The organism is Thermosulfurimonas sp. F29 (assembly GCF_019688735.1).
GTDB lineage: Bacteria > Desulfobacterota > Thermodesulfobacteria > Thermodesulfobacteriales > Thermodesulfobacteriaceae > Thermosulfurimonas_A.
The window spans coordinates 1-57,671 of sequence record NZ_JAIFYA010000002.1 but is presented as its reverse complement, the minus strand read 5'-3'; the positions used below and the strand labels follow the sequence as shown (position 1 = coordinate 57,671).

Here is a 57,671-nt window from a genome sequence, read left to right as displayed (position 1 = left end):
TAATATCTACCTTGTCCCCTCATGTAGTTCGGGTTGTAAACCAGACCCCAATAAGAATTAGAGAAATGCCAGTAATTTGCACAAAGAATAGATGTTCCATGCAACAAAAATACTCTTAAAAGATCTGCAATTAGAAGAGCATTTCCTAGAGAATGCCTGTATGGCACCGGCCTCTTTTGTACAAAACCACCATTATATTCGGTAATAGCAATCGGAATCTCTCTCCTAGTAATTTCTTTTAATTGTTTAGAAATCCTAAAAAGAGAATCGCTAATTTGCTCAGGAGCAGCCAAAGCTATTTTAAAAAGTTCATTAGTAGATATTTCATTTCTATCAGATCGATAACCAGGAGGATAGATATGAAAAATTACAAAATCAACATTTTTTTTAATTACAGAAAGAACAGCTCGACTCCACCAGCCTAATCCATATAAACTTCTTCTCATTACTGCTCCGAGTTCAATCTTAGGATCAATGTTTTTAATTAACTTTTGACATTCAAGATACCGTTCTCCATATTCTCTTGGATCTACAGCGGAAATTTTCCTATGATCCCCATGCCACACTTCATTTCCAAACTCAAACCACTTAACTCCGTAAGGCTCCGGGTGCCCATTGGCGGCCCGTACCTCCGCCCAGGCCACTCCGCCGTTGGGGTTGGTCCCGAGGGGGGCGTTCAGATACTCCACCAGGTCCGCCAGGTCCTGACAGGTCCCGGTGAAATAGCTCAACACAATAATAGGTTTAGCTCCTACCGCCCGACAGAGCTTCATGAACTCGTCTATGCCGAATTTATACATGGGCCGCTTTTCGACCGGGCCGATAGCCTTTTTCCAGTCGTAGTGATGAGTGCCACACCCACCCGGAAACCGCAAAACGGAGACTTTTATTTTTTTAGCGAGATCCACCAGAACCGGATCGGGCCTCCTCAAAAGCGGATCCCAGACCCCTGCTCCAAAATTAGTAAATCGCCCGTCATTTACACAAAACTTTTTTTTCTTTTTTACAATCAAACAACGGTCAAAGCCCAAAATGCCCTGACCAAAAACATAAGGGTTAACTATCCCCACTTCCTCAAAGTTGACGGTAATCTCCGCTACCGGCTGCGCCGGAAGAGACGAAAGCAAGAAAATGAAAAGGAAAGAAATAACACCTAAGAAAATTTTCATCGGTCAATTCTCAAGAAGCCCTCGATATATTCGTAAGAGTTCCTCACAGTGTTTTTTCAGGGAAAACTCCCGTTCTGCCTTCTCCCGGGCCGCACGCCCCATCTCATATCGCAACTCCCTATCTTTCCACAAGAAAAGCATCTTCTCCTTAAGCTCCTCTCCATTTCCGGCCTCGAAAAGAAGCCCCGTTTTACCCTCCTCCACGAGCTCCGGAAGCCCCCCGATGCGGCTTGCAATAATGGGTTTCCCCAATGCCATGGCCTCAAGCACAGTCATAGGACAGTTTTCGTAACATTCCGAGGGCACCACCACAAAGGAAGCCCGGGCCACAAGCGACTTGAGCTCCTCCCCTGTCCGATAACCCAAAAACTCCGCCTCCGGATATTTCGTCCTGAGTTCAGCCTCTATCGGCCCGGTTCCGACTATCTTAAGGGGAATCTCTCCCGCCACCTCCCAGTGAGCCTTAAGCAGCGTCTCCACTCCTTTTTCTCGGGAAAGTCTTCCGAAGTAAAGGGCATATTCCTCATCCTCATAAGGAGGCCTGTATTCATTAAGGTCTATCCCGTTTCGTAAAACTACAATCTTCTCCCGCGGAACCCGCATCGCCACCACTTCCGCCAGAAACCGGCTGGGAGAAATAAAGAGATCTACTTTGTCATAGGATTTGAAAAATTTATGCCAGTAAGCCTCCACCATCAAAAGAAAGCTTTGAAGTCTCGAATTAGCACAATTTTTGAAGAAAGGCTTATAGAAATGCCTCCCTTGACATTCAAGGCAGGACTTTAAATCTCTGTCAAGCATAAGATAGGTAGGGCAAATAAGTTTGCCATCATGCAAGGTCAACACAACCTTCACCCCGTGTTCCTTAAGCGTATGAATAATGGAAGGGGTGAGCTGATGATAAATATTGTGAAGGTGCGCAGTGTCCGGCTTTTCCTTTTGGATCAAAGCCCTGATCTTCCGCACCGCCTCCGGCGAGTGTATGAACTTGAAGGCGTTTTTCAGTTTGGTCTGGAATCCATTTGCACCGTGATAGTCAATGTGCGAGACAAAATAAGAAGAATATTCAGAAGGAAAATTTCTGGGATCGTGCATGGAAAAATCTATTACTTTTATTCCATTATTTATCAAAAATTCTCTTTCCTGAAAAAGAACCTTTTCTGAGCCGCCTTTAAGCCAAAAAAATTTATTAGCTATAAGAACTTTCATAATTTACTTTAAACATACTAAGGATTGCGGCCTAAAAGTAATTTATAGGCAGGCCTATAAAAACTTAAAATTTTAGCATATACTAAAGGTAAAATTACGCTTGGAACAAAAATAAAAAATATTTTTATCAAAATATTAGAAATGTTCAATAAAAGAATAAAAAATTTACAAATCACAAAAGTAGGAGCATGAAATACATATATAGCCATAGAGTTCTTACCAAAAAAGCTTAAAATTTTAACAATTAAATTCGTTTTTAACTTCGAATTGAACAAATAAGAAAATCTTATCACTATAAAAGAACCAAGTATTCCTGTTGTCCCTAAAAAACTAACATATTGAAGCAGAAAATTGTTTTTATCTTCAAAAATTAAAATTAGATAAATAAGAAAGCTAAAAATTAAAGATAACCAACTAATAAAAATATCTTCGGTAAAATAAACTTTATGAGCAAAGACATAACTAATAGCATAAAAAATAAAAAATTGACAGAACTTGTTAAATCCAAGCCAGTAAGTATTTTGAAAAAATGGATAAAAAATTTTCAAAATAATTCCTATTACTACTAAAAATATTGCTCGAAATTTAAAAATCCTGATCCATAAATATGAGAAAAAATGATAACTAAAAAGAGTAAATAAAAACCATAATACTCCAGAAGGCAAATATTTTGTATTAGATTGCTGAAAAAACAAGGCAAAAAGCATTTCTTTTAAATTAGCAAAATTAACTCCTAAATTTTGATTACCTGTCAAGTAAATGATATAACTAAACGGAAGAAACAAAAAAGATAAAGTATAAAAAGGCACCAAAAGAGAACTTGAAATTTTTTGAAGATATTTTATATGATCAAATTTTTCTTTTTCCAATCTAACCCTTTGAAAATATGCCGATATAATGAAAAAAAGAGGCATAACAAAGGAAAAAATTATTTTATTTTGAATTACCAAACAAGAATAATAAAAATTAGCATCTTGAAATCTAGCCAACACATGTCCATAGACTACCAATAAAATTCCTATCCCTTTAGCTATATCTATATATATTTCTCTCTTTTTCATAAAAATAACAAACGTCGTTTTATAGCTTTAAATATATTTCTAAATCTTTTTAAATTAAATAACAAAGTTCCTAAAGTTTTAAAAGGAAAATTTAAAAAATAATAAAACAATAGTAAAAGATTAGGCTTAACTTTTTCCAGATTATATCCCCAAAATTCCATTTCTTTTATATTAATCTTTTGACATATATATATTTCTGTTTTATTTAATCCTTTATTTTTCCAAACATTTATCACCTCTTTTCTGAAACCTTTTTTACCCTTTTTATAAACAGAAGATCCGGCCAAATGAACATCTAACATTTCATTATAAAATTCTACTTCCAAAAAATCACATATTTTTTTAATTGTTCTGTAAGGATCATTTACCAATTCTTCAAATTTTACTACTAAAACGTTTGGATGAGACAAAAAAGGCTTAATAGCCTTGGAAGCTGAATTCCAGAGCTTACTTATTGTATAAGGATGATAATTTATCCAGGAACGTATAGCTTCTTTTAGAGGCATATTACTATGCCCTAAAAATTTCATTTTCCATTTATTTTTTTGTGATAACAATATGGCCCTCGGATCTCTGAGCATATATATTACCTTTGCCTCGGGGAAATTTTCGAATATTTCTTTAAGATAATACAAATTCCTAGGAGTTTGTTCACAAGGAATTTCTTTTTTGTTTTTATTTGTTTCATAATAAAGAAAAAATTTATAAACTTCAATTGGAGAAATATCTTTTATATCATGGAAAAATGTTTGATATATAATTTGCGCTTCTCTATAATATTCATCCTTTTTATTTCTAAACCACATTCCCTCTCTCGATGATCTTAAAAGTTCTGCTAATAAATCAAGAATAGAAGACTCATTAAGAAATTTTTTAGAATCGGGATTATATAATCTTTCAAAAAAATGTAATTCTTCAAAAGAATAGATCAAAGGATGATTTCCTAATATTTTACTCATCAAAGTAGTACCACTTCTACTATTTCCAACAATATAAACTACTTTATTTGTTTTTTGCAATTCCATCTTAGATTACCAATTATTTATCTTTCAGAGACCTTTGAAAAAGGTCAAAACTAAAATTTAAGCACCCTCCAAAAACATAGTTTTATCAGAAAAAAGCTTCATCTATATACCTAAACTTACATATAAACACTAAAAACTGTTTGACAATCCCACCGTTTTGTAATATTTTTATCCAAACACACTCAACTTAATGAGTCTCTTTTAAACGATAAAATCCTTCATAGATTTATATTAAATGAGGACTATAAAAATAATAAAGTTTACATTCAATCATAGTAATTTACATGTGTTTTCCCTCAAAATTTATTAAAAAGTTATATTTTAATCCCGAAGCAATTAAAGTCATAAATAAAGGAAATAATACTACATTATTAACAATATTTTGGGGAATACTAATAATTAGCCAATAAAAAAGAGATACAATAAACAAAAAGTTTGTTTTCCAATTATTAGCTTTATTTTTAATAAAAAACAACAAAGATTTAATTAAAAAGAGGATATAAAAAATACTCCCGAATCCAATTTCAAAAAATAATCTTAAAAAATCATTGTGAGGATATATTTTTCGTCCAGTTAGAGACTGAAATACTAACTCAGTAGTTCCAATTCCAAAGCCTAAAAGAGGATGTTGCAGTATTAAATATAGCATATTTTTCCAGAAATTTATACGGCCTACAAAGGTATTTTCTGCAGGATTTTCCAATTGAAGAAATCGCAATATTATAATTGGAGAAAATATTAAAAAAATTATAGCAATAGGTAAAACAATACTTCTTAATCTTATTTTATCCCTAAAAAAGAAATATGACAAAAATATAGAAGTAGTCATAGCTATCCATGATCCACGATTTAAAGCCAAAATATAGGCTAATATCATTAAGCTTAAGAAAATCTTATATTGTTTTTCAAATCCTTCTATGGCTACTAATATTAAATTTGAAATTATTGCTAGAGAAAGAAAAATACCAAATTCATTGGCACTAGAAAAAAAACTTTTAATTCTTACTATAGGTCCATAGAATGGTTGTCCTTCTTTTAAAAAAATTTGACAAAAACCATAGAATATAGTTATTAAGGCTAAAAACACTACTGTCTTATGAATCTTCTTGAAATCTTCAGCGGATTCTATTGAATTATAAACTAATAAGTAAACGGAAATTACAGCTAAGATTTTAAAAATGAAAGCAAATGAAGCGTATAAATTAAAAGAATTTATCAAAGAAAGCAGACTCCAAAAAAGGAATAAATAAAGATATACAGAATTAGGAACAAATAAAGAAAAATCTTGCCTAAAAATACACGCCAAATACGAATAAAACAACAAAATTAAAGGCAATGGGGCATTAATAGGAAAATTCCCAAACAACGTCAAATGCTTATTCGCAAAAGGCTGAAAAAGTGTCCTAATGACAATATAAAATCTTATAAAAGCTAACGGATAAAAAGATAACAAAATTAATATCAAACTAGAAATTACAACAGCTATTTTAGGAAGCATTTTTAAAGCACTTTATAAAATAAAAACTCAAGATTTTAAAACAAATTTCAAACCGTTAGACAAACCTTTCAAGATAAAATAACAACTTTTTAAATCTAATTTTACAAAATTGAACACCAACATTCTGAAAACCTTATAAAAAATCCAAAAATAAGACTTACAAGTGAAATATCCTTCTCTTTTTAAATATAAACATAAAATAAACCTATTCCTGACAAAATAATATAAAGATTTCCCGGAAAGTTTATTTAGTTTTTTAACCTTTTTAATAAAACATATATCTCTAATATAAATATTCTTCGTAAATTTACTTGCCAAAAAACCATAAATAGTATCATCTTTTGAAATAAAAAAGCTTTTATCAGGATAACCTATCCTAGCAACAATATCTCGATGAATCAACATCCCTTCGAAACATCCAACATTTACTAAACAATAATTTAAATTTTTTTCTTTAAAAGATCTGTCTTTCAAAAAAATCTCTTTAGAACTCTTAGGATCCAAATACACTTCCCACAAAACTCTACTGCCATCTACATATTTTCTAGACGGATGAATACATTTAGAAATCTCTGCATATGACAATTGAGTCTCCAACGCCTTTGGCAAGGGCTCAACATCATCATCCATCAACCATAACCAGTCATAGCCTCTTTCGTAAGCCCTTTTTACACCCTCATGAAAACCACCAGCACCACCGGTATTTTCATGCATTCGAACATAGTAGAATTTTATATGCTGCCCATCAGTTAAGTTTTTTATCTCGAATTCTTTCTCCCAAGGCTCTAACAAATTCTCAGGAGGTAATTCTTTTATATACCCCTTCTCCAGAAGCAAGTCAGGGGTACCATCCGTAGAAGCATTGTCTATTAAATAAATTCCCTGTACCGGCCTAGTCTGTTTGCACAAAGCCTCAAGACATTCAATAAGCAAAACCTTACGGTTGTAGGTAACAACCACTGCGCAAACAGTATCTTTTGCACTGGCCATTTTTTACCTGATTCTTTCTTCAAATACCTCTAAACTTCTTATTATAACATCATCCATATCATAGTACCTATATTCTGCCAATCGTCCTACAAGAATAAGATGGTCAAATCTCTCGGCAAGTTCTTGATATTTAGCATAGACCTCCCGAGCTGCTTTATCGAAAAATGGATAATAGGGAATATCTCGCTCCGGATCATAATCTTTCGGGAACTCTTTAAGAATGACCGTCTTATTGGTCTTGATAGGATGTATGTGTTTAAATTCCGTTATCCTTGTGAAATCATAATCGTTGGGATAATTCACTACAGCTACTTCTTGAAAATATTCTTTTTCGATTATTTCGAAATGAAGATCCAAAGAGCGATAAGGTAATATCCCAAATTTGTAATCAAATAATTCATCTATCATACCCGTAAATATCAATAATCCCTTGAATTCTTGCCCCATAAAATATATCTTCCGAAATTTCCAATCGAGTCTTATGAGTTCCCGAAAATCTGTATTCAACAGAATTTTTATATTGGGATGACTTAACATCTTCTGGAAAATCTGTGTATAACCCTCTTCAGGTACACCCTGATACTTTTCCTGAAAGTATCTCTCTTCTTTACTTATAACAATAGGTACTCTGGCTGTCACTTCTGGATCGAGCTCTTCTGGCCTCTTGCCCCATTGTTTGAGAGTATAATTTAGAAAGACTTTATTGTAGATATAATTTGCTAAAAATTTTAAATCTTGATCTTCAGTTTTTTTTAATTCCAAAATCGGAATCTTTGAGCCATACTTATATTTATTCAAAAGTTTTTGCTCTAACTTATTAGCTAAAGATGGAGAAAAAATCTGATAAATTGAATTTAAATTAAACGGTATCGGGATTTTTTGGCCATCTACGAAAGCCAAAACCTTGTGATAATAAATACGCCAATCTGTAAAATTGGACACATAATCCCAGACTTCCTTATAATTTGTATGGAATATATGGGGGCCATATTTGTGTACAATTATTCCGGTCTTATCTCTATAATCGTAACAATTACCACCGATATGGTTCCTTTTTTCTATTACCAGCACTTTTTTGTTTAAAATATTCGCTATCCTTTCAGCGAGAACACTGCCAGCAAAGCCAGATCCAACTATAATATAGTTAAACATTTTACTTCAACCAGTGAGATAAATCTCTTTTTATTAACTCTTGAAGTTTTAAAATATCTTCTTTATATAATTGCTTCAAATATTCTCTAGTTTCTGGTTTCATTTGAGGTTTTTTAAGAATTTTTTGTAAAAATTTGTTTCGTAATCTTTGTCTTGTATCTCTGGGTAACATACTTTTGAGCACAAATTTGATGGGGAAGATTATAGGATTTGGTTGAACTAAAAGTTTATGCAAAAATTTATTTTTAGGAACTCCAGATATATTAAATTTTTCATTTATACTTTTAGGAACAAATGAATCATTAACTTCTAAAAATTTATAAATATCTTGCACTAACTTTAAGGGATCTTTTTTCAAATCATCATACAAATAAATCTTTACTTCTGAAAAATTTTCTAAATACGCTTTAACTTGATTATAATAAAAACCAACATCTTTATAAAACCAAGCCCATTCCCAATTAAGCAAATTCCGCCTTTCTTCTTGAGATAAAGCTTCTTCAAAAGAAAGATATTCTCTACCATCTCTCAAAAAATACAAATAATGGGAATAGGCTCTTTCGATAGGATTTCTTAAAATAATAATAATTTTCGGATCTCCCAAAAATTTTTTTATGTTTTTAATGGAGTTTCTAAAATAGTATAAATAATCAGGTGATATGTCTCCGACTGCCTTCTCCATTTTCACAGTTTCAAAAAACTTCATATAATCGTTAATATCTTTAACAATTGTTCTATTTAGATTTTCATCTCCCGGACCTCTAAAATCACCTCTCATTTGAGAAAAAAACCTCAACTCTTTCTTATCTGGCAAAAAAATTTCAGGATGCTCTTTTAAGTAATAATATAAAGATGTAGTTCCAGATTTAGCTGCTCCAACTATTAGAAAATTCGGCAGTTTAATCATAATTAATAAGCTCTTCTGAGTAAAGCAAATAATTTCCGATCTGCTTTATAAAGGCCAACAATTCTAAACAGAACAATAGCACACTCAGTTATTAAAACAACTATTGCAGCTCCTATACCCTCCATAAAATGTATAAAAATAGGAAGAAGCACTAAATGAAAGAGAGAAACATATACAATACTCGTCGTAAAAAGCCTTTTTAAATTAAAATTCAACAAAATTTGCTGCCCAATAACAGCAGAAGCAAGAATCAAAGGAACAGTAAAGATCAGAATGCGAATGATTGGAGCAGAGTCTATAAAATTTTTACCCAAGAAGATTAAAACAATTTTATAAGAGAATAGATATATAAAAACACATAAAGCAAGCTCTAGTGTTAAAAAAATCTTTAATTCCTCATTCACTATCTTAAGAGTTTTGGAAGGAGATTCTTTAGCAACTTTCGAAATAAAAGGAAACATTACTTGGAGTATCACGTTATTAAATGCTTTTATAGCATTAATTAACCTTTCGGCGGCAGAATAAATTCCAACAATAGTATTATTGGTCAATAGTCCTAAAAAAAACACATTTGAAATGGTGTAAAAACTTATACTTATTCGTGAAATAAAAATATATCCCCCTTCTTTTAATTGATGCTTTACTTCGGTCCAAGAAGGTATTTTTAAATAAATAGGAAATTTTTTAAAAGCTACCCATATTCCAAGAAGGCCGGCCGATATAATGCCAACCGAATTTAATAGCGGAACATATATATAATCAGAAACTTTTCGTATAAAAATAAAAATAGATATAGTAAACAACAATCTAGCCATCAAATTCAAAAAAGTAATGTACTTCATTCTTTCCATCCCCTGAAAAAACCATACAGGAAATAAAACTTGCCCCACTACCATTCCAAAACTCAAGTAATATATTTCCCAATCTCTTAGAAATTTTTGAAAACTAAAAACAATAATAGTCAATATCACAAGAGAAAAAATTAACAGAATCAATTTAATAATCATTACAGCACTGAAGATTTCAGAAATTCGCTCCTTGCTTTCCCGATATATCGAGATCTCTCTGGTAGCAGAAAGATTAAAGCCATAATCTGTCAAGACATTAAAATACTGCACAAAGGCCCGAGAGAAAGCTATGAGACCAAACTTTTCCGGACCCAAGACCCTAACTAAATATGGCAAAGTAATCAAAGGAAGAATATAATTTACTCCTTGAAGTAACGAAAGAGATATAAAGTTTTCAAATAACTGTTTTTTATCCTTGTTTTGAAGAAACTCTCTTACCATTCTACCTAACACTTATAACCTCAAAAACACTTAATCTCCCAACTTTAAGCTGTTGGTTACAACTATTCTGAGAGTCTCGGGAATAAAGAAAGTGGCACTAGCCTTTACCAGTTCACTAAAATACACATCTGTCTCAAACTAAAACAAAAGTTTACTAAACATCACCACTATTGGTATAGCGTTATTAATTTTTCGAGATCTTTGCAAAACTAAATCAACAATTTATTCCCGCTACAGACGCCCAGCCTACAATCCCCTCCTCATGCTAAAATCGTCATCATCCAGCAAATCTATGGCCACTCCGAAGCTCTCTACAGAGCCTTTCCCACCGTGCCGCAGGCGCCGGTAACAAGAACCCTTTTACCTGTCAAAAGCTCTCTCCACATACAACAAACTTTTACGAAAAATCTTCTATTTAAATTATTCCCTACCCTCAGGCCATAGAGGCCGATTACGGAAGAAGCTCGCAGGGGAATATATCAGAAAAATTCAAAATGACAAGTCGGATTAAGGCCACCCATTGCTGCGGACAACGAAATCCGCTATCGTTTTCACCCGGTAAAGGTTTACGGACCTGAGGAAGAAGGACGGAAAGAAATTTAGTGTCGGATCAACCCCTTTCGTAAACCAATAGCTCCGAGAAGACCACCCCCGAGAAGAAAAAGAGCAGGGGGCAGCGGAACCGGCGCCCCGTTGTAGTTATAAAGGGTGGCAATTTGATCCGAAGTAAGAGCCGTCTGCCAGAGGGTAACCTCGTCCATTACGCCGTAAAAGTAGTTGTCCGAACCCGGAAAATCGGCCCCCACATAGATAGGTGAATACTTGGCCTGAATCCCGGCGGAGATATAGGTCTCCCCCACCAGGGACCCGTCCTTATAGAAACGAAGGGTGGAGCCATTGTAGGTCACGGCCACGAAGTGAAAAACACCCTTCTCCACCATGGGGTTTGGCGTGTAGTACTGATTATACCAGCCCTCTTCTCCGAAGCGCACATGCCCCTCTCCGTTATGAAACTCGAAGTTAAAGGAATTCTCAGCACTCCCCAACTTATCGTTTCCACCCTTGCTCACAAAGGCCAGCCAGTACAATCCATCCGTATTTAAAGTGTAGGGCTTGAGCCAGCCCGCAATGGTAAAGGATCCCGTAGGCCACTTTAAAGAATCGGTATAAAAGTAAGGATAGTCATAACCCTCCTTTTGAAACTCCAAAGCGTTCCCGCGTTCACCAGAAGCAACCTGTAGGAGGTCACCTCTTACCACCGTAATATCCCTAAAATGCCCGGTTTCGTCTTTGAAAGAATTTTCCGGATCGTCAAAGGACCACCAGGCCACAAGATCATCAAGCGGAAGCGGTGTGGCCGAGGACAGAGTAAAATACCCCACCAGTCCATAAAATACCAAGGCGAAGACGAGCACCCTTTTCAACATTTGCCCACCTCCTTATACCTTCAATTTGCAAGGAGGCCCCTTCTCAACGGATAAATCATTATACTTAAACCAGAATCGCATCGTCAAGATGCCGGGGGGAGTGGTCTGAAAATGCCGTCCCGGTGGCTATAATATCGCTAAAACTCCGGGCGGTGGCAGGTAAAATCCCGCTCGGCAGGCGAGACGGCGGATCAGACCTTCGGATCCGGGGACCGGCTTGAGAATGGCTCCTACGCGCGAGAGCGGAACCATAAAAAAACGGTGGCGGGGACGCCTACCGGTGGCCCTGGTCTTTCCCAATACCTATCGCGTGGGCATGGCCAACCTGGGGTTCCTTTCCATTTACGAATTCCTGAACCGTGAGGAGGAAATCGTCTGCGAAAGGTTCTTCTGGTCAGAGGGGCTTCCCCTTCGCTCGGTGGAATCCGGACGCCCTTTAAGGGACTTCCGGGTGGTGCTTTTCTCAATACCTTTTGAGGGGGATTACCCCCGGGTGCTACGGATCCTGACAGCCGGGGACCTGCCGCTGGAGCCCTCACACCGAAAAATCCCGGTCCTGGCCGGAGGGGTGGCTATCTGGCTGAACCCTCGCCCCCTTTTTCCCTTCCTGGACGGTTTTCTTCTGGGGGAACTGGAGGTCCTGGGAAAGCCTCTCGTAGAGGCCCTTCTCTCCGGGGACACCGAACGGGAAAAACTACTGGCCAGGCTCTCCCGGGTCCCCGGATTCCTTAATCCCGAGGGCCCTTTCCCGGTCTCCATAGCCAAAGTGCCGGAGCTCACCCGCCCCCTCCTTTCCCACCTCCGCTCCCCTGAGGCGGAGTTCGGAGAAACCCAGCTCCTGGAGATCACCCGGGGTTGCGGAGAGAGCTGCCGTTTCTGTGCCGCGGGATTCATCTACAGACCCCCGCGCCGCCCTTCCCGTAAGGCCCTCTTCGAAGTCCTGGAGGAGCTTTCCCCCGGGGTAAAGGTCGGCCTCATAGGACTGGAATTTCTCAAAACCGAGGCTATCGTCGAGTTCACCTCGGAACTCCTTTCCCGGGGACACCGAATTTCGTTTTCCTCGGTGCGTCTCGACGCCCTGAGTCCGGAACTAAAACCGATCTTCCGGGAGGTTCGAACCCTCACCCTGGCCCCGGAGGCCGGAAGCGAAAGTCTCCGGCGCATTCTGAACAAACACCTCTCCGACGAGACCCTTCTACGCACCGCGGCCCTCCTCAGGGACTGGCCTAACCGGCGGCTCAAACTCTACTTCATGTTCGGACTGCCCGGAGAAACCGAAGAGGATCTCGCCGCCATCGTCCGGATGGTCTCGCGCATAAAAGAACTCTCCCGAAAAGAGATTACCGTTTCCCTGAGTCCCTTCGTACCGAAACCCTGGACTCCTTTTCAGTGGGCTCCGTTTGAAACCCCCTCGACGCTAAAAAAGAAGGCCCGACACCTGCGCCGAGCCCTCTCCGCCAGGGGGGTAAGGGTTTCCATCGAATCCATCAGGGAAGCGCAAATCCAGGCCCTGGTTTCCCGGGGAAGCGAGGTTCTCGCCCCCTTTCTCCGGGAAATGGCCCGGGGGGAGTCTCTATCCCGGGCCCTGAGAACCCTGCCCTCTTCTCCGGAGAATCTCTTCCGGGGGCCCCGGGAGCCTTTCCCCTGGGAAGAGGTCGTTCACGCCGGAATAGACCGGGAATTCCTGCGCAGGGAATGGGAACGGGCCCTTGCGGGAGAGGAATCTCCCCGCTGTCCGGCCCGAAAGAACTGCCGCGCCTGCGGGGCCTGTCTAGCCCTTTACGGTGCGTCGTGAGGCCTGGATCTGAAGAAGCTGTTTCCGGAAAACATGCTGAACCAGGCGATCCACATCCTCCTCGGTGATCCAGATGAACTTGAAGGCCGCCTCGCGCCCCTCCACCCGCACCACCTCTCCGTAGGCCCTTATGAAGTGATACTCGGGAAGGAGACCTATGTCGAACTCGAAGATCTCTCCCGGCTCGGGAAGGGGAGCCAGTTCGAAACGAATTCCCGCTCCGCTTATGTTGACCTTAACCTCCCGGAATTCTTTAAGGGCCTCGGCCTTGGCCTCGACCAGGAGACGATCGAGTTTTAAGGCCAGAATCTCTAGGATCTCCGACAGATCCCGGTTCTTTTCCCTGAGCTTCTGAAGATGATAATTAAGCCTGCGGGCCTCACCGGGGGTTCGAATGGGATCCACCCAGGGCTCCTCCTCCCCGGAGCGATAGCGGGACACCCTCTCCTGAAACTCCTCCGGGCTGATGCGTCGGTAGCGTAACAGGACCCGATCGTCGATCCGAACATGCTGTCGACTCTGGTTTTGCTCCTTCTTTGCCATTTAAGGCCCCCTGGGAATGATTTCCTGTTTCGTCTGTCCGGAAAAGGTCTGACGGTACTTCAAGAGCGGGGTCTTCCTCTGCAAGAGGATAATCTCCACCCGGCGATTGGCGGCCCGATGCCGGGGAGTGTCATTGGGATATAGAGGTCTTGACGGCCCGTAGCCCACCGCGGAAACCTGCTCCGGGACCACATAGCCCTTTTTGAGGAGGTACTCCACCACCGCGGCGGCCCGGGCCGCGGAAAGCTCCCAGTTGGAACGATAACGCCCACCCCGGGGAGGGATGTTATCGGTATGTCCGGCCACCACGATCTCCCCGTCGAAGAGCTTGAAGACCTCCCCCAGACTATCCAGAATATGCTTCGCCTGCGGGGTCAGCTCGGCACTTCCCGGGGGGAAGACCAGACGATCGTTCAGACGCAAAACCACGCGGTCCTCCAGACTCTCTATCTGGATCTGCCCCTTGATAAGTTCCAGCTTGACCGCGGATTTAAGCCTTTCCAGAAGCTCCTCCACCGTAAAGCGAGGATTGAACTCCCGCGAGACGATATCCAGCCCCTTGGGGATCTGAAATACCACCTCCTCGCGCTGGACCCCGAAGGCGTTACGGAGAGAACCGGCCACCTCCTTAAACTTGGCCACATCCATCTCGGAGAAAGAGAGAAGAAGCACGAAAAAGCACATGAGAAGGCTCATCAGATCCGAAAAGGTGGTCATCCACTTGGGAGCCCCTGCCTCACACTTGCATTTTTCCTCTTCGGCAGGCATGATTTACCCCTCGGGTCCGGAAGTTTTACGCTTCTTGGGCGGGAGGAAGGTCTGAAGAACCTCCTCCAGAACCCGGGGATTGAGCCCCTTCTGAATCCCCAGCACGCCCTCTATGATGAGCTTCCTGGTCAACTGTTCCTCCTCGGAGCGATGGGAGAGTTTGTCGGCAATGGGCAGGAAGATCAGGTTGGCCATAACCGCCCCGTAAAGGGTGGTAAGCAGGGCCACGGCCATGGCCGGCCCGATGGACTTGGGGTCCTCCATGGAACTGAGCATCTGCACCAGCCCGATCAGGGTCCCGATCATTCCGAAGGCCGGAGCCGCATCCCCCATGGACTTGAACATGTTGATCCCGGTCTCGTGCCGCTGGGCGGTGAGCTGAATCTCCTTGGAAAGCACCTCCTCGATAAAATCGGCCTCATGACCGTCCACGCAGAACATTATGGCCTTCTTGAGAAAGGGATCCTCGATGGGCTGCTTCTCGAGCTTGAGAAGTCCCTCCCGCCGGGCAATGTTGGCCAGCGTTACGATCTCCTTTATGGTCTCCTCGGGAGGCTTTATCTTGTAGAAAAAGGCCTTCATGGCTATACTTACGGACCCGAGGACCTCGTTGAGGGAGAATCGAATAAAAGTGGCGGCAATGGTTCCTCCCACGGTGATCAGAACGGATGGGATATTGATAAAGATGCCGACCTGGCCTCCTACCACTATCGAGCCCGTGAGAAGTACCATCCCCAGAATCAGCCCTACAATCGTGCCCAGATCCATAGGACCTCCTCGAGTCGGGCTAATCTATTTATCGGCCGGCCCCGAAAGGAAGTTTATCATAACTTTTAGGGATGTTGATGGTCGGGGCGGGCGGATTTGAACCGCCGACCCCCTGCTCCCAAGGCAGGTGCGCTGCCAGGCTGCGCTACGCCCCGTTCGAAAAATATTTTAAAGGCCCCTGAGAAATTCGGGAAGCATTTCCCGCAAAGCGGCAAGCGCCCGACCTCTATGACTGAAACGGTTCTTCGTCTCCGGGGAAAGCTCCGCCACGGTCCTGGTGAAATCAAACTCCACCGGTAAAAACACCGGATCGTAACCAAACCCCTGGTTCCCCCGGGGCTCCTCCGCAATAAGCCCCTCCCACACCCCCTCGGCCTTTATCCAGCGCCCCGAGGGATGGTAAACGATGATCACGCACCTGAACCGGGCCGTCCGGTTTTCCCGGGGCACACCCTTCATCTCCTCAAGGAGCCTGCGAATGTTGTCCTCGTCGGTGGCCTCCGGACCGGCGTAACGGGCGGAACGGACCCCCGGAGCCCCGCCCAGTGCGTCCACCTCTATCCCGGAATCATCAGCCAGAGCCAGATGACCGGTGGCAAGTGCCCAGTGTCTGGCCTTGAGAAAGGCATTGTCAAAAAAGGTCTCCCCCACCTCCTTCGGGGCGGGGACCTCCGGAAAATCCCTGGAGGTAAGAATCCGGAGGGGTAAATCCCTCAAAAGAGAGGAAAGCTCCCGAATCTTCCCCTCGTTTCCCGTGGCCAGAACCAGAGTCTTCCTCCTCATGACAGAACCTCTCTCTGCAAAGAGATTAGCTTATCTATAGCCCGTGCGGCCAGGGTTTTCATTTCTTCCAGCCTCCCCCAGGAAAAAGGCCCTTTCTCTCCGGCAACCTGAATCTCAACCCAGTCCCCATTTTCAGCCATAACGAAATTGGCGTCAACTTCCGCCACCGCATCCTCTTCAAAGGAAAGATCCACGAGGATCTCCCCTCCCACCACTCCGCAACTTATAGCTGCAAGATAACTTCTTATCGGATCACGCTCAAGAACCCCCCTCTCAAGAAGTCTCCTCACCGCGAGCTTCAGGGCCACGAAGGCCCCGGTTATGGCCGCGGTGCGGGTACCTCCGTCGGCCTGAAGCACATCACAGTCCACCCACAGGGTCCTCTCCCCCAGGGCCTGTAGGTCCACCACCGACCGCAGACTCCTTCCTATGAGTCTCTGGATCTCCTGGGAACGCCCCCTGCGCCCGAAGACCTCCCGGGGGGTGCGTGTCTCGGTAGCCCGGGGTAAAAGCGCATATTCCGCGGTGATCCACCCGCAACCGGTATCCCTGAGAAAGGGAGGAACCTTCTCCTCCACCGAAACCGCACAGAGGACCTTCGTATCCCCCAGCTCGAAAAGACAGGAGCCCTCGGCATACTTCAAAAACCCGGGAATAATCTTAACCGGACGAATCTCCTCAGGAGTCCTTCCGTCGGGACGCATGTCTCTTTTCTGCTACAGAAAGGGGCATAAGGTCAAGTCCGGTTTCCAGACGAAATGATGCCTTAAGAGAAATTGAATGGGTAGGACACGAGCTTAGACAATTTAAACACCGAATGCATTCCCCCGAATTTATTTCTCCGGGGATCTTCAGTTCCATGGGACATACATTTTCACAGATTCCGCAAAAAATGCAACTATCTTCCTCCCATCTTAAGCGAAACAGACTCAATTTATTGAATATACCATAGATAAGACCCAGAGGGCAAAAAATTTTGCAAAAAAACCGGAGATGCAGTACAGAACCCACCACAATTAAAGTTAGCACCAAAACCTTCCAGTAAAATATGAAGCCTATCAGTGCTCTGAGTTGGGGTACCAGAAGGAGGCTGGGAACTCCCGCCTCAAGGGTGCCGGCGGGGCAGAAGATCCGGCAAAACCAGACTTCGCCGTAGCCGGTGGCCCCTTTATGGAGAAAGGGCAGGCCAAGAACCAGAATAAAAAAAAGTCCCCATTTGAGTACTCTCGCCCGGCGCGGGAGTGAGATTTTGGGGAGGGGGAGACGATAAAACATCTCCTGAATAAATCCGAAGGGGCATATCCAGCCGCAGACGAAACGCCCCAGAAGAAGTCCGTAAAAAAGAAGGCTTCCCAGCAGATAGAGTCCCCCCCTTACGGCCACTTCGGGAAGGGTCCGGAGGGTGGCCATTACATGCTGAAGGATACCCAGGGGACAGGCCATGAGGGCCGCCGGACAGGAATAACAGTTGAGACCGGGGAAACAGATGTTTTTAAGTCTTCCGGTGTATATGCCCCCCTTCAGCAGGAAACCCAGGTAGGAATTGACCCAGACCGCGATCAGGAACTGAATGAAGTTCCTCTTTTTCACTGAAGCCCCATGCAGGAGAGACACAGGGTAGCCGCCCGGGAGAACACAAAGTGATACCCTCCGGCAAGGATCCCCGCGATCAAAGCCCCGGCGGCAAGCCACCAGAGGACCCCGGGCTTGAGCCTCATCCCAGAACTCTCCTTATGTGCTCGGCGATCTCCTCGGCCAGCGTCTCGATGAGGTCCCGATCCTCCCCCTCCACCATTATCCGATACTTGGGTTCGGTGCCGGAGGCCCGGACCAGCACGCGTCCCCTGTCCCCGAGCTCCCTCTCCGCCCTGGCCAGGCGTTCGGGAAGCCCGTCGATTTCCGAAAGGGGCCGTTTCTCCCGTACTCTGACATTCTTTAACACCTGGGGAACCCGCTCGAAAAGGTCCAGGATCTCGGAGGCGGGACGGTTCTTTCTCCTGAGGACCGCCAGCACCCTTAGCGCGGTAAGAATCCCGTCTCCGGTGGTGGCCTGATCCAGGAAAACAATATGCCCCGACTGTTCACCTCCAAGCAGATAGCCCCCCCGGCGCATTTCCTCAACCACATATCTATCTCCCACGGGGGCCCTTATCAGGCGTATGCCCCGGGAGGCCAGAAACCGCTCAAGCCCCATATTGCTCATCACCGTGCCCACCACGGTGTCACCCCACAGGGACTCCCTCTCCTTCAAATGTACCGCCAGGCAGGCCAGGAGATAATCACCGTCCACGGAACGGCCCTTTTCGTCCACCAGAACCAGACGATCTCCGTCTCCGTCAAAGGCCAGGCCAAGGTGAGCCTCCTCCTCGAGGACCCTTTGCTTAAGGGTCTCCGGATAAAGTGCACCGCATTCCCGGTTTATATTGATCCCGTTGGGATTGCAGCCCATCCGCACCACCGTGGCCCCCAGTTCCTCGAAAAGTTCCGGAGCCACCCGATAGGTGGCTCCGTGAGCACAATCCACCACGATCTTCAATCCCTCGAGATCCAGATCCTCCGGAAAGGCCCTCTTCAGATAAACCATGTATCGGCCCCGGGCATCCTCGATCCGGTAGGCCCTGCCGATCCCCTCTCCCCGGGCTCGAAGCTCCTCCAGGGATGGATCCTCCATGAGGGCTTCGATGCGACCCTCGAGCTCGTCCGAAAGCTTAAAGCCGTCGGCACCGAAGATCTTGATCCCGTTGTCGTAAAAGGGATTGTGAGAGGCGGAAATCATCACCCCGGCCTCGGCCCGGAGATCCCGGGTGAGAAAGGCCACCGCCGGGGTGGGGAGAGGCCCCACCAGCCAGGCCTCCGCCCCCATGGAAAGAACCCCGGAGGCCAGGGCCATCTCCAGCATATATCCGGAAAGACGGGTATCCTTCCCTATAATGATTCTCCGATGGCGTCCTTTATTCCGGAAAAGATATCCCACAGCCAGACCCACCCGCAGGGCCACCTCCGGGGTCATGGGATGGCAATTGGCTTCTCCCCGGATGCCGTCCGTACCGAAAAGATTCATGGAGACTCCCTCCTCACAACAACTTTTATCCAGACCCGATTGGGCTTTATATCTATAACCCCATCCGGGACCTCCAGGAAGACCTCCGTCTCAAAGGATTCCTTTTTATGAGAAACATCCACCGGTAAGGTGGAAATGGTCTCTATCCTCCGAAGAATCTGGCGGGCCCCCCGGACCTTCACACTCGGGGGCCTGATTTGTACGGCCGTCACCAGGTAGCCCTCCTCCGGGCGCCCCTTCAACTCCGGGGTAACCCTGACCCATCTCTCCACCACACGATCCAGAAAAACCTCCACCCGGGGAGGATTGATCTCCTGAACCTTGAGCCCGGAAGGGAGGTGTATGATTTTGTTGGACAGCCGGATCCGGTGTCTCCCGGGGGAAAGATGGGCGAGATTCAGGGAGACAACCAGGGGATGATCCGGTAGAAATCGAAGCAGACTCCTCGGCCCCACCACCTTTACCCTGACCAGAGCGGGCTCACTCTGAACAAGCACCGTGCCGGGAGGAACGTTTCGATAAACGATCCGGATGGGTATTTCCTGGCTGACCTTTTCCTGGAGGGCCACGAAAAACCAGAGAAGTGAGGCAAAAAAAAGGGCCAGAAACTTTAACAAAAGGTTTTCGTGTTTCTTTTTCCACTTCCTCATTTAAAGATTCTCCTCCTCCACCAGGGCTCCACGGAGTGAAATCCCAGGAGCTCCGAAAGCATGCGTCGGAGGGTGGCAGGGGAGATCTCACGGGTGATCTTTCCCCCCACGGCCAGCGAAATGGCCCCGGTCTCCTCGGAGACCACCACGGCCACCGCGTCACTCAGCTCGGTGATCCCGATAGCCGCACGATGTCTGGTTCCCAGCCCCCGACCGATCATGGGGTTGGTGGAAAGGGGGAGGATGACCCCGGCCGCCACCACCCGGTTTTCTCTTATGAGCACCGCTCCGTCGTGAAGGGGGGAGGAGGGATTAAAAATACTCACCAGTAGATCCCGACTGACCCGGGCCTCGAGGGGGGTGCCGGATTCCACAAACTCATTAAGCCCGGCTTCTCTCTCAAAGACCATGAGCGCACCTATCCTCTTCTCCGCAAAGATCTCTACCGCCTTGACCACCTCCTCTATCACCTGAGAGTATTCGGTCTGAACCTTCACAAAAGGAGAACGGCCCATGTGAATAAGGGCTCGACGGATATCCTCCTGAAATATGATCACCACCACCAGGAAGATGGAGGACATAAAGGTCCCCAGCAACCAGTGCAGGGTGAGCAATTTCAGCTGATCGGCCACAAAATACATTACCACAATGATGGCCAGCCCCGCAGCCATTTGAACCGCTCGGGTGCCTCGAATGAGTAGAAGAAGTCGATAAAGCAGGTATGCCACAATGGAAATGTCCACGATATCCTGCCAGCGCAGGAACTTCCAGGGGGGCCAGAGGGTCATATCCTCTCCCGGAGATGATCTATCACGGCCAGGGCCTCCCGGCACCAGGCCACATTGTGAACCCGCACCAGATCCGCTCCGGACAGGGCCAGAAACACCACCGTGGCCACCGTCCCGATGTCCCGCTCCCGGGCCTCCTTTTTGAGTATCTCCCCGAGAAAGGCCTTTCGAGAGGGACCGTAAAGCACGGGATAACCGAGCTCCCTGAAGGCCCGCACGGCCCTGAGAAGGGCCAGATTGTCCTCGAAGCGCTTGCCGAACCCTATTCCGGGATCCACAATGATTCCCTGGGGAGGTACCCCCAGGGACCGGACCAGCTCGGCTCTCTCCCGCAGGAATTCCCGGATCTCGCGCACAGGATCCTCGTAGCGGGGATCAATCTGCATGGTCTGGGGGGTGCCCTTCATGTGCATGAGAACCACCGGAGGACGGTGACGGCGAATAACCTCCGTCATCCCCGGATCGAAACGGAGAGCACTAACATCGTTTACGATGTCCGCTCCGGCGGAAAGGGCCTCCTCGGCCACCCGGGCCTTGTAGGTATCCACCGAAATTGGAATCTCCGGGAAGCGTTGCCTCACGGCCTCGATCACCGGGATGACCCGGCGCAACTCCTCCTCCTCGGATACGGGCTCGGCAAAGGGACGAGTGGATTCCCCGCCGATATCCAGAATGTCCGCCCCGTCCTCTATGAGTCGCTCGGCCTGTCTTAACGCCGCCTCCGGGTGATAAAAACTCCCCCCGTCCGAAAAGGAATCCGGGGTTACATTGAGAATTCCCATTATGTAAGTGCGTAAGCCCCACCTGAAAATCTTCCCCCTAACCCGGAAATACCCCATTTTTTAACGGCTCCAGATCGGAAAGGAGTTTTTTCAGAGTCTCTCCATCCAGGGTTTCTTCCTCAAGCAGAGTCTCTGCCAGGATGTGAAGATACTTAATATGTTTGCCGAGCAACTCTCGGTCTTTCTCATAACACTTTCGCACAATGTTTTCCACCTCTTTGTCAATCTTTCGAGCTGTTTCCTCACTATATCCTCTCATATCAAAACATCCCCGAGCTATATGACCGAGATAGTCTCCGGAGGGAAACACCAGCGGTCCCAGGTTATCACTCATACCCCACTCGCAGACCATTTTGCGAGCGATCTCCACGGCCTTCTCCAGATCGTCGCCGGCTCCGGTGGAGGCCTGACCGAACACATATTCCTCGGCAACTCGACCCCCGAGAAGGATCATGATCTTTTTGATGAGATAATCCCGGGGATATACATGTCTCTCGTCAATAGGGAGCTGCTGCAGAACCCCCAGCGTGCGGGAACGGGGAATGATGGAAACCTTGTAAATGGGATCCACCCCGGGCAGGAGATACGCTATAAGGGCGTGACCCGCCTCGTGATAGGCGGCCAGCTGCTTCTCCTCCTCGGTGATGATGATACCTTTCCTTTCCCTTCCGAGAAGGATCTTATCCTTGGCCCTTTCTATATCTTCCATGTCCACCCTGTCTTTGCCCTGGCGGGCCGCCAGCAAAGCCGCTTCGTTCAAAAGATTGGCCAGATCCGCTCCGGTAAATCCCGGGGTGCTTTTAGCCACCACGGCCAAATCCACATCAGGAGCCAGGGGGATCCGGCGGGCATGAACCCTCAATATTGCCTCCCGCCCCCTGAGATCCGGAGGAGGCACCTCCACCCTTCGATCGAAACGGCCCGGCCTCAAGAGCGCAGGATCCAGAATATCCGGGCGATTGGTGGCGGCAATGACCACGATTCCATCCTGAGATTCAAATCCATCCATTTCCACCAGGAGCTGATTCAGGGTCTGTTCCCTTTCCTCATGCCCCCCTCCCGCCGCGGCCATACGATGCCGTCCCACCGCATCGATCTCGTCAATAAAAATGATGCAGGGACAGTACTTCTTGGCCTGTACGAAGAGGTCCCGTACCCGGGCCGCCCCTACCCCCACGAAAACCTCCACAAAATCCGAACCACTGATACTGAAGAAGGGAACACCGGCTTCCCCCGCTATCGCCCTGGCCAGGAGAGTCTTCCCCGTGCCGGGAGGACCCACCAGAAGAATGCCCTTCGGCATACGCCCCCCCAGACGGGTAAATTTGTGGGGATCTTTCAGGAATTCCACCACCTCCCGCAACTCCTCCTTGGCCTCCTCCACCCCGGCCACATCCTGAAAACTGACCTTTACCTCCTCCGGTCGAATCAGACGGGCCCGACTCCGCACAAAGGAAAAAAACTGAGAAGGAAAGGATACCGGCCGGCGATTGAAAATCAAAAATAACACCCCAACCAGCACACCCCCTAACAAAATCCAGCCCCAGAACGGTATCCCCCTGGGCTCTCCCTCCAGATAAATCTTCACCAGATAGCGTCTGAGAAAAGGAATAAAATCCGGATTGTTCGGCTTGTAGAAGATATATTTGTGTCCCCTTACATCACGAGCCTCTACCCGCGAACCGTGAATGTGTACCTCCTCTATGTGCCCGCTCCGAACCTCTTCCAGAAAAGCATTGTAACTAATATTGGCAGGTTCCGGAGAATTGAAAAACAGGATTATCAGTATAAGTAACAACAGGAAACTAACAAATCCTATCCCCTGCCAGAAACTATTCAGGCTAACTTCCCTCCCTTACTATCTCGATACATTGTATAGTTTTTTGGGGAATCAGGCAAGTTTCCGGAAAATCAAACAGAGAAACTCCTCCCCCTCCAGGGGCTCAAAACCTGGATGGCGGTAACAACCCGGTATGGCCACGATACGGCCCTCCATTTCCACGAGAGGCCAGGCATCCCTTTCCTCGGGATCCAGACCCAGCTCCCACAGGAACTTTTTTAGCTTCTGGTGCCCGACCCCAGGACGGTAAATCCGATCTCCGGGCCGGCGGTTGCGAAGGACCAGGGGAAAAGAACCCCTGATCCTCACCGCCTCCGGCGGACAATCCCCTCCCGAACGCACCTCCACCCGCCAGCCTCCGGGAAGCTCGTACTCTCCGGAGGATTCGATTACCAGCCGAAAGGGTTCGACCCGTGGAAGGGCCCGGGAAAGGATCCTTATCCTTCCGGGGGCCCTCCGGGCCACGAATCCTCCGGGAAGGGACACCGGCCCCCGGGCCTTTCCGGAAAGAAGCCCCTCTAGGGCCTCGAGCTGGCTCCGCCTCACCCGCATGAGGGGCACCCCGGCCTCCCCCAGGGCCTTCCAGAAGACCCTGCGCCTCAGGGCCACCGGAAGATCCCGCAGAACCGGCACGGATAGGGCGATCTCCTTTTCTCTGAGACGGGCCCTCTGATAGGCCTCCCGGGTCAGATCCTCGATGAGTTCCTCCTCCTCGGCCAGGATAAGGGCGGTGCGGCGGAGATTCTCCCGAACCCGGGAGTGAAAATGCCTCTCCAGAAAGGGAATGAGCAGATGCCGGACCCGGTTGCGGAGGAAACGCACATCCCGATTGGTCTCGTCCTCCCTCCAGTCGAGACCTCTGGCCAGGGCGAAATCCCGGATCTCTTCCCGGGTGACCAGAAGGAGCGGTCTCACGATGTACCCCTCGCGTTTTACGGGAATACCCGCAAGTCCCCGCCTTCCCGCACCCCGCAGAAACCTGAGCAGCACCTCCTCGGCGAGATCGTCGGCCTGATGGGCCAGGGCGATCTTCTGAAGGTCGAGATTCCGGCGCAACCTCTCGAAAAAACGATACCGGAGTTCCCTTCCGGCCATCTCCAGGCTCAGCCCCTCTCTCCGGGCGTATTCCCGCACCGGTCCCACCCCGTAAATGAAGGGGAGGCCCTTTTCCCGTACCCTGCGATACACGAAGAGGGCGTCCTCCAGGGAGCCCCTGCGCAGGCGATGGTCGTAATGGGCCACCCAGAGCTTCAAGTCGTACTCCCGGGCCAGCAACCAGAGCACCTCCAGAAGGACCACGGAGTCCACCCCCCCGGACACGGCCACCAGGACCCGGTCCCCGGGGGAAAACAACCCGTAACGCTCGATGGCCCGGCGAACCTTTCTAAGAAGTGAGGTCTTCAAGGATCTTCCGTGCCTCTCCGGTGTGACGGCTATAGGCCTCCTTGGCCAGGTGCAGAAGCGCCCCGCTCACCTTTTTCCAGGGTGGCAATCCCTCCAGGTCGAGAAAACGGCTCCTCGGAAGAGGGACCGGCCGAAACCGCAACCGCTCTTCAAGTCCCCTCCCGGTCTCCTCCCCCTGCACGGGGACAGCCAGTTCCGAGGGACGCTCCCCTTCCAGGGACCGGAAAAAGCCGAAAATACTTCCCAGATCGTATTCCCGGTGGAATTCCTCTATGTCCTCGTTAATCCTTCTGGCCCACACCTCCAGAGCACGGAGCTTTTTCTGATATTCCGGAAGCCCGGTCACCAGTCTCTTGTAGGTGTCCTCAAAAAGACGCAGAAACTTCCCCTTGGAGGTGAATCCCCGAGTCCGGAGCGTCCGAAAGAGCCTCTTTCTTATGGTGGGAGAATAAACCAGGTATTCGTCGTGGTAAGAACGCACGGATTTTCCGGTGATCTCCTCGAACCGGCGCACCAGATCCTCGTCCTTGAGCATAAAGATGAGTCTTACGATCTCCCTCAGGATCTTTTCCTCCTCCTTTTCGAACTCCTTGAGCTCCCGGAGATACTCCTCGATTTCCTCCTCGAGCACCTTGCGGTGGGTAAAGTATCTCTCGGCAATCTCGCGCCTGACCTCGAGGGAGAGGCTTTCCGCCAGATCCTCGAAACCGTCCTGCAACATCCTCACCCCTCCACCGGAATTCGGACCTCCACCACCGTGCCCGCCCCCTCCCGGGAGGTTACCCGCAGATCTCCCTTTAGATTTTCCACAATTCGATAAACAACCGCAAGCCCGAGTCCCGTGCCCCGGGGTTTGGTGGTGAAAAAGGGTTCAAACATTCGGGCCCGTATCTCGGACGGGATCCCCGGACCGTAGTCCCTGATCCGGAAACGATGGAAATCCCGCCCGGGCTCCATCTCCACCTCCACCCAGGGTCTTCCCGTGTGAAGGGAGGCCTCGGCGGCGTTGCGCAGGAGATTCTCGAAGATCTGACGCCACTGCTCCCTATTGGCCTTTACCCTCACTTCCGGGACCCGCATCCGCACCTCCACCTGGGCGAAGAGGTCCTGATTGGCCTGTATTATCTCCTCAAAAAGGGCCCTCACCTCGAATTCCTCCCGCTCGCCCCTCTCCGGCCGGGCAAAGAAGAGGAAGTTGTTCACCAGGCGATTGAGGCGTTCGCTCTCCCGGGAGATCACCTCCAGTATGGGAGCGAGTTCCTCCACCCCCCGGAGATTCTCCCGGAGAAACTCTATCCCCCCGCTTATGGTGGCCAGGGGATTCTTGATCTCGTGAATGAGCCCCGCGGCCATGGTCCCCAGAGAGGCCAGCCTCTCGGCCTCGCGCAGGCGTTCCTCCCTCCGCCGGGCCTCGGTAATGTCCTGAAAGAGAAAACCCCAGCCTAGGATCCGGGATCCCTTCCGCAGGGGAAACAGGGAATAGCCCAGAATTTTTTCCCCGTGCCGGAACTCTCCCCTTCCGGAAACCGGAACTATCTCCGGGGAAAGCAGTTCCCGAAGCCCCTGTCCACGCTGCAGCTTCCCGAGGATCTCCTCGGCCCGGGGATTCCAGGAAAGCACCCGTAGCTCCGGATCCAGAAACACGAGCCCCGCCGAAAGGGAGGAAAGGAGATACCTCTGGATGTCCTCCTGCCGGGCCAGTTCCGAATGGAGCCGGGAAAACTTAAGGGCCAGAAAGCCGGTAAGCCCCAGGGCCCCCAGATAGACAAAAAAGTAAAGCCAGTCGGTAAAATCGAGCGTCCCGTCCCGCAGGACAAAGAAATAGACCAGAATTCCCAGGGCAACGAGGGTAACCCGATCCGCTCTTGCGGAGTCCCCCGAAAGGGCCGTCTCCAGCGGCGGAAGGAAAACGAGAAAGATCAGGGGGCTTTCCCGTCCCCCGGTAAAGTAGAGAAGCAGGGTAACCAGGGAAAAGTCGAGGATTTTGCCGAGCCAGAAGGTCAGCGACTCTCCGGAAGAACTCCGAATCTGCCGGAAGAGCAATCCCGAAAAAGCCAGAATGTAGGCCACCAGGAAGTATAAAAGGTAAAACCTCTCCAGCTTAAAGACGAACAGAGCCACGAAAACGGAGAGCAACAGGCGTATCCACAGGGAAAGGGTCACCATCTCTCTATCCCAGGCCGTATTTCTGGAGCCGATAACGGAGGGATCGGACCGAAAGCCCGAGGAGCCGGGCCGCCTCTTCCCGGTGGCCTCCGGTGCGCCTCAGGGCCTCCTGGAGCAGCTTCTTTTCGATTCCGGCCAGGAATTCCTCCAGATCGAGGCCCTCAGGGGGGAGACGGACCTCCGCTCCGGTTTGAGGGGTATCCCGATCCGGCCTCAAAGTGAGGGTCTCGGGAAGGATCAGGGGCCCGGTCTCCAGCGCCACCGAGCGCTCGATGATGTTCTCGAGCTCCCGCACATTGCCCGGAAAGTCGTACTCCATCAGGGCCCTGAGGGCGTATTCCGAGATGCCGATCCCGCTCTTTCCCAGCTTCTCCGCGTACTTCCTGAGAAAGTGCTCCACGAGAAGGGGGATGTCCTCCCGGCGTTCCCTCAGGGGAGGAAGGTGCACCGAGAGGACATTCAGCCTGAAGTAGAGGTCCTGCCGGAAACGCCCGGCCCTGACCTCCTCCTCGAGATTCTTGTTGGTGGCCGAGATTATGCGCACATCCACCCGGATCTCTCCGGTGCTTCCCAGGGGGGTGAAGGTCTTGTACTCCACCACCCGGAGGAGTTTCACCTGGAGTTCGGGCGGAAGATCCCCGATTTCGTCAAGGAAGATCGTCCCGCCGTGGGCCTGAGCGAAGAGCCCGGGTTTATCGTGTTTCGCCCCGGTAAAGGCCCCGGCCTTGTAGCCGAAAAGCTCCGACTCCAAAAGCGACGCAGGGATCCCCCCGCAGTTCACCACCACGAAGGGTTTTTCCGCACGGGGGGAGAGACGGTGAATGGCGCGGGCCACCAGTTCCTTTCCCGTACCGGACTCACCGGTAATCAGCACATTGCTTTCGGCCCGGGCAATCTTGGGAAGCAGGGCGAAGAGCCTGCGCATAGCCGGGCTTCGCCCCACTATGCCCATGAATTCCTGAGGAGGAGCCTCCGCGGGGGGGAATCGTCGCAGGGCCTCCTTGAGTTTCCGGCGCAGGTCCTCCAGACGAAAGGGTTTGGGCAGGTAATCGTAGGCTCCCTCCCTCTTGGCCCTTACCGCCGAATCCAGGGAGGCGTAGGCCGTTATGACTATGACCGGGGTTTCCCGACCCTCACGCCTGAGTCTCTCCAGAAATTCCAGCCCCCCCATCTCCGGCATCCGGAGATCCAGAAGGATGAGGTCCGGTTCTTCCCGTTCGAGGATCTTCAGGGCCTCCGTGCCGTCGCCGGCAATAAGCACCCGATAGCCTTCCTTCTCCAGAAAGAGCTGAAGGAACCTCTGAAAGCTCTGATCGTCGTCCACGATCAGGATCCGGGGGCTTTCCGAAGACATCAAAGTCTATTATAAGCAAATTCGTCATGAAAGACGACCGTTTTTACATGCGGGAGGCCCTGCGCGAGGGTCGGAAGGGTCTCGGGCGCACCAGCCCCAATCCTCCGGTGGGAGCCGTGGTGGTGGATCCGGAAACCGGAGGGATCGTGGCCCGCGGGTATCACCGACGGGCCGGGGAACCGCACGCCGAGGTGGAGGCCCTGAGACGGGCCGGGGAGCGGGCCCGCGGGGCCACCCTCTATGTAACCCTCGAGCCCTGCAACCACCACGGCCGCACCCCTCCCTGCACCGAGGCCATCCTTGCGGCCGGCATCCGCCGGGTGGTTGCGGGAACCAGGGATCCCAATCCGAAAGCCCGCGGAGGGCTCGAATACCTCCGGAGCCGGGGCCTTGAGGTCCGGGCCGGAGTGCTCGAGAGGGAATGCCGTTATCTCTGCCGATTTTTTCTGAAACGGGTCCTCACCGGAGTCCCCTGGGTGATCCTCAAGGTGGCCGCAAGTCTTGACGGCCGCATCGCCACCCGCACCGGGGACTCCAGGTGGATCACCGGGGAGGAGGCCCGCCGCCACACCCACCGCCTGAGGGACCTCTGCGATGCCATCCTGGTGGGCAAAAACACCGTCCTTGCCGACGATCCCGAGCTCACCTGCCGCATCCCGGGAGGCCGGAACCCCATAAGGATCGTTCTCGACACCCGTCTGCGTCTTTCCCCGGAATTCAAAGTTTTTAAAACCGCCCGGGAGGTGCCCACCTGGATCGTCTGCGGGGAGGGGGCCGATCCCGAAAGGGAAAGGGTTTTTAAAGCCCTGGGGGTGGAGGTCATTCGCGTTCCGGAGAAGGCCGGGCGGGTGGACCTCGGAGCCCTCCTTGAAGCACTTTCTAAGCGGGAAATCCTTTCGGTGCTGGTGGAGGGCGGGGGCGAGGTCCACGGGGCTTTCCTGGACGAGGGGCTGGCGGATGAAATCTTCTTCTTCGTGGGGCCGGTGATCATCGGCGGGAAGGAAGCCCCGCAGGCGGTGGCCGGAAAAGGCCCGGCCAGGCTTTCACAGGCCCTCTGGCTTAAAGATCTCCGTATAAAACGCCTCGGGAATTCCCTCCTCCTTCACGGACTCTCGGAGGCGGGCCTCCGCATCCTGGAGAGCACCTCCTGAAGCTCCCGCCGAAGTTCTTCAGGGGGCTTTTCCGAGGAAAACACGCGGTGGGCCCTCTTTATCTTTTCGGAAAGCGCCAATTGACTCCGGAGAAGCCCCTCCACGAGCGCCGGATCCTCAAGTCTCTTAAGAAGCCGCTTTCTCTGCAGGGCCTCTCCGCAGGCCACCACCCAGACCTCGTCGAAGAGCCCCTCCCAGCCGGCCTCAAAGAGAAGGGGTATCTCGGCAAAGACCAGATCGGCTCCGGAGTGGCTCTCAAAGAAGGCAAGAAGCTCCTTTCTAACAAGCGGGTGAAGCAGGGCCTCCAGTTTCCGCCGGAGGACCTCGTCGCAGACGATTCGTGCGAGAATTTGCCGGCGATCGAGGGTCCCGTCGGCTCTTACGGCCCAGGGGCAGAGGGCCTTCACCCTCCGGTGGGCCTCCCCGCCGGGAGCGATGAGCCTCCTTACCGCCTCGTCGGCCGAAAAGACGGGATGGCCGAGGTCCTTAAGAATGGCGAGAAGGGTGGTCTTCCCGGTGGCCGGGCCCCCGGTGACGGCTACTTTCCGCAAGCCCTTAACTCCTCAAGAAGTTTTTCGAAATCGGGAGGCGGCGGGGCCTCGAAGGAGAGTTTCTCCCCGGTTACGGGATGTTCAAAGGCCAGACGCCAGGCGTGAAGCATCTGCCTTTCGGCCTTCGGACCCTGAGGACGCCTCCCCCCGTAAAGGGGATCCCCCACGATGGGGTGGCCGATGTGGGAGAGGTGAACCCGGATCTGGTGGGTGCGGCCGGTATAGGGACGGACTTCGAGCAGGGCCGCCCGCCGGAAGGCCTCCCGCACCCGGTAAAAGGTCTCGGCCTCGCGTCCCCGGGGGGCCCCGGCCATCATCCTCTTGCGGTGCACGGGATGCCGGCCTATGGGCGCGTTTATCTTCCCGGCCCGGGGCTCCGGCACCCCGTGGACCAGGGCCAGGTACCACTTCTCCACCGCCCGGCCCTTGAACATGGCGGTGAGGGCGAGATGCGCCCGGTCGTTCTTGGCCACCACCATGAGGCCGGAGGTATCCTTGTCCAGCCGATGCACGATTCCCGGGCGCAGCTCCCCCCCTATCCCGGAAAGACCGGAAAGCCTCCGGAGGAGACCGTGCACCAGAGTGCCCCCGGCGTGCCCGGCTCCGGGATGCACCACCACCCCCGGGGGCTTCACGATCACGGCCAGGTCCCGGTCCTCGTAAAGGATCTCAAAGGGCACCTCCTCGGGCTCGAGCCGGATCCTTTCCGGCGGGGGGACCCGGACCGTGATCTCCTCCCCGGCCCTCACCGGCCGGGAGGCCTTGAGCTTCTTCACCCCCGGGATCTCAACCAGGCCGCAGGCCAGGAGTTTCTTTACCCGCGAGCGGGTAAGCTCCGGTATTTTTCCGGAAAGGAAGACATCCAGGCGTTCGCCGGCGGCCTCCGGTTCGACTATTAAATGAAAAATCCTCTCCTCAGGCAAGATGTTCCCCGGCCGAGGGACAGAGGTCTTTAACCGGGCACCTCTCGCACTTCGGCTTCCTGGCGGTGCAGACCTTCCGGCCGTGGGCCTGAAGGACATAGGGGATCACGGCCCAGTCCTCCCGGGGGATAAGGGCCATAAGGTCCCGCTCGATCTTTTCGGGGTCCTTTTCCCGGGAAAGCCCCAGCCGGTGGGCCAGCCGCCTTACATGGGTGTCCACCGGAATTCCCTCCACTATGCCGTAGGCGTTGGCCAGCACGATGTTGGCGGTCTTGCGGGCCACTCCCGGAAGCTCGAGCAGGGCCTCCATGTTTTTCGGGACCTCGCCGCCGTGTTTTTCCACCAGGATCCGGCAGGCCTCCTTGATGTATCTGGCCTTCTGCTGGTAAAACCCCGTGGCCCGGATGTCCTGAGCCAGTTCCTCGAGATCGGCCTCGGCAAAGGCCCGGGCGTCGGGATACTTCCTGAAAAGCTCCGGGGTGACCCGGTTCACCCGCTCGTCCGTGCACTGGGCCGAAAGGATGGTGGCGATAAGGAGCTGCAGGGGATTTTCGAAGCGCAGGGCTATGCGGGCGTCGGGATAGGCCTTCTTCAGTCTCTCAAGGATCTCAAGCTCCCTTCTCATGGCTCAGGCTGGCCTTGAGGTGTCGGAAAAGCTCCTCCGGGAACCCCTCCTTTTCGGGGATCTCGAGCCTCTCGAATTCTCCCGGATAGGCCCTTTCTCCGGCCTCCCTGGCCCGGTTGATGAGGCGGGCGCTCAGGGTGGGCCTTAAGGCCTCGCTCGAGAGGAAAAAGAGGAGAAGTCGCCTGAAAAGGGCCTCATCGTAGGGGGCAAGCACCTTTCCCCCGGCGAGCTTGTCTTCAAGCTCGTAGCAGAGGTTCTTTAGCTGGTTTAAAAGCGGGATCTTAATCTGGGACTGGACCTGCTCCTCAAGGTGGATGTATTCCAGGGCCAGTCGCCCGTACTCCGCAAGCGCAAAGTCCCGCATGAGGAGGTGTTCCCGGAACCATTCCGAGAACCTGGTCCGGAGGTAGTCCACCAGACTCATGAAATCCACCTGGGAGCGCTGGAGACGCAGATCCTCCGGCGAGATACCGGCGACCGCGGCGATCCTCTCCAGGGAAAGGGTCCCGGTGTAGATGTGAAGCAGGGCCGCAAGATAGTGCCTGTCCGAGAAGGCCACCGGTTTGCCCATGATGGTGTCCTGGGGCCCGCGCCTCCGGTAACGCTCGAGCGCCGCCTCCACCCAGGCCGAAGTGAAGTAACCCATTCCCCTTTACCCCTTCCGGTTTGAATCCAAGTTTATAGCACTTTCCTTACCTCCGAAAGACTTTTAGAATTCTGGTCATGAAATGGTCGGACTGGCTCGCGGCCCTCAGCACGGCCTTCTGGCCCCTGATCCCCCTCTTCTGGCTCCCCCTTCACCTCCTTCCAAGGGTGAGAAAAGCCCTGGGCCTCTTCTTTTATCCCGTTATCGTTACCCTCTGGTTGATTATAGCCTACCTCGTTCTTACCCGGAAAATCTTTGCCGCCGCGGGGGTTGTCAACCTTCCCGCCCCCGTGAGGGTCCTGGGAGCGGTGTCCCTCCTGGCCGGGCTTCTCCTCCAGGTGCTAACGGCTCTCTATCTGGGCAGGCGAATCATAGGTCTGCCCCACTTCAGGCCCTCCGCCGCAAACACTCTGGTCACCGAGGGCCCCTTTCGCCTGTGCCGTCACCCCACCTATCTCGCCCACAGCCTGATCTTCTTCGGGACCTTTCTCCTTTCCGGGTATCTCACGGTGGCCCTGGTGGCTCTCCTCGACCTCCTTTTAACCCGGCTCCTGATCATTCCGCTTGAGGAAAGAGAGCTTCACGAGAGATTCGGCAAAGAATACGAGGCCTATTGTCGCGAGACACCGAAAATGCTTCCGGGGTTTAGGTTATGAGGAATTTCTACCGGAAAATGGCGGTGGTGGCCCTGCTGTATCTCGCCGAGGGGCTGCCCTTCGGCTTCGTCTATGTGACCCTTCCGGTCTATCTCCGGACCGAGGGGGTCAACCTCGTCGAGATAGGTCTCCTCTCGCTGGCCGGTCTTTCCTGGAGCCTGAAACCCCTATGGGCCCCGCTGGTGGATCGCTACGGACGGAAGTATCACTGGATGCTGGGTGCCCTCACGGGGCTGGCCCTTTCCGTGGCCCTGCTCTCCCTGGTTCCCCCGGCCGGAAAGCTCTACATCCTTTTCGTGTTTCTCTGTACCCTCTCCTCGGCCACTCTGGACATCGCCGTTGACGGCTACACCATCGAGCTTCTCACCGAGGAGGAACTCGGCCCCGGAAACGGGGTGCGGGTCTCGGCCTACCGGGTGGCCATGATCGGCTCCGGAGGCGGTCTCGTGGCCCTCTCCCACTTTCTGGGGTTCAGGCCGGCCTTCCTGGCCCTGACGGTGATTTTCCTGGCGCTGGCCGCCGTCATTCTCCTTCTGCCGGACATGCGGCTTCCCTCAATAACTCAAAAAAGCAGCGACATATTCGGACAATACATCGATCCGCTAAAGGATTTTCTCAAAAGGCCCTATGCCCCGGCCGTCCTCTTTTTCGTGCTCACCTTCAAGATCGGGGATGCCACCATGGGCTCCATGATCTACCCCTTCTGGGTGGACCGTGGGTTTTCCAGACTCGAGATCGGTCTCATCTCCGGCACCCTGGGAAGCGTGGCCACCATCGTGGGTTCGCTGGTGGGGGGTGGACTCATCCGGCATCTCGGGCTCTTTAGGGCCCTCTGGATGCTGGGCCTCGCCCAGTCCCTTTCCAACCTGGGCTACGCCTACGCCGCCCTTCCGGAGTCCGCCCGCTGGACGGTCTACGGAGCCTCCATCGTGGAAAGCTTTACCGGGGGCCTCGGGACGGCGGCCTTCCTGGCCTTCCTCATGCGCCTATGCCGGAAGGACATGAGCGCCAGCCAGTACGCCCTGCTCTCAACACTTTTCAGTCTGTCCTTCACCCTGTCCCGGGCCCTGGGGGGGTTCGGAGCGGAGTATCTGGGCTACGCCGGGTTCTTCTTCCTAACCTTCTGGATCTCGCTCCCGCCCCTTCTCCTGGTTCCGGTGGTGATTAAGGCCGTCCCCCGGGATTAAAGCCGCCACCAGGGCACGGCCTCCACCCCGCCGCGGTCTCTTCGCCACCGGAAGGCAGATGTCATTATCGTGCCTCAAGTTTCTTCCAAAAAAAAAGGATTTACAATCTCGATCCCTTCTATTTTCATCCCGTGCGAGAGGTCTTCTGTAAAGATCGTCCGGCATCCTGCCCTTAAGGCCGCACTAACAATAAGCGCATCCCAGAGGGAGATTCTATACTTCCGGCTTATCTCGATTCCTCTCAATACCAGATCCGGATCAGCATTAACCACCGGAAATTGCGCATAAAGCCGGACAACCTCTTCGGCTCTCTCCTCCGGAATTCCCATCTTCCGGGTAAGAACAACATACAATTCCTGTAATACCTGAACCGAGATCACCAACTTTCCTGAAGACCGCCACTTGCCGAGCAATTCTCCGGCGATGGCCCGTTTCCGGAGATCCTTTCTCTCATATTCGTAAGCCAGCACATTGGTGTCAAAAAGGCTTTAAACATCGTAGAGTTCCTCGCGATCCCATCCTTCCAGGTGCCCTCCCACCTCCCGGGCCAAAGCCCGAAGTCTCTGGTCAAGCTCCATGTAAAACCTCTCCTTCCCGAGTTCCTCTTCAAGGCGCTCCCGGACAAAAGCCGAAATACTCTTTCCCAAAAGAGCCGCCCTCCTCTTAAGCTCCTTCCAGGTTTCTTCAGGGAGCGAAACCGTTATGACTTTCGTGGCCCTTCTCACCCTTTCCTCCTCGATTTAAAAATTTGCCTTTTATTCAATCAAATAAACCGTAAAGTCGTTTAAAGTCAATTAAAGCCGCCACCAGGGCACGGCCTCCACCCCGCCGGGAAGCGAAAAAGCCTCCTTTCCGGCATGCACGAGCCAGGTCTTTTCGAGCCCGGGAAGGATCTCTCTGAGTTTTAAGAGGGCCTCCGCGTCCTTAAGCCCCGGCTTCCCGGTGAGCTTCGCCTCAAAAGGCCTGAAAGGCAGGGCCGAACTTTAACAGAAAATCCACCTCCCATTCCCGCCCTCCGGAGGTATGGAGGAAGAAAAGCGCGGCTCCGGGCACGAGATCCTTAAGACTCCAGAGATTCATGAAAACCAGGGTCTCAAAGAGTGCGCCCAGAAACTCCCGGGGGACCTCCTCCGGATGCGTGTATCCGGCCAGGGCACAGGCCAGCCCCGGATCGAGATAGTAGAATTTGGGCCGCTTGAGGATCCATTTCGGGATATTTGTCCTCCCCCGGAGCGGCCCTCTCCGGAAGCCTCATCTCCCGGGCTAGCGCAAGAAGCCCCTCCGGCGGACCGTAAAGCTCGTCCAGGAGAAACCCCGTAAGATCGAGATAGACCGCCCTTCCGGCCAGGCTCTCGGAAACCCTGGAGATAAGAGAGTAGCTCCTCCGGGGCCCGCTCCACCAGGGTCCTCACCTCCGGGTCGTCCAGGGTAAGATAGGGCCAGTCCTTAACCGGAGGCTCGTTCCTGAGGAGGGTACTCTTTCCAACCTGGCGCGGGCCGGTGAGCACCACCACCGGCGAAAACCGCAGCGCCCGCCGCAGACTCTCCGCCACCAGCCTGGGGATGTATGCATTTCGTTTCACGGTGTGAAATATTTTATATCAGGATCTGAAAAAATAAACACCCACCACCGCGCCTCCGTTTCCCCTTCATGGCCCTTCCGGTCATTCCCGGGCCCGGAACCGTCCGCCGAAATAAGCCTTCCTATGCCGCCGCCAGCGCCCGGCGCACCCCGGCCTTAAGGGCCACGAACTCCGGCGCGTGGGTCAGCTCGGGCCGGAATAGACGGATATACTATTTTTAGAGAGATACAGCTTGCGGCTTCTATATATACGGCATAAAATCCTTATATGGGAGTCCGGCTGATCTATCATAAAAAGGAAACCTTACCCGTTCACTACGGTGGCTCAGCTTTTTGAAGACTTTGGAAGGCCCTGGAGGAGGTGAAAAAACATGAAAACTAAAAAGGTAAAAGTGGAGATCAAAAGCCTTGAGGAAACTTTAAGAGAGGCCCAAGCGGTGATGGAAACCCTTGCAAAAGGAAAAGTAGCAAAACCCGGAAAGTATGTTGTGGTTTTTCCGGACTGTAAAACCATGCGAAAAGTGCTTTCAGAAAGACGTCTTGAGCTTCTTAAGGCCGTGCGCAGACACCGCCCAAAGTCCATTTATGAGCTTGCCAACCTTCTTCACCGCAACCTGAGAAGCGTTCAGCAGGACGTTAAGATCCTCTCCGATTTAGGCTTCTTGGAGCTCGAGAGAAATCCCCGGGGGAAGAGGGATCGCCTCACACCCAAGGTCGCCTACAAGAAAGTGATCTTTGAGGTGGACCTGTAACCCGGTCGCCTTCTTAACCTTCACAGCGCCCGGTACACCCCGGCCTGAAGGGCCGCAAATTCGGGCGTGTGGGTCAGCTCCGGCCGTCGCGGATAGGGAAAGGGCACCCGGATCTCAATTGAGGGCCCGGCGCTCGGGGGCGCCCCACATGATGTAGGCCCCGCGCGGGGCCGCGGGAAAGCTCTCCAGAACCCCAGCCGGCGAAATCCTTTCAGGTGCAGGCCTCCTATCACACCACCTCCAGCAGAAATTCTCTAGTCCGCACAACTGTTAGGCACCGTGCCGTTGTAGCCGGAAAGGATAAGATGATAGCCGCCCCACCTCGAACTCCACCCCCTTTGCGGCCTCTTCATACCTCCTCATCCGCTCGTAAACCTCCCAGAGCCCCCGGCCCGAAAACACATACCCCGAAACCACCTCCCGGTCCTCGATCTTCGTCACATGCCGGCCCATGGGGAGATAAAAGTTCAGCCTGGCGTCAAAGTACCTGTTGGATAAGGCCTCAAGGGCAAGCGTCACCTGGTCGTAGTGGTTGCCGAGAGAGGAGGAGAGCCAGTCGTAGTAAAGGACGCCTCCGAGGATCCAGCTTCGCCACATCTGCCGAAGCCCCAGGCCCAGGTTCCACTCCTGACTTTCGTTGGTGCCGAAGCGGTAGATGTAGTTCATGAAAAGGACGGTGTCGTTATCCCCGGCCACGGGCACGAAGGCGTCCACATAGAAGTCCGAGGCCGCCTCCTCGCCCACCATCACCCCCGGCCGCACCTTCACCCTCCACACCCCGGCCGGGGCCGCCGAAACCACCACCAGCAGAAAAATCAACCCCAGAAGCAGAATTACTCTAGCCTTACGCATTCGTCCCCCTCAATGTCCGAAAATTCCCCGTTTTCCGGGCTTATATCCCGAAATCAGGCCCGAAGTCAAATTCAATCAAGTGTGAGAAGTGTAAGAAGAAGAAATTCCGATTACCATGGACTTGCGCACTCTTTCACAAAATTTCGTCGAATTTCTTCAAATTCGGTCCGGAACGCTTCCGGAGCAAGCCGGATGGCCGGAAAAGGCAGGGAGATAATTGCCACTCAGGATTTAGGGATGCCGGGGGATCAGGCCCCTGATTAAATCCGGTTAAATCCAGCGGCACCGGACGAACTCAAGAAGGCACGAAATAGGGGAAAAAGTAGCTTTCGCATCGTGGCGCGGGGGGAGGGGGCGAGGGTTTCGCGTCCTTCGGGGCGCAGGCGGTCGCTTACCAGGTGCAGAGCCGCAAGCCTCAGTCCCAGGGCCTCGGCGGCGGCAAACAGGGCCGCCGTCTCCATGTCCACGGCCACGGCCCGGGCGGAAAAACGACGGAGAAATTCTCGATCTTCCCGGTAAGGAGCATCGGTGGAGACCAGGGCCCCCACCCGAAACGAAACCCCCTTCACCTCAAGCGCCCTTTTCAGGCCCCGAAGAAGCCCGGAGGCCGGCCGGAAGACCCGGCGCCGGGGTAGATAGTGGCGGGAGGTGCCCTCCAGACTCAGGGCCTTTTCGGGAAGGAGGATCTCTCCGGGCGGGAGATCCTCCCTCAGGGAGCCGCACCACCCGTAAACCAGGACCTCCTCAACCCCGGCCGCGGCCAGGTTTTCCAGCAACATGACCGCCTGAGGGGCCCCCAGGGCCGGACCCGCCAGGGCCCCCTCACTTCCGTACCGGATCTCGGAGAGGAAAAGCCGCCGTCCCTCCCGAAAAGGGAGGAACTTCCTGAAAAAGCGAAAGTCGGGCTCGGTGAGGATCAGAACGGCCCGGGGTCCACACCGAAAGCCGGGCTCGGGTCTCGTTAGGCTTTCTTCCGGCAGGACTTCTCCCCCCTTAAAAGCTTCTCCCGGGCCTCGGCCAGGGCCTCTTCGGAAAGAAGGCTCACCGGCCAGTCCCTTGAGCAGGTGAGACACCTCACCCGGGCCCGGGCTCACCGGCCCACGAGCTCCGCCTCCTCTCCGCACACCGGACACCTTACCTTCACCGGATCAGGCCTCCTCGGCAAAGGTGGCTTTGCAGAAGGGGCAGTAGCGTCCGGGCCGTTTCCCGACCCTGAGGGCCGTAAAGGGTGCTCCGCAGGAGGGGCACTCCCCGGGTACGGGTTCGTCCCACAGCACGAAATCGCAATCCGGAGCCCGGGAGCAGGCGTAAAAGGTGCGCCCCCGGCGGGAGCGGCGTTTCACGATCTCTCCGTCACAGCCCTCCCGGGGACAGGAAAGACCGGTGCCCACGGGGCGCGTATAGCGACAATCGGGATAGTTCACGCAGGCCAGAAACTCCCCGAAACGCCCTTTCCGGAGCACCAGATCCCCTCCGCATTCCGGACAGCTTCCCCGGGATTCCGCCTCCCGGCGGACCAGGCGTAGCTTCCCTTCCCCGTCCCGTTCGTAATCCCCGGTAACCCGGCAGTCAGGATAACGGCTGCAGGCCAGGAAGGGACCGGCGCGTCCCACCCGAAGAAGCATCTCCGCTCCGCATTCCGGGCACCTGACCCCCGAAGGGAGACCGGCCTTAAGGGAAGCCATGTTCTCTTCCGCGGCCCTGAGATCCCGCAGGAGATCACGGTAAAATCCGGCCAGCACCCGGTGTCTCTCCGCCCGCCCCTCGGCGATCTCGTCGAGAAAGGCCTCCATGCGGGCCGTGAATCCCGGATCCATCAGTTCGGGAAAGGATTTCACCAGGAGCTCGTTCACCAGCAGGCCCAGCTCCGTGGGGCGAAGCGTTCCGGCCACGCTTTCCACATATCCCCTTTCCCTGATGGTGGACACTATCTGGGCGTAGGTGGAGGGACGCCCTATTCCTTTCTCCTCCAGGGTGCGGATGAGGGTGGCCTCGGTATAACGGGCCGGCGGTTTGGTGAAGTGTTGCCTGGGAAGGAGTTTTCTGAGTTCCACCCGTTGACCCTCTTCCAGGCCCGGAAGGAGCTGATCCTCCTCGGGCACCGCATAGACCGCCAGAAAACCCGGGTGCAGAAGCCTCCGTCCCCGGGCCACGAACCCGTAGGGGCCGGCCACGATCTCCACCACCGTGGTCTCGTAGCGAGCCGGGGTCATCTGGGAGGCCAGAAATCGCCGCCAGATGAGGTCGTAAAGTTTCCAGGCGTCGGGATCGAGCACTCCCCGAAGCCTTTCCGGAGGGAGGTCGAACCGGGTGGGACGAATGGCCTCGTGGGCCTCCTGAGCGGTGGCCCGAGACCGGTACTCCGGAGGGCGTTCCGGCAGGAAGTCCCTTCCGAAGGCGTTTTCGACGATTCTGCGCGCCGCCTCCTGAGCCTCCCGGGCCACCCGGACCGAATCGGTACGCATGTAGGTGATCAGCCCCACCGGCCCCTCCCCGGGAATCTCCACCCCCTCGTAAAGCCTCTGGGCGAGATACATGGTCTTTCTGGCGGGAAACCGAAAACGCCGGAAGGCCTCCTGCTGGAGCGTGCTGGTAATAAAGGGAGGAGGGGTTTTCCTCAGGACCTCACGGCGCCTGAGCGAGGCCACCTGCAGCCCCTCTTCGGCCACCACCCTCTCCAGCTCTCCGAGGACGGCCTCGGTCTCCTCCCGGCTCCGGGGACGAAGCTTCCGGCCCTCCTTTTTCTCCAGACGGGCGAGAAAGTCCTCCCCCCTAAGGGTGCGCAACTCCGCCTCGATGGTCCAGTACTCCTCCGGCCGAAAGGCCCGGATCTCGGCCTCGCGCTCGCAAATCAACCGCAAAGCCACCGACTGAACCCGACCGGCCGAAAGCCCCCGTTTGACCTTCTCCCAGAGAAGGGGGGAGAGGTGATAACCCACCAGGCGATCCAGAACCCGGCGAGCCCGCTGGGCCTCGTACTTCCTCTCGTCCAGATCCGCGGGGTTTTGCAGGGCCTCGCGAATGCCCCTGGCGGTAAGTTCGTAAAGAAGGAGCCTGCGCACCGGCTTACCCAGGGGGCGGAGCTCCTCCGCGATGTGCCAGGCTATGGCCTCTCCCTCCCGGTCGGGATCGGGCCCGAGATAAACCTCGTTCACCTTGCGGGCCAGCTTCCGGATCTCCTCGAGGACCTTCTTTTTACCCCGAATGATCTCGTATTCGGGCTCGAAGCCGTTTTCCACATCCACCCCGAGACGGCTCTTGGGCAGATCCTTTACATGCCCCACCGAGGCACACACCTCGTAGTCCGATCCCACCACCTTTTTGATGGTGCGCACCTTGGTGGGGGATTCCACCACTATGAGTCCCTTCTTCATCTTCCGACCTCCCGGATCCATCCTTTACTTATAAAAAAAACTCTACGCAAGACCTCCCCGAAAACGAGTCCAGGGACACCCCCCCTGAACCCACTCAAAATCACCTGAATAAGAACCATCCCTTAAGATCTTGACTCAATTTTTTATGTTTGATATAAATGGGACAATCATGCGGGTAAGTTTGCGGTTAATTTTCCCTGTTATATTCCTTTCCATCGTAATTATATGTTTTGATCCCAATATTACTTTATCTTTCAAACAAAACGCCTATTCCTTAACCGAAGATTACAATGACGAAAATGTACTGGAAGAACACCTTGAACTCCTTCCAGAAGAAATCGTTTCGGAAAGACTGCCTTCCAATCTTAATGACCAGGTCAATTACTTCATTAGATATTTTACCGGCAAGCGTAGAGATCTGTTTGCCATCTGGTTAAAACGTTCTGGAAGATATCTTCCTATAATCGAAAACATATTTGAAAAACAGGGGTTACCGAAGGATCTTGCCTATCTGGCAATGATAGAAAGCGGTTTCAATCCCTTTGCCTATTCCAGAGCCGGAGCGTGCGGAATATGGCAATTCATGCGTTCCACCGCCCGCAAGTATGGGTTGAAAATCGACTACTGGATTGACGAAAGACGCGACCCGGAGAAGTCTACCCGCGCGGCGGCGCTCTACCTTTCGGATCTTTACTCCATGTTCGGGGACTGGCGCCTGGCCTGTGCCGCTTACAATGCCGGGGAGGGCAAAATCTACAGGGCCATACTCCGTTATCGCACCAGGGACTACTGGAGATTGTGTCGATACGGCTTCCTCCGCAGAGAGACCAAAAATTATCTTCCCAAGTGGATGGCTGCCATAATTATTGCCAAAAATCCGGAAAGATTCGGTTTTTTCGTAAAGTATGATCCGCCTCTCGATTACGAGACGGTTATGGTGCCCGGGGGGACGGATCTCCGCATGGTGGCCCTGGCCGCGGGGGTGGATTACGAAACCATTCGCTGGCTCAACGCCGAATTGCGCCGGGCCAAAACCCCACCTTATCTCGATAAATATCCGGTAAAAGTCCCCTTCGGCACTGCGGAAGCCGTCCGAAAATACTTAAGGCGGGTGCGCTTCGTCTATCATCGCCGGGCCCTGCGACACCGGGTAAGACGGGGAGAGACCCTCCTCAAGATCGCTTCCTATTACAAGGTGCCCCTTCGGGTTCTCAAAAGAGTAAACGGAATATCCGGCAGTTTCATCCGGGTGGGCCAGATTCTGGTCATCCCCTATCGGGAGCAGGCTACTTTTTACCTGGCCCGGATATCATCACCGGCCACCAGAGCCACCTATTACAAAGTGCGTAAGGGAGATACCCTCTGGGAAATTTCCCGGAAATTCGGGGTATCCATTGAAAAAATCAAAAACTGGAACAATCTTTCCTCGAATAATATCCTGCCGGGGCAGATTCTGATCATCTGGCCGGAAGCATAAACCCTGGGAATGAAGAGGCTTTACCGGATAGTTATATGCTGCGTGATACTCTGTTTTCCGTGGACCCATGCAGTTCAAGCCTCTACAACGATTACTGCCACCATTTTTCCTCTGTATGAAATTGCCCGGATAATTGCCCCCGGGGCCAGAATACATCTTCTGATCCCCCCCGGTATCTCCCCACACCACTTTGAACCGAGCTTTAAGGACTTTCGATGGTTATATGAAAGTGATCTCATCCTGGGCGTAGGCACGGAGTCCTGGTTGCTTAAAAATCCGGAACTGGCTGCCAAGAGCCTGCTTCTTTCCGGGGGACGCCCCGTTGAAAACCCTCATCTATGGCTGGATCTGGATCTCCTCTCTCAATTCGCGGAGAATCTGGCCCGTAGGCTGGCACAACTTGAACCCGAAAAGGCCCCTCTCTACGAGCAGAACAAGAGCCTCATCCTCCGCAACATTACCTCTTTAAAAAGAGAACTGAGGACGCTTTCCGAATGTTCACGGAAAAGGGAGGTAATCATTATCGGCCACGCGGCGCTGCAAAAATTCCTCCGGGAAGCCGGTCTCAGGGAAATAGCTCTGGCCGGGCCACATCCGGAGAGCGAGGTGCCTCCCGAAAAACTTAAAAAAATCCTGACACTGGTACGAGAAAAACACATTCGGGTAGCGTTTCTTCTGGATCCTGTGTTTCGCAAATATGCCCTTATATTCAAAAATGAAGCCGATATCGAAATCTTAACCCTTAATCCAGGGTTACCCCTTTTCAAGGAAGATCGCCATCTTTCCTTTTTTGAACTTTTACATAAGAACATCGTCAACCTCCGTAAGGGTCTCTGTCGATAAAGGTTGCCAAAATATCCCTTTTGCGCTAGGAGAAAGGAAACCTTCATGTAGAGGAGGAGTGAAATGCCCCGTTATCTCAAGATGAAGATAGCCCTGGTTCTCGCCCTTACCCTGATCTCCGCGGTCCTTATTCTCCCCTCCTTTTATTCGGGGCTTCCACCCTGGTTTAAAAAGTATGTTTACGGAGCCAGGCTCAAGCTGGGGCTGGATCTGCAGGGGGGCATGCATGTGGTGCTCAAGGTGGATGTGGACAAAGCCCTGGAGAACGCCCTTAACGCCTCGGTTCAGGACTTAAGGGAGGCCCTGGGGAAACGGGGAATCCGGGTCTCCGTTAAAGAAACCCCTCAGGGATTCGTGCTTTCCTTTCGGAGCGCCACGGATCTGGCCCGGGCGAGGGACCTCATCGAGAGGGAATATCCGGAACTCAAGATCGTGGAAGAAAAATCCGGGGCCTATCCCCGGATCACGGTGGCTCTTTCCGAAAACAGAGCCCGCTTCATCCGGGAACACGCCGTGGAGCAGAGCCTGGAGGTAATCCGCAACCGGGTGGATCAGTTCGGAGTCACCGAACCGGTCATAGTCCGGCAGGGAAAGGACGAGATCGTAGTTCAGCTTCCGGGGGTTAAGGATCCGGAGAGGGCGCTCAAGCTCATCGGCCAGACCGCCCAGCTGGAATTCAAGCTGGTGGACGAAGAGGCCATGCGCAGGATCGACTTCTATTACAACCTCATCGACAGGGCCCTCAAGGAGGGGCGCTTAAAGCCCGATTATACCCGGGAGGACCTGAATCGGGTTCTAAAGCCCTACCTACCTCCCGGCGACGAGGTGTACTTCTGGGTGACCCGGGATCGGGATACCGGCCGGATCATAAAGCGCCTCATCATCCTCAAACGCCGGGCCCTCCTCACCGGAGACATGGTGAAGACCGCCCATGTGCGCATCGGAGGTCCTTACAACGAACCCTATGTTTCCCTGACCCTTACCTCCCGGGGGGCCCGAATTTTCGAACGGGTGACCGCGGAGAATGTGGGCCGCCGGCTGGCCATAGTGCTCGACAATGTGGTTCGCTCCGCCCCGGTGATCCGGGAACGGATTCCCGGAGGACAGGCCCAGATCTCCGGGGGCTTCACCTACGAGGAGGCCTCGGATCTGGCCATCGTACTCCGGGCCGGAGCGCTTCCGGCTCCGGTCAAGGTGATCCAGAACATCACCGTGGGCCCCACCCTGGGACGGGATTCCATCCATCGGGGGCTCGTCTCGGGCATCCTGGGTGGAGTGGCGGTCCTGATCTTCATGATCATTTATTACCGGTTTTCCGGTTTCATAGCCGATGTGGCCCTCATCCTCAATGTGCTCTTCCTGCTCGCGGTCCTGAGTCTCTTCCGGGCCACCCTCACCCTCCCGGGCATCGCCGGTATCATCCTGACCATGGGCATGGGCGTGGACTCCAATGTGCTCATCTTCGAGAGGATGCGCGAGGAGCTCCTCCTGGGCCGTCCTCCCCGGGCGGCCATCAACGCCGGCTACGACCGGGCCTTCTGGACCATCGTGGACGCCCATGTCACCACCCTGATCACCGCTCTGGCCCTGTTCCTGTTCGGCACCGGTCCCATCAAGGGCTTTGCGGTAACCCTCTCGGCCGGAATCGTGATCAACCTCTTCACGGCCATCTTCGCCACCCGGATCGTCTACGACGCCCTCATCGTGAAGGGACGCACCCCGAAGATCAATTTTCTCCAGATCATCGGGAAGCCCAATATCAATTTCATGAAAGCCCGGCGTTTCTGTTTCGGTCTCTCCGGGGTTCTGGTTGCCCTGGGCCTTATAGCCTTCGTGCAGATCTCCCGTGGAGCGGCCAACCTGGGAGTGGATCTCGGCGGAGGGGTGCTGGCCTACTACCAGGCGGAAAAACCCTTCAAGCTCGACGCCATACGCAAGGCCCTTTCCCGGGCCGGAATAAAGGGACTACAGCTTCAGGATGTTAAGGGACAGAATCTGCTGCTCGTGCGGGTAAGGGAAAAGACCGAGACCGTGGGAGGCACGGAAAAGCTCATTTCCAGGGTGCTTTCGGAGAAGTTTCCGGATCTTCACTTTAAACTCATCGGAAAGGAGGAGATCGGTTCGGCCATAAGCCGGGAACTGAAACGCAAGGCCATCATCGCCATTCTGATCTCCCTGGCCGGCTTCATTCTCTACCTGGCCATTCGCTTCAAGCTCAGTTTCGGAGTGGCGGCGGCGGTGGCCACCTTCCACGATGTGCTGGCAGTGCTGGGGCTCTTCTACCTCATGAACCGGGAAATCTCCCTCCTTTTGATAACCGCCCTGCTAACCCTTGCGGGATACTCCCTCACCGACACCGTGGTCATCTTCGACCGGATTCGGGAAAACATCCGCAAACTGGGCGAACGCACCCCCTTTGAAGAAATCATCAATCGCAGCGTCAACGAAATGCTGGCCCGGACCATCATCACCTCCCTCACCACGCTTCTGGTGATCCTGGCCATCTTTCTCTTCGGTGGGGTAGTGCTCAGGGACTTTGCCCTGGCCCTTCTCCTGGGGGTTATCGTGGGAACCTACAGTTCGGTCTTCGTGGCCAGTCCCATCGTCTATCTGTGGCACAGGGGCAAAACTCCGCGCCTGGGAGGGGAGTAAAGGGGCTAAAGGTTATTCGGCGGCGTTTTCCTTTTTGGCGTCCTTACCGAAGAGGCGGGCCCGTTCCGCCAGTTCGCGCAGCCGTTTGTCCACCAGGTAGAAGACGGTGCCCTCCGGGTAGCGGCCATCCGGGCCAGGCTCCCCGGCCGGAAGGCCGGTAAGGATCTCGATGCCCTCCTCCACCCGGGAGATGGGCCAGATGTGAAACTTCCCCTCGGCCACGGCCTCCACCACCTCTTTTTTCAGGACGAGATCGTTCACATTGGCCGCGGGGATGATGACGCCCTGTTCGCCGGTGAGCCCCCTTTCGGCACAGACCCGGAAAAATCCCTCGATCTTCTCGTTCACGCCCCCCACCGGCTGGATCTCCCCCTTCTGGCTCACCGAACCGGTGACCGCAATGCCCTGTTTGATGGGCACCCCGGCCAGGGCCGAAAGGAGGGCGAAGAGCTCGGCGCTTGAGGCCGAATCCCCCTCCACCAGACCGTAACTCTGCTCGAAACAGAGCGTGGCCGAAAGGGTAAGGGGTTTGTCCTGCACGAAACGCTCCCGCAGGAAGCCGGAAAGGATCATCACTCCCTTGGTGTGGATTTTCCCGGAAAGCTCGGCCTCCCGCTCGATGTTGATGACCCCTTCCCGGCCCAGGGAGACATTGGCCGTGATCCGGGTGGGACGCCCGAAACGATAGTCGCCGAGCTCGTAAACCGAAAGGCCGTTTATGCTCCCCACCTCCTCCCCCTCGGTTCGGATCCGGATGAGGTCCTTCATGATGGCCTCGTGAAGACGATCCTCGATAAGGGAGAGGCGGCGGCGACGCTCCTCAAGGGCCTTCTCTATGTGCTGAGCGGTGATGTTCGAAGCCCCCTCGCTTTGAGCCCAGAAGTGGGCCTCCCTTAAAGTATCGAATATCTCCGGGAGTTTCAGGGAGAGCTTGTCCTTGCGTCCGGCCAGTTCACAGGAATATTCCACCAGCCGGGCCAAACCGTCCGCCGAAACCGGAAGGAGGTTTTTCTTCCTGACCATGAGGGCCACGGTGCGCAAAAACTCCCGTGTGCGCTCCTCGGTGCGATCCACCCACTCCTCAAGCGGGGCCTTGACCTTGAAGAGCTCCCTGAAGGTCTCGTCAAAGGCGTAGAGCAGGTGGTAAAGAAAGAGGTCCCCGATGAGGATGACCTTGGCCCGAAAGGGAATGGGTTTGGGGCGCAGGGTTTTGGTAGTGAAGAGCCCGAGCTGTTCCCCCAGATCCTCAAGGAAGATCTTGCGACTCTTGATGATGCGTTTGAGGGTCTCGTAGGAAAAGGGGTTGCGCAGGAGGTCGAGGGCCCGCAGGATGAGGAACCCTCCGTTGGCTCTATGGAGGCTTCCGGCCCGAAGCATGGTGAAATCCGTAAGAAGGGCCCCGAACTGGGCCTTGCGCTCTATGGCGCCGAAGAGACGGGGATAGGTGGGATTGGGTTCGAAAACCACAGGAGCCCCCCGGGTCTCGGAATTGTCCACGAAGAGGTTCACCTCGTAGCGCACGAAAACCGGCTCGCGCGGGGGCACGGGCACGGGGAAAGGGGGGTGCGCTCCTTCCTTTCCGTGAGGCTGCCGGAATTCGTCCAGGTGTTCGAGGACATCCCGGGCCACGGCCTCCAGGTACTCCACCACCGGGGTAAAGGCCGCGTACTTGTCGCGGAGGTCCCTGAGGTAAAACTGGATTACCTGGGAGGCCACCTCCCGATCGAGGTTGCGCAGGGCCTCGTGCAGGTCCTTTTCCAGTTTCTGTATGTTGCGTACGGTGGCGTTCAGTTCGTGCTGGAGTTCCTTGCTTTTGGCCTTTAGTCGTTCCTTTTCCTCCTCGGGAAGGCCCTGCACATCCTGAGGAGTCATGGGGGTGCCGTCGGGCCTGGCGGGGATGATCATCATACCCATGGGTTCCACATTCAGGATGAACCCCTCGGCCTTAACCCGGTTCTCCAGAGCCTCGAAGATCTGGGCGCGACGCTGGTTGAATTCCTTGAGGAGGGCTTCCTTTTTCTGCACATAACTTTCGTCCTCGAAGGCCTCGGGAAGCCTCTCCCGAAGGGTGCGAATGAAATCGGCCATGTCCCTCTTGAACTCCCGGCCCTTTCCGGCGGGAAGCTCCAGGGCCAGAGGACGATCCGGATCTTCGAAGTTGTAGACATAGCACCAGTCGGAGGGAGTGGGACGGTGACGGGCCTCCTCCTCGGTGAGCACGCGGGTGAGGTATCCCGCCCCGAATTCGGCCTCGCCGGCCACATAGATGTGAAAGTCGAGGTCGTCGAGCTTGAGGCCCAGAGAAAGGGCGGCCACCGCCCGCTCCTGCCCCATGATGGGCGGGGTCTCTCCGGAAAGAAGGTCCTCCGAAGAGGACACCCCCAGGGAGGCCGGATCCACCGTGACCCGCAATTCCTCCGGACGAAGCTCTCTCCTCTCCCCCATAGCGCCCTCTTTATACTTAGAGTTATCCCCCTTTGCAACCGCCTTTTTGTTAACAAAAATTTAACAGGATCCGATCCTATTTTTCGGAAAGGGTGAAGGTGTTATTCTGGGAAGGATGCGGGTGGCGTTGCTGGCCTTGCCCTGGCCTCTTTTTAATCGCCCCTCGGTGCAGCTGGGGGTACTCAAGGGGTATCTTCGCCGGGTGCTCCCGGAGGTGGAGGTGCACACCTATCATCCCTACCTCTCCTTCGCCGCGGCCCTGGGCTACGAAGACTACCTCAAGATCTGCGACTCCTCCTGGCTTGCGGAAAGCCTCGGAGCGGGACTGCTCTTTCCGGAGAGGCGGGATAGAGCCCGCCGGCTTTACGAACGCCTGAGCCGACGGGAGGGCCTCAGGCGTCCCTACGAGGAGGTCCTCGCCCTCCTCGAAAGCCACCTCCGGGCCTACCTCAAAGCCGTTCCCTGGTCGCGCTTCCGGGTGGCCGGCTTTTCGGTGTGTCTCAACCAGCTCACTCTGTCCCTGTGGGCGGCGAACCTCCTCAAGCGGGAGCATCCCCACCTGGTCATCGTCTTCGGAGGAGCACTCTGCGCCGGGGAGCTGGGACGCAGTCTCCTGGAGGCCTTTCCCTTCATCGACTTCGTCATCAACCGGGAGGGAGAAAGACCGCTCGCCGTCCTCATCAGGGCCCTTTCCCGGGGAGGGCCCGAAGAGGATCTTCCGGGGATCTTTTTCCGGAAAGAGGGGCGAGTTCGCGGCGGCGGGGAGTTAACCCTTCCCCCGGAGGAAATCCCCTCGCCCGTTTACGACGATTACTTTCAGGAGCTCAACCACCTGCCCCCGGAAAAGCGCTTCTTCCCGCTGATACCCCTTGAGGCCTCCCGGGGATGCTGGTGGGGCAAGTGTCACTTCTGCAACCTGAACCTTCAGTGGTGCGGCTATCGCCGCCGCCCCCTGAGGGCGGTGCTGCGGGACATCCGTCTGCACGCTCAGGCCGGACTCCTCGACTTTGCCTTCATGGACAACTGTCTGGATCGTAAGGAAGCCCTGACCCTCTTCGAGGAACTTTCCCGGGACGGTAGGGACTACCGGTTCTTCGCCGAGCTCCGGGCCATTTACTCGGCAGAGGAATTTCGCCTCCTGCGACGAGGGGGTCTCTACTGGGTTCAGATCGGAATCGAGGCCCTTTCCACCTCTCTCCTCCGGCGCCTGGGCAAGGGGACCACGGCCATGGCCAATGTTGCGGCCATGCGCCACTGCGAGGAGGCCGGACTGGAACTTTCGGCCAACCTCATCTGTCACTTTCCGGGCACCACGGAAGACGAAATCCGGGAGACCCTGACCGCCCTGGATTATGTCTTCCCCTTCCGTCCCCTTCAGACGGTCTCCTTCTGGCTCGGCTACGAAAGTCCGGTCTTTCAAAATCCGGAAAGGTTCGGACTGCGTCGGATCTACCCCCACCCTTTCTACCGGTATATCTTCCCTCCGGAGGTCCTCAGAAAAATGACCCCTCTGGCCTGGGCCTATCAGGGGGATCGCAAACATCAGCAAAGACTCTGGCAACCGGTCATAAAAAAGGTGAAGACCTGGCAAAAGCTGTGGAACAAACTCTATCGAGAGCATGGCCCCCTTCTGACCTATCGGGAGGGTGGGGATTTTCTCATCATTCGCCAGGTAACCCCGGAGGGGCGAATCCTGCACCATCGTCTCCGGGGGCTTTCCCGGGAGATATACCTCTTTCTCACCGAACCCCGATCCTTCCGGGAGGTGGCGGAGACCTTTCCGAAAATTTCGGCGGAAAAGCTCAGGGCCTTTCTCGACGACCTTGAACGCAAGCGTCTCCTGTTTCGGGAAGGGGAACGCTTCCTGGCTCTCGCCGTAAGGGCTAGCCGGGGTTGAACTCCTGGGGTCGGCGCACCACCTGTCCGGTGAAAAAGGCCACCAGCGTACCATCCTCCTTGGAAACGGATACCTCGTAAAGCCCGGTCTTTTCCGTGCGATGAACCTCCCGGGCCTCGGCCACCAGGCGTTCCCCCAGCCGGGCCGCGGCGGGATAGTATATCTGCGCCGAGACCGCCAGGGCCAGCCGACCGTGACTGTTGGCCGCCACCGCAAACGCAAAGTCCGCCAGGGAAAAGGTTACCCCGCCCTGACAGACCCCGGCGGCGTTCAACATGTCCTCCCGCACAGTCATGGCCATGCGGGCGTATCCCGGACGCACCTCCAGCACCTCCACTCCCAGCCAGACCGCCACCCGGTCGTGTTCCCTCATGTAACGGGCGATCTTCTCGGCCTTTTCCATGGAGTCTCCTCCTTCCCGAACACCGTGGGGTAAAAGGTGCCTAACATTATACGCTTTGGCGGACGGAAAGGCCAGAAAGATAGGGAGCCAGGAGATCCAGGTGTCTTTCCAGGGCCCCTCTGTGTCGGTACCACACCTCCCGGGCCGCCCGGGCCGCCTTCGACCTCTCCCTCAGAACCCGTCTCCAGGTTCGGACGAGGTCCTCCGGATCAATCCTTACCCTGAAGCCGCCCCCGGCCTTCTCGAGCTCCCCGGCTACCCCGGAAACACTCTCCACATAGGGCCCGAACACGGGCGGCACCCCCACGCTGGCGGGTTCAAGCAGGTTGTGTCCCCCCACCGGCACCAGGGTCCCGCCCACGAAGGCCACCTCGGCCAGGGCGTAAAGGGCCCGGAGTTCCCCCAGGGTGTCCACCACCAGCACCTCGCAGGGGCCCGGACGGGAACGCAAAGTGGCCCTGAAACCGAGCGCTTCCGCAAGGGCCTTAACCCGCAAGGCCCTTTCCGGCCGGCGAGGGCATAAAACGAGCGTGCCTGCGGAAAGACGACGGCGGGCCTCCAGAAGGAGTTCCTCCTCGCCCGGATGAGTGGATCCGCAAACGATCACCGGAGGGGAGAGATAGGCCCCCAGTTCCCGGCGCAGGGCCTCCACCTCTCCCTCGGAAGGGGGAGGAAAATCGTACTTCAGATTGCCCAGATAGAGTATCCGGGGGCCGGGATTTAGAACGGAAAACCGGCGGCGGTCCTCCGGGCTGGCCGTGCCTATCACCTCAAAGGCCCCGAAAAAACACCGGGCCAGAGCCGGCCACCGCCTGAGTCTCCGGAAGGATCCTTCGGAGAGGGCGGCGTTTAAAAAAATGAGGGGCACGCCCCTGCGGCGCAGCCATCCCAGCAGATCCGGCCACACATCGCTTTCCACCAGAATGAATAGCCGGGGATCGATGACGGACACATAGCGCCGGAGGGCCTCCGGACAGTGGATGGGCCCGGGATAAACCGCGAACCTCTCGCCGAAGCGCCGGGAAGCCGCCTCGTACCCGGAGACCGTGGCCACGGTGAGGACCGGATGACACTGCGGAAACCTCCGCCTCAAACCCTCCACCAGGGTGGCTGCGGCCTGAAGTTCACCCACGGAAAGGGTATGCACCCATACGCGGGGGGCAGGAGGAAGATCCTCCGGACGGGGGCACCATCGCCTGAAAAAAAGAGAGCGCCGTCTTTTCCTAAGCTGAGCCAGGAGATAAAAGGGACAGAGGAGACGAGCCAGCCACATTCACGCCCTTCTCAGAAGAGGAAACGCAATATACCCACCATGGCCACTACCTGCCCCGTCCAGAAAAGAAACATCCACCTCACCAGCCGCGACTCCACCGCCTTTATTTCCTTGCGCACCTGCTCCACCTCAAGACGCACCCCCTCTATCTCCCTCGTGAGCTTGAGCTCCGCCTCCTTCATCTCTTTCCGCACCCCCTCTATCTCCTTCGTGAGCTTGAGCTCCACCTCCTTCATCTCCTTGCGCACTTGCTCTATCTCCTTTGTGAGCTTGATCTCCGCCTCCTTCATCTCCTTGCGCACCTGCTCTATCTCCTTCGTGAGCTTGAGCTCCGCCTCCTTCATCTCCTTGCGCACTTGCTCTATCTCCTTTGTGAGCTTGAGCTCCGTTTCGGAAAGGTCCGACCTGGTGGCCATGTCCAGGATCTGTGGATAACGCTTTTCCAGCTCCTCGAAGGCCTCGGCCAGAATCCGGGCCTTTTCCTCCCCGTATTCCCGGAAAGCTTCGTAAATCTTCAGGGCATAGCCCATGTTAAACTCCTGAAGACCTTTTTTGGCTTTTTTCTTTTAATGCTAATATATTTTAAGAATCCGGCAAACCGATACAGGAGGGGGCCATGGCGGAGGAAAAAAGGGAGATCCCTCCGGAGGTTGTAGAAAGGGTCAAAAAACTGCGCGAGGAGATTGAGTATCACAACTATCGTTACTATGTGCTGGATTCGCCGATCATCTCCGACGCGGAATACGACGCCCTGATGCGCGAACTGAAAGAGCTCGAGGCCCGTTATCCCGAGCTCGTCACCCCGGACTCCCCCACCCAGCGGGTGGGTTATCCTCCGGCCGATGAATTCCGCGAGGTGCCCCACGCCGTCCCCATGCTCTCGCTGGACGACGCCTTTTCCGAGGAAGAGGTCCTGGAGTTCGACCGGCGCGTCAAGCGGTTCCTCAATCTCCCCGAGGAGGTAGAGATCGAATACACGGTGGAGCCGAAGATGGACGGTCTGGCCGTGGAGCTCGTTTACGAGGAGGGGCGCCTCACCGTGGGTTCCACCCGGGGAGACGGATACACCGGAGAGGATGTCACCAACAACCTCAAGACCATAAAAAGCGTTCCCCTGCGGCTCTTTTCCGAGGACGGCGTACCCATTCCCCGGTTGCTTGAAGTGCGGGGGGAGGTCTTCATGCGCAAGGAAGACTTCAGGAGGCTTAACGAGGAGCGCCTCAGCCGTGGAGAACCCCCCTTTGCCAATCCCCGCAATGCCGCCGCGGGTTCTCTCCGGCAGCTCGATCCCAACATAACCGCCCAGCGCCCCCTGGACATCTTCTTTTACGGCGTGGGCCGGGTGGAAGGCTACGCCTTCAGGACTCAGTGGGAGATCCTCACCACCCTGCCCAAGTGGGGCTTCAAGGTGAATCCCCATGTGCGGAAGGTGAAAAACATCCGGGAGGCCATCGCCTATCACCACGAGATGGAAAAACTCCGGGAAAAACTCCCCTACGAAATAGACGGAATAGTGATCAAGGTTAACGACCTTTCCCTGTGGGAGAAGCTGGGTACCAAGGCCCGCAGTCCCCGCTACGCCCTGGCCTACAAGTTCCCGCCCACCCAGGTAACCACCCAGGTGCTGGACATCGTGGTGCAGGTGGGACGCACCGGAGCGGTGACCCCGGTGGCCATCCTCAAACCCGTGGAGGTGGGCGGGGTGGTAGTTTCCCGGGCGACCCTCCACAACGAGGACGAGATCCGGCGCAAGGATGTGCGCATAGGAGACTGGGTGCTGGTACAGCGGGCCGGGGATGTAATCCCAGAGGTGGTGATGGTCATCAAGGAACGCCGGACCGGCCAGGAGAAACCCTTTCGCATGCCGGAGAACTGTCCGGTGTGCGGCACCAAACTGGTGCGCAAACCCGGAGAGGCGGTGTGGCGGTGTCCCAACCGGGGCTGCTACGGACAGCTGGTGAGGCACCTCCTTCACTTTGCCAGCCGGACGGCCATGGACATAGAGGGACTGGGCACAAAGGTGGCCGAGGCCCTGGTGGACCGGGGCCTGGTGCAGGACATCGGCGACCTTTACTATCTCAAGGTGGAGGACCTGCTACAACTTCCGGGTTTCGCCCTGAAAAAGGCCCGCAACCTCTACGAGGCCATTCAGCGCAGCAAGAAGACCACGCTCTCGCGTTTTCTCTACGCCCTGGGGATACGGCATGTGGGAGAGGTGGCCGCGCAGCTCCTGGCCCGGCACTTCAAAAGCCTCGAGGCCCTGAGGAAGGCCTCCATGGCCGATCTCATGAGCGTACCGGGTATAGGTCCGGAGGCCGCCCGCTCGGTCTGGGAGTGGTTTCGAAACGAACGCAACCTCCGGACTCTGGAAAAGTTGCTCGCGGCCGGCATAACCTTCGAGGAGGAGACCGCAGAGGCGGCTTCTGAGGAAAAGCCTCTGGCCGGACGGACCTTCGTCTTCACCGGAGCCCTGCGGAGCATGACCCGGGAGGAGGCCAAGCGTCGCGTACATGCCCTGGGGGGGCGAGTAGCCTCCTCTGTGTCCCGGAATGTGGACTATGTGGTGGTGGGGGAGAATCCGGGTTCCAAGTACGACCGCGCCCGCGCCCTGGGCCTAAAAATCATAAACGAAGAGGAATTCCTACGGATGATTGAGTGAATCGTCTGAGTAATATATAAAATTGGAATTAAACACAAAATTTGCGTAATTTTCCTGAGTTGCATCTATAGTACTTAAGGATCAAATTTCTGTCTTTTAAGCCAATTGTAGGGGACTTTCCTCAAGTATTATTCTTTTTTAAGAGGAGGAACAGATGAGACTGGATATCCGTGCCAAACGCCCGGTCCAAGCTTTCGCAACAGGTCCGAGGGGAGAAGAGGCCGTATGGATGGAAGGTATAAGTTTGAGTGGAGGGATCCTCAGGGGGGGACCTCCTCTTCAAGTGGGCGAGATAATAGAGCTTTTTATATCTAACGAGAATGAAAGATTTAAACTTATTGCTGAAAAAATTCGTGACGATACGAAAGGCTCTGTTGTACGTTTTTTAATTACTGACAGAGCAATTTTTGGCAAACTATGGAAAGTTGTGGTTAATAACATATTATCTGAAAATTTAGAAAACAGATGTCCATATTGTAATTACACAGTAACCACAAATTTAGATAATTGTCCCTCATGCCAGTTATCCTTAAAGATATTTTCCGAAGAATATCTGAGAACTCACCTTAAAAACACTTTCTTTCTTAGAATAAAAATACTTCTAGAAGCTCTGAAAGATATTGATTTATTTCTCATTTATTCCTACTTAAATAGACTATTATTGTCGCTTAAAAACTACAATGATGACATTGAATTTGTAGGAAGTTGTCCCAAAATTTTAGAAATATTTTCTATTATTCGTAAAGTGGCTCCATTAGATATTCCAGTATTAATTTTAGGGGAATCTGGCACAGGAAAAGAACTGGTAGCTAAAGCAATATATGAAAGAAGTTTAAGATATTCCAAACCTTTTATAGTAATCAACTGTGCTGCTATTCCGGAAACTCTGCTTGAGGCAGAATTATTTGGATACGAACGAGGAGCCTTCACCGGAGCGGTTCAATCTCGCCCGGGAAAGCTAGAACTAGCAGACGGAGGAACTTTATTTCTAGACGAAATTGGTGAATTACCTCTTTCTCTTCAGGCTAAACTTTTACGATTTTTAGAGAATGGAGAAATAGAACCGTTAGGATCTTCTATATCCAGGAAGGTAGATGTAAGAATACTAGCAGCTACCAATAAAAATTTAGATAATGAAGTAAAAGAAGGACGTTTTAGAGCCGATCTTTATTATCGTTTAAATGTTGTTCCAATAGAACTACCACCTTTACGAGAACGAGGAATAGATAAATTGATATTAGCTAATTATTTTTTAAAAAAGTTTTCTCAAGAATATTTTATTGACTACAAAAAATTATCCAAAGAAGCTGAAAAGGCAATAATGCATTACACATGGCCGGGAAATATAAGAGAATTGATCAATAGAATACGCAAAGCTATCGTTCTCTCTCAAAATACAGAAATCACCCCTAAGGATCTAGGCATAGACGACATTTTTTCTAAAGCAGATCATAAAGTTTATTCCAAAAGAAAAAAAGTTGATAAAAATTCACTTTTACATACTTTAAAAAGTAATAATTATAATATTTCTAAAACCGCCAAAACTCTAGGAATAAGTAGACCAACTGTCTATCAATTAATTAAACGCTATCAAATACAATGCCGTGATAAAAATTAAAACCCAAGTTTGACAGTCGGAAGGGGCTGGGGAATCTCAAGTGAGCATTTTCGGCCCGAAATAACCCCTAAATGCCCCTCTAATTCCCTCCTTCCACCTACGACTCATCCTCTTAGCCTTCAAATGTTGTGCTATGCCTACAAAATTACATCTTGACAAACAAGAAAATCATGCTACTATTTTAGTGCTATGTATATCCGCACCAAAACCTTCAAAAACAAAGACGGCTCCACCAGGACCTACCTCTATATCGTTGAGGGCAAGCGGGTTAACGGAAAAGTACGCCAGAGGATCGTAGCCAACCTGGGACGGCTGGAAAAACTTAAGGAGGGTCAACTGGACAAGCTGATAGAAGGGCTGGCCAGGTTTTCCCGGAGGCAATGGATAGAGGCTTGTGCCCGATCCCTTGAGGCCAAATGGGCCAAGGATTTCGGTCCGGCGTTGATCTTTAGAAGGCTATGGGAAGATCTTAAGCTTGATAGGATTCTGAGGAAGCTTCTTTCTGGGACGGAAATTTCCATAGATGTGGAAGAAGCGGTTTTTGCCATGGTTTTGAACAGGCTCTGTGACCCGGCCTCGAAGCTTGGGGTTAGCCGATGGAAGGAGACGGTATATCGGCCGGAGTTTGAGAGGCTTGAGCTTCATCATTTTTACCGGGCTCTTGATTTTTTGGCCGATCATAAGGACGAGATTGAGGTAGAGCTTTTCGAGAGGATAAAGGATCTTTTCAGTCTGGAGCTTGATTTGGTGTTTTGGGACACGACGAGCGCGTATTTTGAGGGGAGAGGGGCGGAGGGGTTTTGCGAGTATGGATATTCGAAGGACCGGAGGCCGGACCGTGTGCAGGTGATATTGGGTTTACTTATGACGCGGGAGGGGATGCCGATAGGGCACGAGGTGTTTCCCGGGGCTACGGCGGATGTAGAGACATTTTGGGCGGTGCTTAAGGAGTTGCGGGGTCGGTTTCGGGTGAGGCGGGTGATTTTGGTGGCTGACCGTGGGATGGTGAGCCGGAAGATTTTGGAGGAGATCGAGGCTTTGGGGCTTGAGTATTTGGTGGGGGTGAGGATGCGGAAGCTTAGGGCCATGAAGGAGGTTTTGGGTAGAGGGGGCCGTTTCCGGAAGGTGAAAGGGAATTTGAGGGTAAAAGAGGTCTGGCATGAAGGCAGGCGTTACCTGGTTTGTTTTAATCCGGAGGAGGCGGAGAGGGAGAGGGCTGCGAGGGAGGAGGTGGTAAGGAAGCTTGAGGAGAAGCTTAAGGCGGGTGGTCTTAAGGGGCTTATAGGGAATAGGGGTTATCGTCGATATTTGAAGGTGAAGGGGGCGGAGGTTACGATAGATCGGGAGGTATTGGAGGAGGAGGCGCGGTATGATGGGAAGTATGTGCTTGAGACGAATACGGAGCTTGGGGTGGAGGAGGCGGCGCTGGCGTATAGGGATCTTTGGAGGGTGGAGAGGGCTTTTCGGGAGATCAAGAGTGGTTTGGAGCTGAGGCCTATTTATCACTGGACAGAGAAGCGGATACGGGGCCACATAATGGTTTGCTTTTTGGCCTTTGTGCTGGAGGTGGTGATGATGAGGAGGCTTAAGGAGGCGGGATGTAAGGGGTCTTACAGGGAGGTGATGAGGGATCTTGAGAGGCTCAAGGCGGTGGAGGTTGCGGTTGACGGGAAGAA

The 57,671-nt window shown here is 53.1% G+C and carries 52 protein-coding genes, 1 tRNA gene and 1 pseudogene (1 of these 54 running past the window's edge); 12 read left to right on the top strand and 42 right to left on the bottom strand.

Annotated features, from left to right (window positions below; genetic code table 11):
• The 10 genes from K3767_RS04835 to K3767_RS04790 form a co-directional block, all read right to left on the bottom strand.
• Positions 1–1,169, bottom strand: partial view of an alpha-L-arabinofuranosidase C-terminal domain-containing protein gene (locus tag K3767_RS04835; RefSeq protein WP_221172442.1) — the 5' portion only. The gene continues 922 nt to the left of window position 1, outside the view; only the first 1,169 of its 2,091 coding nucleotides appear in the window; the start codon lies at positions 1,167–1,169; its stop codon lies beyond the left edge, outside the window.
• Positions 1,170–1,172: 3 nt separating this feature from the next.
• Entirely contained in the window at positions 1,173–2,378 is a 1,206-nt protein-coding gene (locus tag K3767_RS04830; protein WP_255592269.1) for a glycosyltransferase family 4 protein, read from the bottom strand.
• Positions 2,379–2,395: 17 nt separating this feature from the next.
• Positions 2,396–3,439 carry an acyltransferase family protein gene (locus K3767_RS04825; protein WP_221172440.1) on the bottom strand — a complete coding sequence of 348 codons (1,044 nt, stop codon included), beginning with the start codon at positions 3,437–3,439 and terminating at the stop codon, positions 2,396–2,398.
• The gene (locus K3767_RS04820) at positions 3,436–4,464 is read right to left on the bottom strand and encodes a sulfotransferase (protein ID WP_221172439.1); all 1,029 of its coding nucleotides are present in this window, start codon (positions 4,462–4,464) and stop codon (positions 3,436–3,438) included. The genes K3767_RS04825 and K3767_RS04820 overlap by 4 nt, the downstream gene beginning before the upstream one ends.
• A 280-nt stretch (positions 4,465–4,744) precedes the next feature.
• Complete coding sequence (locus K3767_RS04815; protein ID WP_221172438.1) at positions 4,745–5,962, bottom strand: O-antigen ligase; 1,218 nt, start codon at positions 5,960–5,962, stop codon at positions 4,745–4,747.
• A gap of 27 nt (positions 5,963–5,989) precedes the next feature.
• Positions 5,990–6,952 (bottom strand): glycosyltransferase family 2 protein, encoded by a 963-nt coding sequence (locus K3767_RS04810; RefSeq protein WP_221172437.1) that lies wholly within the window; start codon positions 6,950–6,952, stop codon positions 5,990–5,992.
• 3 nt (positions 6,953–6,955) lie between these two features.
• The gene (gene glf, locus K3767_RS04805) at positions 6,956–8,104 is read right to left on the bottom strand and encodes a UDP-galactopyranose mutase (protein WP_221172436.1); all 1,149 of its coding nucleotides are present in this window, start codon (positions 8,102–8,104) and stop codon (positions 6,956–6,958) included.
• A 1-nt stretch (position 8,105) separates the two neighbouring features.
• Entirely contained in the window at positions 8,106–9,011 is a 906-nt protein-coding gene (locus K3767_RS04800) for a sulfotransferase (protein WP_221172435.1), read from the bottom strand.
• Positions 9,012–9,013: 2 nt separating this feature from the next.
• Positions 9,014–10,312, bottom strand: coding sequence for a flippase (locus K3767_RS04795; RefSeq protein ID WP_255592267.1), 1,299 nt, complete (start codon positions 10,310–10,312; stop codon positions 9,014–9,016).
• 587 nt (positions 10,313–10,899) lie between these two features.
• Complete coding sequence (locus K3767_RS04790) at positions 10,900–11,727, bottom strand: LamG domain-containing protein (protein ID WP_221172434.1); 828 nt, start codon at positions 11,725–11,727, stop codon at positions 10,900–10,902.
• Between the two features lie 223 nt (positions 11,728–11,950).
• On the opposite strand from K3767_RS04790, the gene K3767_RS04785 reads away from it, so the two are divergent.
• A complete protein-coding gene (locus K3767_RS04785) occupies positions 11,951–13,522 on the top strand; it encodes a radical SAM protein (protein WP_221172433.1) in 1,572 nt (523 codons plus the stop codon).
• On the opposite strand, the gene K3767_RS04780 is transcribed toward K3767_RS04785, so the two are convergent.
• The 17 genes from K3767_RS04780 to K3767_RS04705 form a co-directional block, all read right to left on the bottom strand.
• Positions 13,499–14,065, bottom strand: coding sequence for a PilZ domain-containing protein (locus tag K3767_RS04780; protein WP_221172432.1), 567 nt, complete (start codon positions 14,063–14,065; stop codon positions 13,499–13,501). The two genes, K3767_RS04785 and K3767_RS04780, sit on opposite strands and share 24 nt — an antisense overlap.
• A complete protein-coding gene (locus K3767_RS04775; RefSeq protein WP_221172431.1) occupies positions 14,066–14,833 on the bottom strand; it encodes an OmpA family protein in 768 nt (255 codons plus the stop codon). It lies immediately after the preceding gene.
• 3 nt (positions 14,834–14,836) lie between these two features.
• Positions 14,837–15,601 (bottom strand): flagellar motor protein PomA, encoded by a 765-nt coding sequence (gene pomA / locus K3767_RS04770; protein WP_221172430.1) that lies wholly within the window; start codon positions 15,599–15,601, stop codon positions 14,837–14,839.
• Positions 15,602–15,679: 78 nt separating this feature from the next.
• A tRNA-Pro gene (locus tag K3767_RS04765) sits at positions 15,680–15,756 on the bottom strand.
• 13 nt (positions 15,757–15,769) lie between these two features.
• Positions 15,770–16,384, bottom strand: a complete 615-nt coding sequence (locus tag K3767_RS04760) for an XTP/dITP diphosphatase (protein WP_221172429.1) — start codon at positions 16,382–16,384, stop codon at positions 15,770–15,772.
• Entirely contained in the window at positions 16,381–17,088 is a 708-nt protein-coding gene (gene rph, locus K3767_RS04755; protein WP_221172428.1) for a ribonuclease PH, read from the bottom strand. Before rph ends, K3767_RS04760 begins: the two co-directional genes overlap by 4 nt.
• A complete protein-coding gene (locus K3767_RS04750; protein ID WP_255592263.1) occupies positions 17,063–17,974 on the bottom strand; it encodes a 4Fe-4S binding protein in 912 nt (303 codons plus the stop codon). Before K3767_RS04750 ends, rph begins: the two co-directional genes overlap by 26 nt.
• Positions 17,971–18,102, bottom strand: a complete 132-nt coding sequence (locus K3767_RS12085) for a hypothetical protein (protein WP_255592262.1) — start codon at positions 18,100–18,102, stop codon at positions 17,971–17,973. Before K3767_RS12085 ends, K3767_RS04750 begins: the two co-directional genes overlap by 4 nt.
• Positions 18,099–19,445, bottom strand: a complete 1,347-nt coding sequence (gene glmM, locus K3767_RS04745) for a phosphoglucosamine mutase (protein WP_221172427.1) — start codon at positions 19,443–19,445, stop codon at positions 18,099–18,101. Before glmM ends, K3767_RS12085 begins: the two co-directional genes overlap by 4 nt.
• Entirely contained in the window at positions 19,442–20,095 is a 654-nt protein-coding gene (locus tag K3767_RS04740; RefSeq protein WP_221172426.1) for a YbbR-like domain-containing protein, read from the bottom strand. The genes glmM and K3767_RS04740 overlap by 4 nt, the downstream gene beginning before the upstream one ends.
• A complete protein-coding gene (gene cdaA / locus K3767_RS04735; RefSeq protein WP_221172425.1) occupies positions 20,092–20,883 on the bottom strand; it encodes a diadenylate cyclase CdaA in 792 nt (263 codons plus the stop codon). The genes K3767_RS04740 and cdaA overlap by 4 nt, the downstream gene beginning before the upstream one ends.
• On the bottom strand, positions 20,880–21,722 hold the full coding sequence (gene folP / locus K3767_RS04730; protein WP_221172424.1) for a dihydropteroate synthase: 843 nt from the start codon (positions 21,720–21,722) through the stop codon (positions 20,880–20,882). Before folP ends, cdaA begins: the two co-directional genes overlap by 4 nt.
• Positions 21,703–23,463, bottom strand: coding sequence for an ATP-dependent zinc metalloprotease FtsH (gene ftsH / locus K3767_RS04725; protein ID WP_255592258.1), 1,761 nt, complete (start codon positions 23,461–23,463; stop codon positions 21,703–21,705). Before ftsH ends, folP begins: the two co-directional genes overlap by 20 nt.
• 93 nt (positions 23,464–23,556) lie before the next feature.
• Positions 23,557–24,909 (bottom strand): tRNA lysidine(34) synthetase TilS, encoded by a 1,353-nt coding sequence (tilS, locus tag K3767_RS04720; RefSeq protein ID WP_221172423.1) that lies wholly within the window; start codon positions 24,907–24,909, stop codon positions 23,557–23,559.
• Positions 24,890–25,630: a hypothetical protein gene (locus K3767_RS04715; RefSeq protein WP_221172422.1), complete on the bottom strand. Its 741-nt coding sequence runs from the start codon at positions 25,628–25,630 to the stop codon at positions 24,890–24,892. The genes tilS and K3767_RS04715 overlap by 20 nt, the downstream gene beginning before the upstream one ends.
• A 2-nt stretch (positions 25,631–25,632) precedes the next feature.
• The gene (locus K3767_RS04710; protein ID WP_221172421.1) at positions 25,633–27,075 is read right to left on the bottom strand and encodes a nitrogen regulation protein NR(II); all 1,443 of its coding nucleotides are present in this window, start codon (positions 27,073–27,075) and stop codon (positions 25,633–25,635) included.
• Between the two features lie 4 nt (positions 27,076–27,079).
• Positions 27,080–28,429, bottom strand: coding sequence for a sigma-54 dependent transcriptional regulator (locus K3767_RS04705; RefSeq protein ID WP_221172420.1), 1,350 nt, complete (start codon positions 28,427–28,429; stop codon positions 27,080–27,082).
• 26 nt (positions 28,430–28,455) lie between these two features.
• On the opposite strand from K3767_RS04705, the gene ribD reads away from it, so the two are divergent.
• A complete protein-coding gene (ribD, locus tag K3767_RS04700) occupies positions 28,456–29,580 on the top strand; it encodes a bifunctional diaminohydroxyphosphoribosylaminopyrimidine deaminase/5-amino-6-(5-phosphoribosylamino)uracil reductase RibD (RefSeq protein WP_221172419.1) in 1,125 nt (374 codons plus the stop codon).
• On the opposite strand, the gene coaE is transcribed toward ribD, so the two are convergent.
• The 4 genes from coaE to K3767_RS04680 are packed head-to-tail and all read right to left on the bottom strand — an operon-like array spanning position 29,532 to position 32,325.
• Positions 29,532–30,131, bottom strand: a complete 600-nt coding sequence (gene coaE / locus K3767_RS04695) for a dephospho-CoA kinase (protein ID WP_221172418.1) — start codon at positions 30,129–30,131, stop codon at positions 29,532–29,534. The two genes, ribD and coaE, sit on opposite strands and share 49 nt — an antisense overlap.
• Positions 30,119–31,054, bottom strand: coding sequence for an RluA family pseudouridine synthase (locus tag K3767_RS04690; RefSeq protein ID WP_255592256.1), 936 nt, complete (start codon positions 31,052–31,054; stop codon positions 30,119–30,121). Before K3767_RS04690 ends, coaE begins: the two co-directional genes overlap by 13 nt.
• Positions 31,047–31,679, bottom strand: coding sequence for an endonuclease III (gene nth, locus K3767_RS04685; protein ID WP_221172416.1), 633 nt, complete (start codon positions 31,677–31,679; stop codon positions 31,047–31,049). Before nth ends, K3767_RS04690 begins: the two co-directional genes overlap by 8 nt.
• A complete protein-coding gene (locus K3767_RS04680) occupies positions 31,663–32,325 on the bottom strand; it encodes a hypothetical protein (protein WP_221172415.1) in 663 nt (220 codons plus the stop codon). Before K3767_RS04680 ends, nth begins: the two co-directional genes overlap by 17 nt.
• 77 nt (positions 32,326–32,402) lie before the next feature.
• Here K3767_RS04680 and K3767_RS04675 point away from each other — a divergent pair, with 77 nt between their 5' ends.
• Both K3767_RS04675 and K3767_RS04670 read left to right on the top strand, forming a co-directional pair.
• Positions 32,403–32,981 (top strand): isoprenylcysteine carboxylmethyltransferase family protein, encoded by a 579-nt coding sequence (locus K3767_RS04675; protein ID WP_221172414.1) that lies wholly within the window; start codon positions 32,403–32,405, stop codon positions 32,979–32,981.
• Positions 32,978–34,168 carry an MFS transporter gene (locus tag K3767_RS04670; RefSeq protein ID WP_221172413.1) on the top strand — a complete coding sequence of 397 codons (1,191 nt, stop codon included), beginning with the start codon at positions 32,978–32,980 and terminating at the stop codon, positions 34,166–34,168. The genes K3767_RS04675 and K3767_RS04670 overlap by 4 nt, the downstream gene beginning before the upstream one ends.
• 74 nt (positions 34,169–34,242) lie before the next feature.
• Here the strand turns inward: K3767_RS04670 and K3767_RS04665 are convergent.
• From K3767_RS04665 to K3767_RS12080, 4 genes and pseudogenes are all read right to left on the bottom strand, one after another.
• Positions 34,243–34,641: pseudogene (locus K3767_RS04665) on the bottom strand (PIN domain-containing protein); the annotation flags it as partial.
• A 15-nt stretch (positions 34,642–34,656) separates the two neighbouring features.
• Positions 34,657–34,893, bottom strand: a complete 237-nt coding sequence (locus tag K3767_RS04660; protein WP_221172411.1) for a ribbon-helix-helix protein, CopG family — start codon at positions 34,891–34,893, stop codon at positions 34,657–34,659.
• A gap of 229 nt (positions 34,894–35,122) precedes the next feature.
• Positions 35,123–35,332, bottom strand: coding sequence for a hypothetical protein (locus K3767_RS04655; RefSeq protein WP_370630446.1), 210 nt, complete (start codon positions 35,330–35,332; stop codon positions 35,123–35,125).
• Positions 35,245–35,751: an AAA family ATPase gene (locus K3767_RS12080; RefSeq protein ID WP_255592254.1), complete on the bottom strand. Its 507-nt coding sequence runs from the start codon at positions 35,749–35,751 to the stop codon at positions 35,245–35,247. The genes K3767_RS04655 and K3767_RS12080 overlap by 88 nt, the downstream gene beginning before the upstream one ends.
• 391 nt (positions 35,752–36,142) lie before the next feature.
• On the opposite strand from K3767_RS12080, the gene K3767_RS04650 reads away from it, so the two are divergent.
• Entirely contained in the window at positions 36,143–36,502 is a 360-nt protein-coding gene (locus tag K3767_RS04650) for an HTH domain-containing protein (RefSeq protein WP_221172410.1), read from the top strand.
• Between the two features lie 270 nt (positions 36,503–36,772).
• Here the strand turns inward: K3767_RS04650 and K3767_RS04645 are convergent, their stop codons facing one another.
• The 3 genes from K3767_RS04645 to topA form a co-directional block, all read right to left on the bottom strand.
• Positions 36,773–37,354, bottom strand: a complete 582-nt coding sequence (locus tag K3767_RS04645; protein ID WP_221172409.1) for an inverse autotransporter beta domain-containing protein — start codon at positions 37,352–37,354, stop codon at positions 36,773–36,775.
• 260 nt (positions 37,355–37,614) lie between these two features.
• Positions 37,615–38,448 carry a hypothetical protein gene (locus tag K3767_RS04640; protein ID WP_221172408.1) on the bottom strand — a complete coding sequence of 278 codons (834 nt, stop codon included), beginning with the start codon at positions 38,446–38,448 and terminating at the stop codon, positions 37,615–37,617.
• A 54-nt stretch (positions 38,449–38,502) separates the two neighbouring features.
• The gene (gene topA, locus K3767_RS04635) at positions 38,503–40,728 is read right to left on the bottom strand and encodes a type I DNA topoisomerase (RefSeq protein ID WP_221172407.1); all 2,226 of its coding nucleotides are present in this window, start codon (positions 40,726–40,728) and stop codon (positions 38,503–38,505) included.
• A gap of 145 nt (positions 40,729–40,873) precedes the next feature.
• Here topA and K3767_RS04630 point away from each other — a divergent pair, with 145 nt between their 5' ends.
• The 3 genes from K3767_RS04630 to secD all read left to right on the top strand — a co-directional run bounded on the left by K3767_RS04630 (position 40,874) and on the right by secD (position 45,700).
• Positions 40,874–42,205 carry a transglycosylase SLT domain-containing protein gene (locus K3767_RS04630; RefSeq protein ID WP_370630440.1) on the top strand — a complete coding sequence of 444 codons (1,332 nt, stop codon included), beginning with the start codon at positions 40,874–40,876 and terminating at the stop codon, positions 42,203–42,205.
• A 9-nt stretch (positions 42,206–42,214) separates the two neighbouring features.
• On the top strand, positions 42,215–43,048 hold the full coding sequence (locus K3767_RS04625) for a metal ABC transporter solute-binding protein, Zn/Mn family (protein WP_221172405.1): 834 nt from the start codon (positions 42,215–42,217) through the stop codon (positions 43,046–43,048).
• 63 nt (positions 43,049–43,111) lie between these two features.
• On the top strand, positions 43,112–45,700 hold the full coding sequence (secD, locus tag K3767_RS04620; RefSeq protein WP_221172404.1) for a protein translocase subunit SecD: 2,589 nt from the start codon (positions 43,112–43,114) through the stop codon (positions 45,698–45,700).
• A gap of 12 nt (positions 45,701–45,712) precedes the next feature.
• On the opposite strand, the gene K3767_RS04615 is transcribed toward secD, so the two are convergent.
• The gene (locus K3767_RS04615; protein ID WP_221172403.1) at positions 45,713–48,145 is read right to left on the bottom strand and encodes a Lon protease family protein; all 2,433 of its coding nucleotides are present in this window, start codon (positions 48,143–48,145) and stop codon (positions 45,713–45,715) included.
• Between the two features lie 115 nt (positions 48,146–48,260).
• Between K3767_RS04615 and K3767_RS04610 the strand changes: the two genes are divergently transcribed.
• A complete protein-coding gene (locus tag K3767_RS04610) occupies positions 48,261–50,042 on the top strand; it encodes a RiPP maturation radical SAM C-methyltransferase (protein WP_221172402.1) in 1,782 nt (593 codons plus the stop codon).
• Here the strand turns inward: K3767_RS04610 and paaI are convergent.
• The 3 genes from paaI to K3767_RS04595 are packed head-to-tail and all read right to left on the bottom strand — an operon-like array spanning position 50,029 to position 52,248.
• Entirely contained in the window at positions 50,029–50,445 is a 417-nt protein-coding gene (paaI, locus tag K3767_RS04605; RefSeq protein WP_221172401.1) for a hydroxyphenylacetyl-CoA thioesterase PaaI, read from the bottom strand. The two genes, K3767_RS04610 and paaI, sit on opposite strands and share 14 nt — an antisense overlap.
• Positions 50,446–50,491: 46 nt before the next feature.
• Complete coding sequence (locus tag K3767_RS04600) at positions 50,492–51,718, bottom strand: 3-deoxy-D-manno-octulosonic acid transferase (RefSeq protein WP_221172400.1); 1,227 nt, start codon at positions 51,716–51,718, stop codon at positions 50,492–50,494.
• An 11-nt stretch (positions 51,719–51,729) separates the two neighbouring features.
• A complete protein-coding gene (locus K3767_RS04595; protein ID WP_221172399.1) occupies positions 51,730–52,248 on the bottom strand; it encodes a CCDC90 family protein in 519 nt (172 codons plus the stop codon).
• 86 nt (positions 52,249–52,334) lie between these two features.
• Between K3767_RS04595 and ligA the strand changes: the two genes are divergently transcribed.
• The 3 genes from ligA to K3767_RS04580 form a co-directional block, all read left to right on the top strand.
• On the top strand, positions 52,335–54,377 hold the full coding sequence (gene ligA / locus K3767_RS04590) for an NAD-dependent DNA ligase LigA (protein WP_221172398.1): 2,043 nt from the start codon (positions 52,335–52,337) through the stop codon (positions 54,375–54,377).
• A 154-nt stretch (positions 54,378–54,531) separates the two neighbouring features.
• A complete protein-coding gene (locus K3767_RS04585; protein WP_255592244.1) occupies positions 54,532–55,995 on the top strand; it encodes a sigma-54-dependent Fis family transcriptional regulator in 1,464 nt (487 codons plus the stop codon).
• 189 nt (positions 55,996–56,184) lie between these two features.
• On the top strand, positions 56,185–57,671 hold a 1,487-nt coding region (locus K3767_RS04580; RefSeq protein WP_221172397.1), incomplete at its 3' end, for an IS1634 family transposase.

Bases quoted from the DNA above. Each gene is read 5' to 3' on its own strand.
- K3767_RS04830 (WP_255592269.1), bottom strand. From the start codon at position 2,378: ATGAAAGTTCTTATAGCTAATAAATTTTTTTGGCTTAAAGGCGGCTCA.
- K3767_RS04825 (WP_221172440.1), bottom strand. From the start codon at position 3,439: ATGAAAAAGAGAGAAATATATATAGATATAGCTAAAGGGATAGGAATT.
- K3767_RS04820 (WP_221172439.1), bottom strand. From the start codon at position 4,464: ATGGAATTGCAAAAAACAAATAAAGTAGTTTATATTGTTGGAAATAGT.
- K3767_RS04815 (WP_221172438.1), bottom strand. From the start codon at position 5,962: ATGCTTCCTAAAATAGCTGTTGTAATTTCTAGTTTGATATTAATTTTG.
- K3767_RS04810 (WP_221172437.1), bottom strand. From the start codon at position 6,952: ATGGCCAGTGCAAAAGATACTGTTTGCGCAGTGGTTGTTACCTACAAC.
- glf (WP_221172436.1), bottom strand. From the start codon at position 8,104: ATGTTTAACTATATTATAGTTGGATCTGGCTTTGCTGGCAGTGTTCTC.
- K3767_RS04800 (WP_221172435.1), bottom strand. From the start codon at position 9,011: ATGATTAAACTGCCGAATTTTCTAATAGTTGGAGCAGCTAAATCTGGA.
- K3767_RS04790 (WP_221172434.1), bottom strand. From the start codon at position 11,727: ATGTTGAAAAGGGTGCTCGTCTTCGCCTTGGTATTTTATGGACTGGTG.
- K3767_RS04785 (WP_221172433.1), top strand. From the start codon at position 11,951: ATGGCTCCTACGCGCGAGAGCGGAACCATAAAAAAACGGTGGCGGGGA.
- K3767_RS04780 (WP_221172432.1), bottom strand. From the start codon at position 14,065: ATGGCAAAGAAGGAGCAAAACCAGAGTCGACAGCATGTTCGGATCGAC.
- K3767_RS04775 (WP_221172431.1), bottom strand. From the start codon at position 14,833: ATGCCTGCCGAAGAGGAAAAATGCAAGTGTGAGGCAGGGGCTCCCAAG.
- pomA (WP_221172430.1), bottom strand. From the start codon at position 15,601: ATGGATCTGGGCACGATTGTAGGGCTGATTCTGGGGATGGTACTTCTC.
- K3767_RS04760 (WP_221172429.1), bottom strand. From the start codon at position 16,384: ATGAGGAGGAAGACTCTGGTTCTGGCCACGGGAAACGAGGGGAAGATT.
- rph (WP_221172428.1), bottom strand. From the start codon at position 17,088: ATGCGTCCCGACGGAAGGACTCCTGAGGAGATTCGTCCGGTTAAGATT.
- K3767_RS12085 (WP_255592262.1), bottom strand. From the start codon at position 18,102: ATGAGGCTCAAGCCCGGGGTCCTCTGGTGGCTTGCCGCCGGGGCTTTG.
- glmM (WP_221172427.1), bottom strand. From the start codon at position 19,445: ATGAATCTTTTCGGTACGGACGGCATCCGGGGAGAAGCCAATTGCCAT.
- K3767_RS04740 (WP_221172426.1), bottom strand. From the start codon at position 20,095: ATGAGGAAGTGGAAAAAGAAACACGAAAACCTTTTGTTAAAGTTTCTG.
- cdaA (WP_221172425.1), bottom strand. From the start codon at position 20,883: ATGACCCTCTGGCCCCCCTGGAAGTTCCTGCGCTGGCAGGATATCGTG.
- folP (WP_221172424.1), bottom strand. From the start codon at position 21,722: ATGGGGTATTTCCGGGTTAGGGGGAAGATTTTCAGGTGGGGCTTACGC.
- K3767_RS04715 (WP_221172422.1), bottom strand. From the start codon at position 25,630: ATGTTGCAGGACGGTTTCGAGGATCTGGCGGAAAGCCTCTCCCTCGAG.
- K3767_RS04710 (WP_221172421.1), bottom strand. From the start codon at position 27,075: ATGGTGACCCTTTCCCTGTGGATACGCCTGTTGCTCTCCGTTTTCGTG.
- K3767_RS04705 (WP_221172420.1), bottom strand. From the start codon at position 28,429: ATGTCTTCGGAAAGCCCCCGGATCCTGATCGTGGACGACGATCAGAGC.
- ribD (WP_221172419.1), top strand. From the start codon at position 28,456: ATGAAAGACGACCGTTTTTACATGCGGGAGGCCCTGCGCGAGGGTCGG.
- nth (WP_221172416.1), bottom strand. From the start codon at position 31,679: ATGAGAAGGGAGCTTGAGATCCTTGAGAGACTGAAGAAGGCCTATCCC.
- K3767_RS04680 (WP_221172415.1), bottom strand. From the start codon at position 32,325: ATGGGTTACTTCACTTCGGCCTGGGTGGAGGCGGCGCTCGAGCGTTAC.
- K3767_RS04675 (WP_221172414.1), top strand. From the start codon at position 32,403: ATGAAATGGTCGGACTGGCTCGCGGCCCTCAGCACGGCCTTCTGGCCC.
- K3767_RS04670 (WP_221172413.1), top strand. From the start codon at position 32,978: ATGAGGAATTTCTACCGGAAAATGGCGGTGGTGGCCCTGCTGTATCTC.
- K3767_RS04645 (WP_221172409.1), bottom strand. From the start codon at position 37,354: ATGCGTAAGGCTAGAGTAATTCTGCTTCTGGGGTTGATTTTTCTGCTG.
- topA (WP_221172407.1), bottom strand. From the start codon at position 40,728: ATGAAGAAGGGACTCATAGTGGTGGAATCCCCCACCAAGGTGCGCACC.
- K3767_RS04630 (WP_370630440.1), top strand. From the start codon at position 40,874: ATGTTTGATATAAATGGGACAATCATGCGGGTAAGTTTGCGGTTAATT.
- K3767_RS04625 (WP_221172405.1), top strand. From the start codon at position 42,215: ATGAAGAGGCTTTACCGGATAGTTATATGCTGCGTGATACTCTGTTTT.
- secD (WP_221172404.1), top strand. From the start codon at position 43,112: ATGCCCCGTTATCTCAAGATGAAGATAGCCCTGGTTCTCGCCCTTACC.
- K3767_RS04615 (WP_221172403.1), bottom strand. From the start codon at position 48,145: ATGGGGGAGAGGAGAGAGCTTCGTCCGGAGGAATTGCGGGTCACGGTG.
- K3767_RS04610 (WP_221172402.1), top strand. From the start codon at position 48,261: ATGCGGGTGGCGTTGCTGGCCTTGCCCTGGCCTCTTTTTAATCGCCCC.
- paaI (WP_221172401.1), bottom strand. From the start codon at position 50,445: ATGGAAAAGGCCGAGAAGATCGCCCGTTACATGAGGGAACACGACCGG.
- K3767_RS04600 (WP_221172400.1), bottom strand. From the start codon at position 51,718: ATGTGGCTGGCTCGTCTCCTCTGTCCCTTTTATCTCCTGGCTCAGCTT.
- K3767_RS04595 (WP_221172399.1), bottom strand. From the start codon at position 52,248: ATGGGCTATGCCCTGAAGATTTACGAAGCTTTCCGGGAATACGGGGAG.
- ligA (WP_221172398.1), top strand. From the start codon at position 52,335: ATGGCGGAGGAAAAAAGGGAGATCCCTCCGGAGGTTGTAGAAAGGGTC.
- K3767_RS04585 (WP_255592244.1), top strand. From the start codon at position 54,532: ATGAGACTGGATATCCGTGCCAAACGCCCGGTCCAAGCTTTCGCAACA.